The sequence below is a fragment of the Neisseria sp. HMSC070A01 genome, from assembly GCF_001810165.1.
Classification (GTDB): domain Bacteria; phylum Pseudomonadota; class Gammaproteobacteria; order Burkholderiales; family Neisseriaceae; genus Neisseria.
This window is the reverse complement of sequence record NZ_KV800123.1, coordinates 1-56408: the sequence shown is the minus strand read 5'-3', so window position 1 is coordinate 56408 and position 56408 is coordinate 1. Positions and strand designations below refer to the sequence as shown.

At 48.6% G+C, this 56408-nt stretch carries 57 protein-coding genes (1 of these 57 running past the window's edge); 30 read left to right on the top strand and 27 right to left on the bottom strand.

Going from position 1 to position 56408, the window contains the following annotated elements; all coding sequences use genetic code 11:
• The 15 genes from hisB to HMPREF2711_RS05695 form a co-directional block, all read left to right on the top strand.
• Positions 1 to 68, top strand: partial view of an imidazoleglycerol-phosphate dehydratase HisB gene (gene hisB / locus HMPREF2711_RS05760; RefSeq protein WP_070615790.1) — the 3' portion only. Its footprint begins 889 nt before the window's first position; only the last 68 of its 957 coding nucleotides appear in the window; its start codon lies beyond the left edge, outside the window; it ends in the stop codon at positions 66 to 68.
• A gap of 168 nt (positions 69 to 236) precedes the next feature.
• On the top strand, positions 237 to 881 hold the full coding sequence (gene hisH, locus HMPREF2711_RS05755; RefSeq protein WP_003748657.1) for an imidazole glycerol phosphate synthase subunit HisH: 645 nt from the start codon (positions 237 to 239) through the stop codon (positions 879 to 881).
• A 73-nt stretch (positions 882 to 954) separates the two neighbouring features.
• The gene (gene hisA / locus HMPREF2711_RS05750) at positions 955 to 1692 is read left to right on the top strand and encodes a 1-(5-phosphoribosyl)-5-[(5-phosphoribosylamino)methylideneamino]imidazole-4-carboxamide isomerase (protein WP_003748656.1); all 738 of its coding nucleotides are present in this window, start codon (positions 955 to 957) and stop codon (positions 1690 to 1692) included.
• 164 nt (positions 1693 to 1856) lie between these two features.
• Complete coding sequence (locus HMPREF2711_RS05745; RefSeq protein ID WP_003748653.1) at positions 1857 to 2174, top strand: hypothetical protein; 318 nt, start codon at positions 1857 to 1859, stop codon at positions 2172 to 2174.
• A gap of 40 nt (positions 2175 to 2214) precedes the next feature.
• Complete coding sequence (gene hisF, locus HMPREF2711_RS05740; RefSeq protein ID WP_003748652.1) at positions 2215 to 2982, top strand: imidazole glycerol phosphate synthase subunit HisF; 768 nt, start codon at positions 2215 to 2217, stop codon at positions 2980 to 2982.
• A gap of 51 nt (positions 2983 to 3033) precedes the next feature.
• Positions 3034 to 3432 (top strand): phosphoribosyl-AMP cyclohydrolase, encoded by a 399-nt coding sequence (gene hisI / locus HMPREF2711_RS05735; protein WP_141745660.1) that lies wholly within the window; start codon positions 3034 to 3036, stop codon positions 3430 to 3432.
• A gap of 31 nt (positions 3433 to 3463) precedes the next feature.
• Positions 3464 to 3787, top strand: a complete 324-nt coding sequence (locus tag HMPREF2711_RS05730) for a phosphoribosyl-ATP diphosphatase (protein WP_003679440.1) — start codon at positions 3464 to 3466, stop codon at positions 3785 to 3787.
• Positions 3788 to 3905: 118 nt separating this feature from the next.
• Positions 3906 to 4229, top strand: a complete 324-nt coding sequence (locus tag HMPREF2711_RS05725) for a histidine triad nucleotide-binding protein (RefSeq protein WP_003748648.1) — start codon at positions 3906 to 3908, stop codon at positions 4227 to 4229.
• Between the two features lie 41 nt (positions 4230 to 4270).
• On the top strand, positions 4271 to 4474 hold the full coding sequence (gene tatA, locus HMPREF2711_RS05720; protein WP_003679438.1) for a Sec-independent protein translocase subunit TatA: 204 nt from the start codon (positions 4271 to 4273) through the stop codon (positions 4472 to 4474).
• A 3-nt stretch (positions 4475 to 4477) separates the two neighbouring features.
• A complete protein-coding gene (tatB, locus tag HMPREF2711_RS05715) occupies positions 4478 to 5140 on the top strand; it encodes a Sec-independent protein translocase protein TatB (RefSeq protein WP_003748645.1) in 663 nt (220 codons plus the stop codon).
• 15 nt (positions 5141 to 5155) lie between these two features.
• Complete coding sequence (gene tatC / locus HMPREF2711_RS05710) at positions 5156 to 5932, top strand: twin-arginine translocase subunit TatC (protein WP_003748643.1); 777 nt, start codon at positions 5156 to 5158, stop codon at positions 5930 to 5932.
• A 72-nt stretch (positions 5933 to 6004) separates the two neighbouring features.
• Positions 6005 to 6145, top strand: a complete 141-nt coding sequence (locus HMPREF2711_RS11280) for a nitroreductase family protein (RefSeq protein WP_231288104.1) — start codon at positions 6005 to 6007, stop codon at positions 6143 to 6145.
• 6 nt (positions 6146 to 6151) lie between these two features.
• Positions 6152 to 6658, top strand: coding sequence for a nitroreductase family protein (locus HMPREF2711_RS05705; protein WP_003748640.1), 507 nt, complete (start codon positions 6152 to 6154; stop codon positions 6656 to 6658).
• A gap of 291 nt (positions 6659 to 6949) precedes the next feature.
• Entirely contained in the window at positions 6950 to 8335 is a 1386-nt protein-coding gene (locus tag HMPREF2711_RS05700; RefSeq protein WP_003748638.1) for a GntP family permease, read from the top strand.
• Positions 8336 to 8426: 91 nt separating this feature from the next.
• Positions 8427 to 8945: a gluconokinase, GntK/IdnK-type gene (locus HMPREF2711_RS05695; protein WP_003748636.1), complete on the top strand. Its 519-nt coding sequence runs from the start codon at positions 8427 to 8429 to the stop codon at positions 8943 to 8945.
• 59 nt (positions 8946 to 9004) lie between these two features.
• Here the strand turns inward: HMPREF2711_RS05695 and dtd are convergent, their stop codons facing one another.
• From dtd to HMPREF2711_RS05665, 6 genes are all read right to left on the bottom strand, one after another.
• Positions 9005 to 9466 (bottom strand): D-aminoacyl-tRNA deacylase, encoded by a 462-nt coding sequence (gene dtd, locus HMPREF2711_RS05690; protein ID WP_003748635.1) that lies wholly within the window; start codon positions 9464 to 9466, stop codon positions 9005 to 9007.
• 98 nt (positions 9467 to 9564) lie between these two features.
• Positions 9565 to 10329, bottom strand: coding sequence for a peptidyl-prolyl cis-trans isomerase (locus HMPREF2711_RS05685; protein ID WP_003748633.1), 765 nt, complete (start codon positions 10327 to 10329; stop codon positions 9565 to 9567).
• A gap of 45 nt (positions 10330 to 10374) precedes the next feature.
• A complete protein-coding gene (locus HMPREF2711_RS05680; protein WP_003748631.1) occupies positions 10375 to 11247 on the bottom strand; it encodes a peptidyl-prolyl cis-trans isomerase in 873 nt (290 codons plus the stop codon).
• Positions 11248 to 11298: 51 nt separating this feature from the next.
• Complete coding sequence (locus HMPREF2711_RS05675; protein WP_003748629.1) at positions 11299 to 11571, bottom strand: BolA family protein; 273 nt, start codon at positions 11569 to 11571, stop codon at positions 11299 to 11301.
• Positions 11568 to 11858, bottom strand: coding sequence for a YciI family protein (locus tag HMPREF2711_RS05670; RefSeq protein WP_003748627.1), 291 nt, complete (start codon positions 11856 to 11858; stop codon positions 11568 to 11570). The genes HMPREF2711_RS05675 and HMPREF2711_RS05670 overlap by 4 nt, the downstream gene beginning before the upstream one ends.
• Complete coding sequence (locus HMPREF2711_RS05665) at positions 11858 to 12391, bottom strand: septation protein A (protein WP_003748625.1); 534 nt, start codon at positions 12389 to 12391, stop codon at positions 11858 to 11860. Before HMPREF2711_RS05665 ends, HMPREF2711_RS05670 begins: the two co-directional genes overlap by 1 nt.
• A 353-nt stretch (positions 12392 to 12744) precedes the next feature.
• Between HMPREF2711_RS05665 and HMPREF2711_RS05655 the strand changes: the two genes are divergently transcribed.
• The 10 genes from HMPREF2711_RS05655 to HMPREF2711_RS05610 all read left to right on the top strand — a co-directional run bounded on the left by HMPREF2711_RS05655 (position 12745) and on the right by HMPREF2711_RS05610 (position 26949).
• Positions 12745 to 14664, top strand: coding sequence for a motility hub landmark protein FimV (locus HMPREF2711_RS05655; protein ID WP_050787155.1), 1920 nt, complete (start codon positions 12745 to 12747; stop codon positions 14662 to 14664).
• A gap of 233 nt (positions 14665 to 14897) precedes the next feature.
• The gene (gene truA, locus HMPREF2711_RS05650) at positions 14898 to 15743 is read left to right on the top strand and encodes a tRNA pseudouridine(38-40) synthase TruA (protein ID WP_003748619.1); all 846 of its coding nucleotides are present in this window, start codon (positions 14898 to 14900) and stop codon (positions 15741 to 15743) included.
• Between the two features lie 313 nt (positions 15744 to 16056).
• Positions 16057 to 17118: a trimeric porin PorB gene (gene porB / locus HMPREF2711_RS05645; protein WP_003748616.1), complete on the top strand. Its 1062-nt coding sequence runs from the start codon at positions 16057 to 16059 to the stop codon at positions 17116 to 17118.
• A 471-nt stretch (positions 17119 to 17589) separates the two neighbouring features.
• Positions 17590 to 19884, top strand: coding sequence for a NosR/NirI family protein (locus HMPREF2711_RS05640; RefSeq protein ID WP_003748614.1), 2295 nt, complete (start codon positions 17590 to 17592; stop codon positions 19882 to 19884).
• A gap of 108 nt (positions 19885 to 19992) precedes the next feature.
• The gene (gene nosZ, locus HMPREF2711_RS05635; protein ID WP_036493194.1) at positions 19993 to 21960 is read left to right on the top strand and encodes a TAT-dependent nitrous-oxide reductase; all 1968 of its coding nucleotides are present in this window, start codon (positions 19993 to 19995) and stop codon (positions 21958 to 21960) included.
• 192 nt (positions 21961 to 22152) lie between these two features.
• On the top strand, positions 22153 to 23538 hold the full coding sequence (locus HMPREF2711_RS05630) for a nitrous oxide reductase family maturation protein NosD (RefSeq protein ID WP_063069211.1): 1386 nt from the start codon (positions 22153 to 22155) through the stop codon (positions 23536 to 23538).
• A 56-nt stretch (positions 23539 to 23594) separates the two neighbouring features.
• Complete coding sequence (locus tag HMPREF2711_RS05625) at positions 23595 to 24494, top strand: ABC transporter ATP-binding protein (protein WP_003748608.1); 900 nt, start codon at positions 23595 to 23597, stop codon at positions 24492 to 24494.
• The gene (locus HMPREF2711_RS05620) at positions 24491 to 25321 is read left to right on the top strand and encodes an ABC transporter permease (RefSeq protein WP_003748606.1); all 831 of its coding nucleotides are present in this window, start codon (positions 24491 to 24493) and stop codon (positions 25319 to 25321) included. Before HMPREF2711_RS05625 ends, HMPREF2711_RS05620 begins: the two co-directional genes overlap by 4 nt.
• Entirely contained in the window at positions 25318 to 25812 is a 495-nt protein-coding gene (locus HMPREF2711_RS05615) for a nitrous oxide reductase accessory protein NosL (RefSeq protein ID WP_003748604.1), read from the top strand. The genes HMPREF2711_RS05620 and HMPREF2711_RS05615 overlap by 4 nt, the downstream gene beginning before the upstream one ends.
• 117 nt (positions 25813 to 25929) lie before the next feature.
• Entirely contained in the window at positions 25930 to 26949 is a 1020-nt protein-coding gene (locus HMPREF2711_RS05610) for an FAD:protein FMN transferase (protein WP_003748603.1), read from the top strand.
• A gap of 586 nt (positions 26950 to 27535) precedes the next feature.
• Here HMPREF2711_RS05610 and HMPREF2711_RS05605 read toward each other — a convergent pair.
• The 5 genes from HMPREF2711_RS05605 to ybeY form a co-directional block, all read right to left on the bottom strand.
• Positions 27536 to 28447: a MetQ/NlpA family ABC transporter substrate-binding protein gene (locus tag HMPREF2711_RS05605; RefSeq protein ID WP_003748601.1), complete on the bottom strand. Its 912-nt coding sequence runs from the start codon at positions 28445 to 28447 to the stop codon at positions 27536 to 27538.
• Positions 28448 to 28636: 189 nt separating this feature from the next.
• Positions 28637 to 29323, bottom strand: coding sequence for a methionine ABC transporter permease (locus tag HMPREF2711_RS05600; protein WP_003748598.1), 687 nt, complete (start codon positions 29321 to 29323; stop codon positions 28637 to 28639).
• A 1-nt stretch (position 29324) separates the two neighbouring features.
• The gene (locus tag HMPREF2711_RS05595) at positions 29325 to 30062 is read right to left on the bottom strand and encodes a methionine ABC transporter ATP-binding protein (RefSeq protein ID WP_003748596.1); all 738 of its coding nucleotides are present in this window, start codon (positions 30060 to 30062) and stop codon (positions 29325 to 29327) included.
• A complete protein-coding gene (locus HMPREF2711_RS05590) occupies positions 30059 to 30901 on the bottom strand; it encodes an HlyC/CorC family transporter (RefSeq protein WP_003748594.1) in 843 nt (280 codons plus the stop codon). Before HMPREF2711_RS05590 ends, HMPREF2711_RS05595 begins: the two co-directional genes overlap by 4 nt.
• 1 nt (position 30902) lies before the next feature.
• On the bottom strand, positions 30903 to 31418 hold the full coding sequence (gene ybeY / locus HMPREF2711_RS05585) for an rRNA maturation RNase YbeY (RefSeq protein WP_003748592.1): 516 nt from the start codon (positions 31416 to 31418) through the stop codon (positions 30903 to 30905).
• A 118-nt stretch (positions 31419 to 31536) separates the two neighbouring features.
• On the opposite strand from ybeY, the gene hemC reads away from it, so the two are divergent.
• On the top strand, positions 31537 to 32472 hold the full coding sequence (hemC, locus tag HMPREF2711_RS05580; RefSeq protein ID WP_107810756.1) for a hydroxymethylbilane synthase: 936 nt from the start codon (positions 31537 to 31539) through the stop codon (positions 32470 to 32472).
• Positions 32473 to 32534: 62 nt separating this feature from the next.
• Here the strand turns inward: hemC and yegQ are convergent, their stop codons facing one another.
• Positions 32535 to 33890, bottom strand: a complete 1356-nt coding sequence (gene yegQ, locus HMPREF2711_RS05575) for a prephenate-dependent tRNA uridine(34) hydroxylase TrhP (RefSeq protein ID WP_003748589.1) — start codon at positions 33888 to 33890, stop codon at positions 32535 to 32537.
• Between the two features lie 327 nt (positions 33891 to 34217).
• On the opposite strand from yegQ, the gene HMPREF2711_RS05570 reads away from it, so the two are divergent.
• Entirely contained in the window at positions 34218 to 34964 is a 747-nt protein-coding gene (locus HMPREF2711_RS05570) for an amino acid ABC transporter permease (protein ID WP_003748587.1), read from the top strand.
• A 77-nt stretch (positions 34965 to 35041) separates the two neighbouring features.
• On the opposite strand, the gene nagZ is transcribed toward HMPREF2711_RS05570, so the two are convergent.
• From nagZ to HMPREF2711_RS05520, 10 genes are all read right to left on the bottom strand, one after another.
• Positions 35042 to 36127 carry a beta-N-acetylhexosaminidase gene (gene nagZ / locus HMPREF2711_RS05565; protein ID WP_003748585.1) on the bottom strand — a complete coding sequence of 362 codons (1086 nt, stop codon included), beginning with the start codon at positions 36125 to 36127 and terminating at the stop codon, positions 35042 to 35044.
• Between the two features lie 96 nt (positions 36128 to 36223).
• Positions 36224 to 37744 carry a Na+/H+ antiporter NhaC family protein gene (locus HMPREF2711_RS05560; protein WP_049359165.1) on the bottom strand — a complete coding sequence of 507 codons (1521 nt, stop codon included), beginning with the start codon at positions 37742 to 37744 and terminating at the stop codon, positions 36224 to 36226.
• Positions 37745 to 37877: 133 nt separating this feature from the next.
• Positions 37878 to 39377: a DegQ family serine endoprotease gene (locus HMPREF2711_RS05555; protein ID WP_070615788.1), complete on the bottom strand. Its 1500-nt coding sequence runs from the start codon at positions 39375 to 39377 to the stop codon at positions 37878 to 37880.
• A gap of 240 nt (positions 39378 to 39617) precedes the next feature.
• Positions 39618 to 40871: a glutamyl-tRNA reductase gene (hemA, locus tag HMPREF2711_RS05550; RefSeq protein ID WP_070615785.1), complete on the bottom strand. Its 1254-nt coding sequence runs from the start codon at positions 40869 to 40871 to the stop codon at positions 39618 to 39620.
• Between the two features lie 149 nt (positions 40872 to 41020).
• Complete coding sequence (gene rpoH, locus HMPREF2711_RS05545; RefSeq protein ID WP_004519690.1) at positions 41021 to 41884, bottom strand: RNA polymerase sigma factor RpoH; 864 nt, start codon at positions 41882 to 41884, stop codon at positions 41021 to 41023.
• Between the two features lie 281 nt (positions 41885 to 42165).
• Complete coding sequence (lnt, locus tag HMPREF2711_RS05540) at positions 42166 to 43713, bottom strand: apolipoprotein N-acyltransferase (RefSeq protein WP_070615783.1); 1548 nt, start codon at positions 43711 to 43713, stop codon at positions 42166 to 42168.
• A gap of 55 nt (positions 43714 to 43768) precedes the next feature.
• Positions 43769 to 44635, bottom strand: a complete 867-nt coding sequence (locus HMPREF2711_RS05535; protein WP_070615781.1) for a DUF808 domain-containing protein — start codon at positions 44633 to 44635, stop codon at positions 43769 to 43771.
• Between the two features lie 112 nt (positions 44636 to 44747).
• Positions 44748 to 46130 carry a TolC family protein gene (locus tag HMPREF2711_RS05530; RefSeq protein ID WP_070615779.1) on the bottom strand — a complete coding sequence of 461 codons (1383 nt, stop codon included), beginning with the start codon at positions 46128 to 46130 and terminating at the stop codon, positions 44748 to 44750.
• A gap of 63 nt (positions 46131 to 46193) precedes the next feature.
• Entirely contained in the window at positions 46194 to 48131 is a 1938-nt protein-coding gene (locus HMPREF2711_RS05525) for a MacB family efflux pump subunit (protein ID WP_003748569.1), read from the bottom strand.
• An 81-nt stretch (positions 48132 to 48212) separates the two neighbouring features.
• Positions 48213 to 49394: an efflux RND transporter periplasmic adaptor subunit gene (locus HMPREF2711_RS05520; RefSeq protein ID WP_003748567.1), complete on the bottom strand. Its 1182-nt coding sequence runs from the start codon at positions 49392 to 49394 to the stop codon at positions 48213 to 48215.
• Positions 49395 to 49683: 289 nt separating this feature from the next.
• Here HMPREF2711_RS05520 and HMPREF2711_RS05515 point away from each other — a divergent pair, with 289 nt between their 5' ends.
• Positions 49684 to 50106 carry a type IV pilin protein gene (locus HMPREF2711_RS05515; protein WP_003748566.1) on the top strand — a complete coding sequence of 141 codons (423 nt, stop codon included), beginning with the start codon at positions 49684 to 49686 and terminating at the stop codon, positions 50104 to 50106.
• 117 nt (positions 50107 to 50223) lie between these two features.
• Here the strand turns inward: HMPREF2711_RS05515 and nusB are convergent, their stop codons facing one another.
• The 3 genes from nusB to HMPREF2711_RS05500 form a co-directional block, all read right to left on the bottom strand.
• A complete protein-coding gene (gene nusB / locus HMPREF2711_RS05510; protein ID WP_003748564.1) occupies positions 50224 to 50652 on the bottom strand; it encodes a transcription antitermination factor NusB in 429 nt (142 codons plus the stop codon).
• A gap of 119 nt (positions 50653 to 50771) precedes the next feature.
• Positions 50772 to 51251: a 6,7-dimethyl-8-ribityllumazine synthase gene (ribH, locus tag HMPREF2711_RS05505; RefSeq protein ID WP_003748562.1), complete on the bottom strand. Its 480-nt coding sequence runs from the start codon at positions 51249 to 51251 to the stop codon at positions 50772 to 50774.
• Positions 51252 to 51344: 93 nt separating this feature from the next.
• Positions 51345 to 51668, bottom strand: coding sequence for a DUF2185 domain-containing protein (locus HMPREF2711_RS05500; RefSeq protein WP_003748560.1), 324 nt, complete (start codon positions 51666 to 51668; stop codon positions 51345 to 51347).
• Between the two features lie 254 nt (positions 51669 to 51922).
• Between HMPREF2711_RS05500 and rnc the strand changes: the two genes are divergently transcribed.
• Both rnc and era read left to right on the top strand, forming a co-directional pair.
• The gene (gene rnc, locus HMPREF2711_RS05495; protein WP_003748556.1) at positions 51923 to 52642 is read left to right on the top strand and encodes a ribonuclease III; all 720 of its coding nucleotides are present in this window, start codon (positions 51923 to 51925) and stop codon (positions 52640 to 52642) included.
• Between the two features lie 64 nt (positions 52643 to 52706).
• A complete protein-coding gene (gene era, locus HMPREF2711_RS05490; protein ID WP_003748554.1) occupies positions 52707 to 53636 on the top strand; it encodes a GTPase Era in 930 nt (309 codons plus the stop codon).
• Between the two features lie 56 nt (positions 53637 to 53692).
• Here the strand turns inward: era and coaBC are convergent, their stop codons facing one another.
• Together coaBC and HMPREF2711_RS05480 are read right to left on the bottom strand one after the other, a co-directional pair.
• Positions 53693 to 54871: a bifunctional phosphopantothenoylcysteine decarboxylase/phosphopantothenate--cysteine ligase CoaBC gene (coaBC, locus tag HMPREF2711_RS05485; RefSeq protein WP_003748552.1), complete on the bottom strand. Its 1179-nt coding sequence runs from the start codon at positions 54869 to 54871 to the stop codon at positions 53693 to 53695.
• A 34-nt stretch (positions 54872 to 54905) separates the two neighbouring features.
• Entirely contained in the window at positions 54906 to 56135 is a 1230-nt protein-coding gene (locus tag HMPREF2711_RS05480; protein WP_003748551.1) for a tetratricopeptide repeat protein, read from the bottom strand.
• Positions 56136 to 56408 lie beyond the last annotated feature (273 nt).

Genomic DNA, 56408 nt, shown 5'->3' with positions numbered 1-56408 from the left:
CTTCTACTAAAGGCACGCTGAGCGAAGAATCTGTTCAAGAAGAAGCGGAAGCCGCATCAGAAGAATAAGGCAGCGTTTGAATGAATAAAGGCCGTCTGAAACCGATTGGAATTTCAGACGGCCTTTATTATTCATCTTGTATGGTGGCAATATTTTGTTTTAAACCATCTTTTGCTACAATCATTCTTATTATTATATTAATCATTAAATGTTTTCAGACGGCCTGAGGAGAAGCAATGAAAGTAGCGATTGTCGATTATGGAATGGGAAACCTGCACTCAGTATTGAAATCTGTTCAGGCGGCGCAGGTCTTATCCAATCAAAATGCCGAAATTTATCTGACTTCGCGCCCTGAAGAGGTGATGGCGGCAGATAAGGTTATCTTTCCGGGGCAGGGTGCCATGCCGGACTGTATGTCTGCGCTGAAGGCAAGCGGTTTGGGCGAGGCAGTTTCAGACGGCCTGAAAAACAAGCCGTTTTTTGGAATTTGCGTAGGTGCGCAATTATTGTTTGAACACAGCGAAGAAGGCGATACAGATGGTTTGGGTTGGTTTGAAGGTCAAGTAAAACGGTTTTTGCCCAATCAAACCGATGCACAGGGAAGCCGTCTGAAGGTGCCGCATATGGGCTGGAATACAGTACGTCAAACCCGTCAGCACCCTTTATTTCAAGACATTGGGCAGAACGAGTATTTTTATTTTGTTCACAGCTATTATTTTGCGCCGAAAAATGAAGAGATTGTTTTAGGCGTCAGCGAATATCCGAATGAATTTGCCTGCATTGTCGGTAAGGATAATGTGTTTGCCACACAGTTCCACACGGAGAAAAGCCATCAGGCAGGATTGCTGCTGCTGCGTAATTTTTTAAATTGGCAGATTTGAGGCTTTTAACATAAATCTGCTAAAAATCGCTAATTTGTGTAAAATATACTGAAGTTGAGTAGAGGAGAAAAAAATGCTGTTGATACCTGCCATTGATTTGAAGGAAGGACACTGTGTCCGCTTGAAACAAGGTTTGATGGAGCAGGCGACGGTGTTTTCCGATTCGCCGGCAGAGATGGCTTTGCATTGGCGCAACCAAGGTGCACGCCGTTTGCATTTGGTTGATTTGAACGGCGCATTCGCAGGCGTTCCTCAAAATTTTCCGGCGATTAAAGAAATTTTGGCCGCCGTAGCCAAAGATATTCCGGTACAGCTTGGTGGCGGTATCCGTGATTTGGGCACCATTGAAAAGTATTTGGATTTGGGGCTGACCGATGTGATTATCGGTACGGCCGCAGTAAAAAATCCTGAATTTGTGCGCGAAGCATGCAAGGAATTTCCGGGGCAGATTATTGTCGGCCTGGATGCCAAAGACGGTATGGTGGCGATAGACGGTTGGGCAACGGTAACGGAACATCATGTCGTCGATTTGGCCAAGCGTTTTGAAGACGATGGCGTCAACAGCATTATTTATACCGATATCGGCCGCGACGGCATGATGAGCGGCGTGAATATCGAGGCTACCGTCAAATTGGCCCAATCAGTGAATATCCCGATCATTGCGTCCGGCGGCTTGACGAATTTGGACGATATCCACGCATTGTGTGCCGTTGAAAAAGAGGGTGTGAGCGGTGCGATTACCGGCCGCGCAATTTATGAGGGAAGTATTGATTTCGCACAGGCACAAAAACTGGCCGATTCTTTGGCTTAAATGTGTCGGATTATGCGGATAAGACCTTGCAGGCCATTAAAACGCAGCGGCTGACGCAGCACACAAAAATGCACTCAAAGAGATTGACTGTATAGGTCATGGGTTTATATCTGTTTGAAATAATTATAAAAACAACCCAATCGATATTTTATTAAGGGATTAGTATGCTTGAAGCATTTGTTTTGGGTTTTTGGATTATCTGGTCATCCGATCGCGAAGTGTATCCGCTAAGCGAAAGTTTGTGGTTTACACTGATTGCAGTGATACTGCGACAGCTGACGGCGTTTGATTTGCCGATTATCGATACCTATTGGATGATTTTCAATGGGATAGTGTGGGCATTTGCCGGTTTGATTTTTTCCATCGTCGGTCGCATCGACAGTAATTTCATCATCTCCTGCGTTTTGGCAATGATAGCGGGGATTGGTTATTTTCAGCTGTTGCAACATTTGCCGGATTGGTTGGGCAAATTTTTGGCCTGACGGTTTCAGACGGCCTGAGAACGGATAAGAGGTATTGAGTATGGCATTGGCAAAACGAATTATTCCTTGTCTGGATGTAAAAGACGGTCGCGTGGTAAAAGGTGTCAACTTTTTGGGTTTACGCGATGCAGGCAATCCGGTTGATGTTGCCAAACGCTACAACGATGAAGGCGCGGATGAGTTGACCTTTTTGGACATCACTGCCTCCAGCGACAATCGCGACACTATTTTGCACGTTATTGAGGCAGTCGCATCACAAGTTTTTATTCCATTGACAGTCGGCGGCGGTGTGCGTACGGTTGCCGATATCCGCCGCCTGCTCAATGCCGGTGCCGATAAGGCCAGCATCAATACGGCCGCTGTAACCAATCCTGATTTGGTCAACGAAGCGGCCGGTTTTTTTGGTTCTCAGGCGATTGTCGTTGCCGTGGATGCCAAAGCGGTCAACCCTGAAAACACCCGTTGGGAAATCTTTACCCACGGCGGACGTAATCCGACCGGTTTGGATGCGGTGGAATGGGCTGTCGAAATGCAGCGGCGCGGTGCAGGCGAGATTTTACTGACCAGCATGGACCGAGACGGTACCAAGCAAGGTTTCAACCTGCCGTTGACACGCGCGGTCAGTGAAGCGGTCGATATTCCGGTCATTGCTTCCGGCGGCGTCGGTTCGGTTCAACACTTGGTGGACGGTATTAAAGAAGGGAAGGCTGATGCGGTATTGGCTGCCAGTATTTTCCACTTTGGCGAAGCGAGTATCCGCGAAGCAAAACTGGCCATGCGCGAAGCAGGAATCGAAGTGCGTTTGTGATTGCTACCCAAGCCGTCTGAAAAATATGGGAGAAAAACACGAATGTCGAATATAAACGAAACGCTGCTGAATGCCGTAAAATTTGATGAAAAGGGCTTGGTTTGCGCGATTGCCCAAGATTGGCAGACACACCGTGTGCTGATGGTTGCCTGGATGAACGCAGAAGCCCTGCAAAAAACCGTAGAAACCGGTTTTGCCCACTATTACAGCCGTTCCCGCCAAAAACAATGGATGAAGGGCGAAGAGTCCGGGCATACGCAAAAAGTACACGAATTGCGCCTGGATTGCGATGGCGATGCAGTGGTTATGTTGATTGAACAAAACGGCGGCATTGCCTGTCATACCGGGCGTGAAAGCTGCTTTTACAAAGTTTGGCAAGAGGGCGCATGGCAGACAGTGGATGCCGTGTTGAAAGACGAAGAAGCAATTTACGGACATAAACATCCTTAAGGCCGTCTGAAAGAAATAAGAGAAACCGACCATGACCGATACCATCCTTACCCAAATTCAAAACGTCATCGATTCGCGCAAAGGCGGCGATCCCGATGCTTCTTACGTTGCCCAACTGTTGCACAAAGGCGAAGACAAGATTCTGAAAAAAGTCATCGAGGAAGCGGGTGAAACCTTGATGGCCTCTAAAGATGGCGGCGGCGAACATTTGGTTTACGAAGTGGCGGATTTGTGGTTTCACACCATGGTTTTATTGGCGCATCACGGATTGCGCGCCGAAGATGTGGTCAACGAGCTTGCGCGCCGTCAAGGTTTGTCGGGATTAGTGGAAAAAGCTTCTCGCAAAGAATCTTGAATTTATATTACAATCCCGTATTTGACCTGTTTCAGAATCCGTCTTTTGGGGCAAAAACGATTTCACTTTGTTTAGCGAAACCCGTTACGCCCGTTTTCAGACGGCCATTGGAGCCATTATGGATAATTGTATTTTCTGCAAAATCGCCGCCAAAGATATTCCGGCACAAACCGTTTACGAAGACGATGAGATGCTTTGTTTCAAAGACATCCGTCCTGCCGCGCCGGTACATCTGCTGCTGATTCCGAAAGTACACTTCGATTCACTGGCACACGCCACTGCCGAACATCAAACCCTGTTGGGTAAAATGATGTTGAAAGTCCCTCAAATCGCCCAAGAGGCAGGTTTGACCGACGGTTTCAAAACCCTGATCAACACAGGCAAAGGCGGCGGACAGGAAGTCTTCCACCTGCATATCCATATTATGGGTACGCCCGCATAATTATTATCTCTTTTTAAATTAAACAAATTCAAGGATTTATCATGGGTAGCTTCTCTCTCTGGCACTGGATTATCGTACTGATTATCGTCGTTTTGGTATTCGGTACCAAAAAATTGCGCAACGTCGGCAAAGACCTCGGCGGCGCAGTGCATGACTTCAAACAAGGCCTGAACGAAGGTACAGACGGCAAAGATGCCAAAAAAGACGAAGTCATCGAACACAAAAAAGACGAAGACAAAGCATAATCCATGTTTGATTTCGGTTTGGGCGAATTGCTGCTGGTCGGCGTTGTTGCCCTGATAGTGTTAGGCCCCGAACGTCTGCCGCAAGCCGCGCGCACGGCCGGGCGTTTGGTCGGTAAATTGCAAGGCTTCGTCAACAACGTCAAGCAGGAGCTCAATACTCAGGCTGAGTTGGACGAATTGCGCAAAGTCAAGCAGGAATTTGAAGCTGCCGCTTCGGAGTTTCGCGATGGTATTAAAGACTTGGGCGACGATGCACAAAAGAATCTGAATGATATTTCAGACGGCCTCAAGCCGTGGGAGCGCCTGCCCGAACAAAAAACGCCAGCTGATTTTGGTGTGGACGAGTTCGGTAATCCTCTGCCTGATTTGGCGCCAAGCAGCACTGAAAATGAAAGTGCGGCCCAAGTTCCTGAAGAGGGTGGGGCAGCGCAAACTCAAGAGCCTGTCGGGGCTGAAAATGCCGAGTCCGAGCAAGACCGTGCTTGGCGTGAGTATTTGACCGCATCGGTTTCCCCCGCTCCGGCGGTTGAAGTCAGCTATGTCGAAGCTCCTGCCGCCGATGTTCCTCCGCTGCATACGACATCTCTGCGTAAGCAGGCGATGAGCCGCAAGCGCGATATGCGCCCGAAATTCCACGCCAAACCCAAACTGCGCGTCCGTAAGTAAAAAGTGAGTCAACCGGTGTCCGAACCTCAACACGAACAACCCGTCCAACCGCTTATCGAGCATCTTCTCGAGCTGCGCCGCCGCATGATGTGGATCGTCATCGGCATCGTCGTCTGCTTCTTGGGCATGATGCCGTTTGCCCAGCAGCTCTATACTTTTGTTGCCGAACCATTGATGGCCAATCTGCCTAAAGATACCAGCATGATTGCGACCGATGTGATCGCGCCGTTTTTTGTGCCGGTCAAGGTTACCTTGATGGCGGCGTTTCTGCTGTCGTTGCCACACACGCTGTATCAAGTCTGGGCGTTTGTCGCCCCGGCCTTATACCAAAACGAAAAACGTTTGATTACGCCGCTGGTGTTGTCCAGCGTAACGCTTTTCTTCGTCGGTATGGCGTTTGCCTATTTTCTGGTGTTTCCCGTTATTTTCAAATTCTTGGCCGGTGTAACCCCTGTCGGCGTCAATATGGCGACCGATATCGACAAATACCTGTCCTTTATTTTGGGCATGTTTGTCGCATTCGGTACGACGTTTGAAGTGCCTGTTGTTGTGGTGTTGCTTGCCAAAATGGGCATTGTTTCGACCGCTCAGCTTAAGAACGCCCGTCCGTATGTTATCGTGGGTGCGTTTATCGTGGCCGCAATCATCACGCCGCCTGACGTAATTTCCCAAACCCTGCTTGCCGTTCCGCTGATTCTGCTCTATGAAGCAGGCATTTGGTTCAGCCGCTTTGCCAAAGTGAAAACGCAGCAGGAAGATGAAGATACACCGCAGCCGCCGGCGGAAATTTGAGAATAAAGGCCGTCTGAAGGATTTTTCAGACGGCCTTTGTGTTTATGACAGTTTTAAATTTTAAGGAACAACATGATGAATGTTCAGGATATCGTACAAAAACGTTACAGCACCAAATCTTTTGATGCCTCCAAAAAAATTTCAGCCGAAGATTTTGCCCAAATCGAAGCGGCACTGCGCTACAGTCCTTCCAGCGTCAATATCCAACCTTGACATTTTGTGATTACAGATAATGAAGCAGGGAAAGCACGGGTAGCCAAATCTGCAGAAAATTTTCCGTACAACCTGCCCAAAATCATCAACGCTTCTCATGTAATCGTATTTGCGGCGCGGGTGCATGCCGATGAGGACTATTTGGCAGGCGTGTTGGAACAGGAAGATAAAGCCGGACGTTTTGCTACGGCCGAAAATAAGCAAATGGGCGATAATGCGCGCCGCACTTTCTTGGGTATCCACCGCGACCAAATGCAAGACGAAACCCAATGGTTGTCGAGACAAGTTCATATTAATTTGGGCTTTACCCTGTTTGCCGCCGCGGCCTTGGGTGTGGATGCCGTTCCGTTGGAAGGGGTGGATATGGCTGTTTTGGATCAAGAATTTGGTTTGGCTGAAAAAGGTTATCGTGCTGTTGCCGTTGTTGCATTGGGCTATCGCGCCGAAGATAATTTTAATGCCAAATTGCCGAAATCACGTTTGGAAAACAAGGTAATTTTTACTAAGGTATAACTGAGGGGCTTGGTTTCAGATCATTGAAAAAGCCATCTGTTTCTATCTTATTGAGAAGCATAATGTCAGGCCGTCTGAAAATAAACTACTTTTCAGACGGCCTTTTTATTGTTCTTGTTTTTCTTTGTCCTCCTTATTTTCAAGCATCTTACAAAAAGGGTTTGGAAAAATAGGTGCTTATATTTTGGCCGGATTTAGCCGTACGATTTCATGGGTAAATGTGTTATCGTATTCATATATGTTAAAAAACATTAATAAATTTGTATTTTTCTTACAGAGAAAGGCTTCAAAATGGATGGATGGACTCAAACGCTGAGTGCCGGTACCTTGCTCGGTATTGCGGCGGCAGCAATTTTGCTGATTTTGATTTTAATTGTGAAACTGCGTGTTCATGCTTTGCTGACGCTGGTATTGGTCAGCCTGCTGACTGCTATCGTAACAGGCCTGCCTATGGGTAGTATCGTTAATGATGTGTTGGTCAAAAATTTTGGCGGCACGCTCGGCAGCGTGGCGTTGCTGGTCGGTTTGGGCGCAATGCTCGGCCGTTTGGTGGAAACTTCCGGCGGTGCCCAGTCTTTGGCGGATGCGCTGATTCGGATTTTTGGTGAAAAACGTGCGCCGTTTGCCTTAGGCGTGGCTTCTTTGATTTTCGGTTTTCCGATTTTCTTTGATGCCGGCTTGGTGGTGATGTTGCCGATTGTGTTTGCAACGGCACGCCGCATGAAGCAAACTGTTTTGCCCTATGCGTTGGCATCTATTGGCGCATTTTCCGTCATGCACGTCTTCCTTCCGCCTCATCCCGGCCCGATTGCCGCTTCTGAATTTTATGGTGCAAATATTGGTCAACTGCTGATTTTGGGTTTGCCGGTTACCTTGATTACTTGGTATTTCAGCGGCTATTTATTGGGTAAAGTTTTGGGTCGCAGCATTCATGTGCCCGTTCCTGATCTGCTCAGCGGCGGTACGCAAGATAACGACCAACCGAAAGCGTCTGCAAAAGCATCTACAGTCATCGGCATTATGCTGATTCCTATGTTGTTGATTTTCTTGAATACTGGTTTGTCTACTCTGATCAGCGAGAAAATGGTCAGTGCGGATGAAGGCTGGGTGCAGTTTGCACGAATGCTCGGTTCGACACCGATTGCTTTGCTGATTTCTGTTTTGGTGGCCCTGTATGTATTGGGCAGCAAACGTGGCGAAAAAGCCAGCGCTTTGGAGAAAACCATCGATGGCGCATTGGGCCCGGTTTGCTCGGTTATTTTGATTACCGGTGCAGGTGGTATGTTCGGCGGCGTATTGCGTGCTTCCGGTATCGGTAAGGCTTTGGCCGACAGCATGGCTGACTTGGGTATTCCTGTTTTACTGGGCTGTTTCTTGGTGGCTTTGGCTTTGCGTATTGCGCAAGGTTCTGCGACTGTTGCCCTGACTACCGCTGCCGCATTGATGGCACCGGCCGTTGCGGCGGCAGGTTTCAGCGATTGGCAGATTACTTGCGTGGTATTGGCGACGGCAGCGGGTTCCGTCGGTTGCAGCCACTTTAACGACTCAGGCTTCTGGCTTGTCGGCCGTCTGTTGGATATGGATGTGCCGACGACCTTGAAGACATGGACGGTCAACCAAACACTTATCGCACTCATCGGTTTTGCTTTATCGTCAGTGTTGTTTATCTTGGTTTAATCGAAAACGGCCGGCGGATAGTGTTTTTGAGATAACACAATCCGCCTGTTTTCAAATACCGTTAAAATCCAGATAAACAAGGAGTAGAAAAATGACGACACATTTTGTCATGATGGGTGTGTGCGGTTGCGGTAAAACCACGGCCGCACTCTCGTTGCAAAAATATCTTGATCAATGTCCCTATGCCGAAGGCGATGATTTCCATACTCAAGCCAACCGCGACAAAATGGGTGCCGGTATTCCGCTGACGGACGAAGACCGCTATCCTTGGCTGGGCAATTTGCGTGACTGGATGACAGAGCAGGCAAAAAACGGGGAAAAATATTCCATCGTTACTTGTTCCGCACTCAAGCATCACTATCGCGATATTCTGCGTGGTGCGGAAGGGAAGGTGGCTTTTATCCATCTGACTCCGCCTCAAGCAATCAATCTAGAGCGTATGCTGTCGCGTCAGGGGCATTATATGAAAGCCGGAATGCTGGATTCGCAGCTGGAGATTTTGGAAGAGCTGGGTGCGGATGAGTACGGAGTTAAAATCGACAATCCGGGTTCGCCTGAAGCCGTTGAGGCAGATATTGTGAACTGGGTAAAAGCGCAAGGCTTGATTTAGTGATGATTAGAAATGCAAAGGCCGTCTGAAATCTTTCAGACGGCCTTTTTTGATGGGATTTAGAATGTTTTTTGCGAATCAAGCAATAAGGTAACCGGCCCGTCATTGCAAAGAGAAACCTGCATATGGGTTTGGAATCTGCCGGTTTCGACAGTCAGTCCATGTTCGCGCAAAAGTTGCGCGGTATATTGATAGAGTTTATCCGCTTGTTCGGCAGGGGCGGCATTGGAGAAGGACGGACGGCGGCCGCTGCGCGCATCGGCGTAAAGAGTAAATTGGGAAACCAATAATATCGAGCCGCCGACATCTTTGAGCGATAAATTTAATTTGCCGTTTTCGTCTTCAAAGATACGCAGGTTGGCGGTTTTGTCCGCAATGTATTTGGCGTCTGCTTCCGTATCGGCGTGGGTAACACCGAGCAATATCATAAATCCGTTGTCGATTTTGCCGCAGGTTTCGCGGGAGTTTTCGGACAAAACGTCAACTTTGGCTTGGGTAACTTTTTGAATAACGGCGCGCATGATGTTTTTGAATAAAAAAAGTTTGTAAAAAAGGGCGTAAAAGACACGCCCTTTGGTTTGGAGTATGGTTTCAGACGGCCTGAAACCATTGAATCAATTTACGGATTAATGCCGTTTTCTTTTAAGATGCGTTCGATCTGATTATTAACTTTTTGCTGTTTGACAGCTTGGGCAATTTGGTTGCGTACCAGCTCGAAAGGTTCGGCATTCGGATCATGCTCTACTGCACTGAGTTTAAACAGATAAAAACGGTTTTCCATCTGAATCGGCTCATGCGTTACGTCGCCTCGGGTCATGTCGGCAAAAGCAACGGCCAGTTGGGGAGGAAGCTGTTGCGGAGAAATGAAGCCGTCGAATTTTTGTTCGGGGTTGGGATAGCGCTTCATCAGCTCTTCGAATGACAAGCCTTTGAGCAGCAGTTCTTGCGCGGCGCGTACTTCGTCGGCTGAGGCAAAGCTGACTTGTTGCAGCTTGATAATGCGTGTTTGCTGGTCGTAGAAACGGCGCAACTCGGCATCGTCAACTGCGGTTTGACGTTCTAGATAAACAGCGTATTGGTTGGCATAGAACTCAGCTTCAACGTTTTTGAATTGATTCTGCACTTCCGCATCTTTGTCCAAACCAGCTTTAAAGGCTTCATTTTTCAAGATTTCCAAAGTCTGCAAGCGTGTAACCACATCTTTGCGGATTGCCTGACCATCGGGTTTGGCAGTCTGGTTGGGATGCTGGTCGGCCTGTCTCAATACTTCGGCAACCATGCTGTCGATGCGGGCAGGATCGATATCAGGCGCTTTGGCGGTTGCCAAACCGATCGTTGACAGGGTAAGGATGGCCAAAACGGCAGTTTTGGGCTTGATGTTCATGTGGATTCCTTATTGCCCGCCGCTATAAACGGCGGGCACGTTATATTATTTGTTGACTTTGATGCTGGCTTTTTTCAGCAATGATTGAATGGCCGCATTGACACGGGCACCCTGTAAATCGCTGCCAATCTCGTTTTTAGAGGCTTCATAAGAAGGAACGGTAACGTTACGGCGGTCATTGACGTAGAACACGGCATACAGATTACCGTTTTGCAGCGGCGTTTTAGTGTGCGCGCCTTTTTTCAGGTCTTTGACGGCTTCATAAAGCGGAGGTGCTGATTCTTGCAAATCTTTGAGCGGAACATAAGCTTTAGGGATGCCGCCGGCTTTTTTGGCTGCTTCATCAATTGAATATTGGTTCAATACCGAAACAAAGCTTTTTTTCGCGTCCAAGTCGGCAATGGCTTTTTGGGCATTGCTGTTGCTGTCGGTTACGATTTCACCCAGTTGGACTTCTTGGGTGCCTTTATAGAAGTTGCTGAAATCGTTGTAAGCGGCTTTGACATCTTTTTCTTGAACAGGAAATTGGCGGATAATGTGTGCCGCGAAAGCTTGGCCTAGCAAGTCATTTTCAAAAGCCGCCCATTCGGTTTTGAATGTAGGCTTTTTATCCGCTCCTTGCTTGGCGGCATCGGCACGTGCTTGCTCCAGTGCCGCTTTGAATTCAGCGCTTTGATCCAACTTTAATTTTTTGGCTTCTTGGGTAACCACAGTGCTGATAACTTGACGTTCAGTCAGCATTTGACGCAATTCAGGCGTATCTTGAATGTTCGGGTTGCTGGCGCGTACGGAAGCAACTTGGTCATCGATAACGCTGCTGTCGATGGCTTGACCGTTGACGGTAACCAAAGTTTGGGCAAACAGAGTGCCGGAAGTCAGAGCGAGCATCAAGGCTGAAGCAAAGTAGGTTTTTTTCATCGTATTTCTCTTCTAAATTAATGATTGGAAATCAAAGTTTGGGCGGTAATCTTAATGGAAGTATTCATCCGGCGTGGCTGCTTTGATGCTGAGCGCATGAATCAGGCCGTCTGAAAACAAGTCTTGTAAAAGCTGCTTAATCATACGTTGCCGTTGGAGGCGGCCGATATTTTCAAATGCGTTGCTGACCACCAATATCGCATAATGCCCGCCGCCTTTATTGCCGGCATGGCCGGCGTGCAGATGGCTCTCATCTTCAAAATCGAAGAACTCAGGCTCAAGTGCCTGCAGGCGTTCTTCAATCATTTGACGCATATTGCTCATTTGAACACGGCTTTAAAGGGTTTGATCAAGACTTCGGCGTATACGCCGGCATCGACGTAAGGGTCTTGTTCGGCCCATTCTTGTGCGGCGTCCAAAGACTCAAATTGAGCCACAATCAGGCTGCCGGAGACGCGTTCCGGATTATCCGGCAGGGGATTGGGGCCGGCAGTCAGCAGACGGCCTTGCGCTTTCAATTCTTTCAAACGTGCCAAATGCGCGGGGCGTGCCGCCATGCGTGCTTCGTGGACATCTTCGGCATCAGTGGCCAAAAGCATGAAATATTCCATTATTGATCCTCCTTAGGCTGGAAACGCATCAGATACATGCCCTGTGCGATAGAAAAAATGATTGTGAAACCCAATGTGCCGAACAATTTGTAATTGACCCATTGGTCTGGAAAATACGTAAAGACAAAGAGATTGGCAGCCCCCATAAAAATCAGGAAGCCAATCCATGCATAAGTCAGGCGCGTCCATACAAAATCAGGAAGCTGCATTTCTTTACCCATCACGGCTTTTAGCCCGTTTTTACCGGCAAGATGACTAAACAGCATGACGATCGCGCCGATCCAAAACAGAACGGTCGGTTTCCACATGATGAAGCGGTTGTCTTTCAGTAAAATCGTTGCACCGCCAAAAAAGACAATCAAAATCAGGCTGATCCATTGCATGGTGTCCAGTTTGCGGTGTTTCCAAAAGGTCAGCGCAGCTTGGGCAATGCCAACTATAACCGCAACAGCCGTTGCGGCAATCATGTCTTTGGTGATGATGTATGTAATGAAAAATAAGAATACGGCGAATAAGTCGCTCAAAACTTTCATATGTTAATGATGAAACTAATTGAGTAAATGCTAATCATACAGGCAGATGTGTTTTTTTGCACCTTCCCTCATGACTTTAATGCCGCATATATTTATATAAAATATTTGTTTTGGGTCGGAGAAATTTGTAAAAAAGAAACACAAGCATGCAAAAGTAATAGATTTACCAAGGAATTTCAGGCTGAATGGCCTGTATTGCTTGGCAGAAATGGGTTAAAAATATATCATGACGTAATATCTAGTAAATATATGGTTAAATGCGCGCACATTGGTCAGTACCATAATTTCCGAACAGGGGATCAGTTTTGAAAAAACATCACAATATTAAATTAATTACAGCTTCTATCGCTTTGATGACATCGCTCGGTGCTTCAGCAGGTTTGGGCGGCTTGAATGTCCAATCTCATCTGGGCGAACCTTTTACAGGCAGTATTACCGTAACAGGCGAGGAAGCCCAGGCTCTGCTTAACGGCGGCAAGGCCACTATTTCAAATGGCAATTTGCGTGCGGCAGTACGCAAATCAGGCGATAAGGCAGTCGTTACGATTCGTTCTTCCAAAGCCATTAAAGATCCTGTTTTGGTTTTCCAAGTAGGTGTCGGCGCGCAATCGCGTGAATACACTGCCATCATTGATCCGGCCGGATACGACGCTAAAGATGCGGCATCCGTCCGCACCCGTCAGGCTGCCGAATCCCAATCCTTCGAGCCGACACGCAATGCCCAACAGCCTGCAACAAAAAATAATAAAGCAGCAGGCAATCAGGTAGCTCAAGTGCGTAAAGATGTGCAACGTAAGGCTGAGAAAAAACAAGTTCAGACGGCCTCTGCTAAAAACGATATGGCCGTACGTTCAGGCAGACAGCATTTGGTGCGTACGGGTGAAACCCTGATTGCCATTGCGTCCAGCATCCGTCCGCAAGGTATGACCTTGGATCAAACCATTCAAGCGTTGGTTAATGCCAATCCGGATGTGTTTATTGATAACAATGCCAACCGTATGTTGGCAGGTAAAGTGCTGAATATCCCGAGCCGTAGTGAGTTGCAACGCTTGGCTGCATCTGCGCCTGTTAAAGCCGATACGGCGCCGGAAAAAGGCAATGAAGCCGCCAATGCGACAGAAGCTAAAACAGAAAAACCTGTTACTCCGCCTGATGCTCAGACTGAAACTCAGGTTAAAGATGCCGGCGCAAATCTTCAGCAACAGGAAGAAGTGAAACAAGCTTCAGCTGCGCAAACAGAGCAAGCAGCATCTGCGGCTGTCAATGAAAATGCAGCATCAGCAGCTCCTGCTTCTGATGTTCAAGATGTTATGGCTTCCGATAATCAAGAGAATGTATTGGCTTCAGAACCTGTTGCTACGACTGATTCTGCTGCAGAGCCGGCAGAGAGTGAATCAGACGGCAATTTGTGGAAATGGCTGTTGGCAGGCGGTGCAGCCCTTATTGCTGCTTGGCTGTTGTTGAGAGCTGCCGGTAAACGTAAAGACGAACCGAAAGCCGAGTCTGTAAGTCGTAAGGGTGAAGAAAAGCCTGTACAGAAAAGTGTTGCTGCTTCAGCCGCTGCTGCGGTTGTCGCAAGCAAAGTAATGCCGTCTGAAAAAACTCAAGAAGGTTTGCTTGTCGAAGATGATTTTGAAGATGATATCGTTATCAATGAAGTAGAAGAATCTTCCAATGTTGACGATGTCAAACTCGACTTGGGTAAAATTGACCATAGTCAGGCAGGCATTCTTTCCAGTGCGGTAACGCATGATGCAGAAACAGAGCAACGCCGTCATGCGGATTGGGACAATATTGAGTCGACAGAAAGCGTGTACGAGCCTGAGCCGGAAAATCCGTATCAGCCGGTATCTGTTGTTATGCCTGAGCGAAATGAAGAGCCGCTAGAGTTTACAGTAGAAACGCCTGAAAATTCAGACGACCATGTGCTGCCATTTGATGTCAAGCAAGATCAGGACGTGCAAATTCAAGAAACCAAAGAAGAAGCAGAGAAAAAAGAAGCTGCTTCCGAGTTTGTGATTGAAGAAGGTGCATTGGAATGGGAAGCTGAAGATGTTTCAGTGGCTGCCGATAAAAGCAATAGCGAAAGAGGCTTTGTTTCAGAATCAGTCGGTATGACTGCTCCGCTCGAGGCTAAATATGATTTGGCTAAGATGTATATCGAGATTGGTGATCCTGAGGCAGCCCGAGAAACATTGCAAGGGCTGATTGAAGAAGCTGAAGGCGATATTCTGCATAAAGCCCAAAAACTGATGAAAGAACTTGGCGCATAAGTGTCAGTCAAATGAAGATGCCGTTTCAGACGGCATCTTTTTTATGGTAAATTAAAAGATGAGATTTGGGCCGAATCCATTTTTAGATATGACAGTATTGCATGGCAGTTCTATATGGTGAACGAAGATAAAGGCCGTCTGAAATACATGATGAGAGGCGTGTGATGATCACGCCTTTTAATATTTGTTATTTGAGCGTGGACAACAATATCAATTTATAAGAAGTATCAAAAATGACCGAACAAACGAATACAACAGGAAGTTCCGTTCAGCGTTGGGCTTTAACCCTCTCTTATGACGGAAGCCGTTTTTATGGTTGGCAAAAACAGGCCGGAGACCTGCCGACTGTTCAGACGGCCTTAGAGCAGGCATTAACTTCAATAGCAGGAGAGCGGATTAATACGATTGTTGCGGGAAGGACGGATACGGGCGTGCATGCGACAGCTCAGGTTGTACACTTTGATACATCTGTAAGCCGTCCGGAGCAAGCGTGGGTGCGTGGAGTCAATGCGCATTTGCCTGACGGTGTGGCTGTATTGCTTGCACAAAAAGTTGCACCGCATTTCAATGCCCGATTTGATGCTTATGGCCGGCATTACCGTTATTTACTGGAGTCATCTCCGGTTCGCTCTCCGTTGTTAGTCGGCAGGGTGGGGTGGACGCATTTGAAATTAGATTTAAATCTAATGAGGCAGGCTGCTGCCTTATTGGAGGGTGAACATGACTTTTCTAGCTTTCGAGCGGCCGAATGTCAGGCGAAATCCCCTATAAAGACACTATATAGTACAAAGATTAGTGGAACTTCTCGTTATCTGTGCCTTGATTTGCATGGGAATGCATTCTTACATCATATGGTACGCAATATTATGGGGGCATTAGTGTATGTGGGTAGCGGCAGAATCAGTGTAGATGAGTTTGAGTCGGTCTTTCACGCAAAAAGTAGATTGATGGCTCCGCCAACTTTTATGTCTGATGGCCTGTATTTAACCGGTGTTGACTATCCTGGTGAATTTGGCGTGACGCAACTATCTCTACCCGAGTGGATGAGTGTTCTGGGTAATGGTTTTCAGACGGCCTGACTGCGGACTGTTGGTATAAAAGCAACAAAATAGCGTGATTGATGTGTAAATTAATAAAGTGTTGTAAAAATGCACAATTGGTTTTAAAAGAAATTTATCATTGATTTTAAATAATAAATTTCCTTTTTTTAGGCTGTGTTTGCCTTTGCTGGGTTTCAAGGGTGGTGGGGGTGGATTGAATAAAGTTTGTTTTTTTAGAGAGGAGCAATTATAGTAACAGTCATGGAATCGCTGATTCCAGCGATAATGTAAGCCTAAGCGGATTGTCCGGTCTGCTTAAGTTATTTCTTCACAATAGAAAAGGAATACAGCAATGAAAAAATCTCTGATTGCTCTGACTTTGGCAGCTCTGCCTGTTGCAGCTATGGCTGATGTGACTCTGTACGGTCAAGTTAAAGCCGGCGTTGAAATTTCTAAAGTAAAAGAAGGTAAGACTACTTCTAAAACTGCTACTGAGATTGCTGACTATGGTTCTCGCATCGGCTTCAAAGGCCACGAACACTTGGGTAGCAACCTGAACGCTATTTGGCAAGTTGAACAAAACACTTCTATCGCCGGTGGTGATTCTGGTTTCGCGACCCGTGAATCTTTCTTGGGCTTGGAAGGCGGTTTCGGTAAAGTTCGTGCTGGTAAATTGGATACTTCTCTGAAAAACAGCAGCGACAGCTTCGACCCTTGGGAATCTAGTAATGCTAACGCAGACGCTCTGCAATTGGGTAAAATCAAACGTGTAGATACTCGTAAAGTATCTGTACGTTACGACACTCCTGTGTTTGGTGGTTTCAGCGCAAGCGTACAATACCAACCTCGCGACAATGCTAATCCTAGCGATAAATACGATCACGCTGTAAAAAGCCGTGAATCTTACGACTTGGGCTTGAACTACGAAAATTCTGGTTTCTTCGGTCGCTACGCTGGTTCTTATGCTAAACGTGCTGACTTGACTTCTGGTTACCTGGATGCATTCAACCACAACACTACTTTGGCTGCTGGTACTTACAAAGATCACCAAGCTCACCGTCTGACTGCTGGTTATGATGCTAACAACCTGATGGTTGCTGTTGTAGGTCAATACGAAGGCTTCAAAGCTGACGTAGCTGGTGCTAAGAAAAACGAACGTACTGAAGTTGGTGCAACTGCTGCTTACCGCTTCGGCAACGTGACTCCTCGTGTTTCTTACGCTCACGGCTTCAAAGTTAAAGAAGAAGGCGTGAAACAAAAGAACAGCGCTTACAACCAAGTTATCGTTGGTGCTGACTACGACTTCTCTAAACGCACTTCTGCCCTGTTGTCAGCTGGTTGGTTGAAAGAAGGCAAAGGCGACTATAAATACGAGAAAACTGCTGGTACTGTTGGCCTGCGTCACAAATTCTAATCTGACTTAAGATTAGTCTGAAAAAAGAGCCTGTGTTATACAGGCTCTTTTTGTTTGTACGGAAAGTATATTTTGTGTTGAAAGAATGGGGGACTAAAGTTTTTTAGATTATTTTCAGACGGCCTATTGAAATTAAAATCGAATCTTTGTATTCTGCTTTAATATATGCTGAATAGAATTTTGGGAATTGTTTTGAGTATTATTATAAATAAATTAATAATATAAGAAGATTTGTTGAATCGGGTTGATTTTCCTATGTTTCATGTCTACCGAAGATGGGATTGTTCAATATAGTTCTAAAGTATTATTAGCATATAGAATCTGGTTTTAAGATTTGTAATTTTGATTTTAATCAAATTATTGCTGATAGATGATTCATATAATATCAGTGTTTAGAGTATCGATATATCGGGAATAGCCATGTCCTGCCTTGAAGTAAAGTGTTTAAGTGGCATTTGGAAACGAATCCTTATGCTGTTCGCTGTATTTTTCATGATGATGGTAAGCCTGCCTGCTTACGCGGAACGCTTGCCTGATTTCTTGGCAAAAGTTCAGCCGTCTGAAATTTTCCCAGGTGCTGACCGCTACGGTAAGCCTGAAGGTAAGCCCTTGGTTGCTCGCGTGTACAAGGGCGAAGAGCAGCTTGGCTTGGTTTATATCACGACTGACGTGGTCAATACGCGCGGTTATTCGAGCAAACCGATCGATACGATGGTTGCCTTGGCCAATGATGGCACTATTGCCGGCGCGAAATTGGTTGAACACCATGAGCCGATTATGCTGATCGGTATCCCGCAATCCCGTGTCGATAAATTCATTTACAAATATATCGGCTTAAATTTTATTAAAAACCCGCCTCAACCAGGTGTTGCACCAGGGGATATTATTAGTGGCGCGACTGTAACCCTGATGGTTATCAATGACAGTATTCAGCGCTCTGTTAAAGCAGTAATCCATCAATATCATTTGGGTACAGATAAAGCGGTTCAAGCCGGTACGGCAGCTGCTTCCGGCGAACAGTCTGCCGAGCCTGCCGTTCAAACCCGTCCGCGTCGCGTTGCCAATCAAGATAAACAAGATATCCTGTCATGGAATGCGCTTTTGGAACAAAAAGCCGTCGGTCATTTGCATATTTCTATCGACGAAATCAATAAACTGTTTGAGAAAAGCGGTAAAGCGGGTGTGGCAGATCATGCAGAGCAGGGCGATGGTAACGATACATTTATTGATCTGTATGTTGCCTTGGTCAGCCAACCTTCCATCGGTAAAAGCCTTTTAGGTGAAGCCGGTTGGAACAACCTGCAAAAACGTTTGAAACCGGGCCAAGAAGCCGTGATGGTGGCCGGCGAGGGTCGCTATTCTTGGAAAGGTTCGGGTTATGTCCGCGGCGGTATCTTTGACCGTATTGAAATGATTCAAGGCGATACCAGCTTCCGCTTTACCGATGCGCAACATGAACGTGTAGTTGCTTTATCCGCCGAAGGTGCGCCTGCATTTAAAGAAGTTTCTTGGTTCACTATCCCCGAAGGTGTGGAATTTGATGGTGCTGAGCCATGGCGTTTGCAATTGATGATTCAACGCGTATTGAGCGTAAATGATAAGGCATTTGTAACTGCCGATTTGGATTATGAATTGCCAAAAGGCTACTACGTTGACGATCCTAAAGCACCGCCGGTTGAAATAAGCGCACCGGTTGAGCCGGTGGCTGCGGCAGCCTCTGCTCCTGAAGAAAGTACAGGTATTGCAGAGGATGCAACGGCTGAGGAGGGCGTATCCAACCAACTTTGGAAACAGGTTTGGAAAGCCAAACAAGGTCAAATCGTGGTTGTCGGTATTGCTTTGACAATTCTTCTGTTGGTATTCCTGTTCCAAGATTGGATTGTCCGTTACGAAAAATGGTATGACCGATTCCGTCTCTGTTTCCTGACCTTTACGCTGTTTTATATCGGCTGGTATGCTCAGGCACAATTATCGGTAGTGAATACTTTGACGTTGTTCTCAGCTGTTTTGACTGAGTTCCACTGGGAATTTTTCCTGATGGATCCGCTGGTATTCATTCTGTGGCTCTTTACGGCGGCGACCATGCTGTTGTGGAACCGCGGTACATTCTGTGGATGGCTGTGTCCTTTCGGTGCATTGCAAGAGTTAACCAACCGTATCGCCAAAAAATTGGGTCTGAAACAAATTACCGTGCCACACTTGTTGCATACCCGTCTGAGTGCGATTAAATATGTAATTTTCTTCGCCTTGTTGGCAATTTCCCTGTACGATTTGGGTACGGCTGAAAAATTTGCTGAAATTGAGCCTTTCAAAACTGCAATTATTTTGAAATTCATGCGTGAATGGTGGTTTGTTCTGTTCGCTGCCGCTTTGCTGATTGCAGGCTTGTTCATCGAACGTTTCTTCTGCCGTTATCTGTGTCCTTTGGGTGCAGGTATCGCATTGCCGGGTCGCTTCCGTGTGTTTGATTGGCTGCGCCGTTATAAAATGTGCGGTAATCCATGCCAGATTTGTACACACGAATGTCCAGTACAGGCAATCGCACCTGAAGGCGACATTCATCCGAACGAATGTATCCAATGTCTGCATTGTCAGGTAATGTATCATCACGATACGCGTTGTCCTCAAGTAGTGGCAACGAATAAGAAAAAACAAAAACAAGCGGCGGCAAAAGCTGATCAGCATGATGCGGCATCAACGCAAAATGCCCAAGAACAAGTCGTCCAGTTTGTTAAAAAAGAATCGGCAATCAGTGTCGACAAGTAGTAATTTATCAATAAAAAAGAGGGCTGTATCGGCAGCCCGACTTAGAAAGTTTTTCATCGGCAGGCCGTCTGAAAAATCGGCCGCCGGATTTTATCCAAGGAGTGTCGTATGTCAGACGAAAAATTAGAACAAAACGGCTTAAGCCGTCGTTCATTCTTAGGTACTGCCGCTGCTTCCGGTGCAGGTATTGCCGGTGCCGGTTTGTTGGGCTTGGCCGGTTGCTCTAACGGCGAGGGTGATAAAGCTGCTGCTTCCGGTGCTGCACCTGCCGAAAAAGCCGCTGCTCATTCTGCCGAGCCGGGTAAACAAACTTCCGAAGTCGGTCCGGGCGAGCTTGACCAATACTACGGTTTCTTGTCAGGCGGTCAATCAGGCGAAATGCGCTTGATCGGCGTACCTTCTATGCGTGAGTTGATGCGTATCCCTGTATTCAATATGGACAGCGCTACCGGTTGGGGGCGTACCAACGAGAGCCTGCGTATTTTGAATGAAAAAATTACGCCGGAAACCCGTAAATTCCTGCAAGACAGCGGTCTGCGCTGCTACCCTAACGGCGACTTGCACCACCCGCACTTGTCTTTTACCGATCAAACTTACGACGGCCGCTATGCATATGCCAACGATAAAGCAAACAACCGCGTTTGCCGTATCCGCTTGGATGTGATGAAAACCGATAAAATCGTTGAAATTCCAAACGTTTCAGGTGTTCATGGTCTGCGTCCTCAACGCTATCCGAAAACTGGCTACGTATTTGCCAACGGTGAGCATATCGTTCCTGTTGACGGCGTAGGCAAATGGGATGATCCTAAAACTTGGAATGCCGTTTATACTGCAGTTGACGGCGAAACCATGGACATCGCATGGCAAGTATTGGTAGACGGTAACTTGGATAATGGCGATGCCGACTACCAAGGTAAATACTCTTTCTCTACCTGCTATAACTCTGAGCGCGCTCTGACTGTACAAGGTGCATCTTCTAACGAACAAGACTGGTGTGTGGTATTTAACCTGGCCGCCATCGAAGAAGGCATCAAAAAAGGCGACTTCAAAGAAGTTAACGGCGTGAAAATGTTGGACGGTCGTGCGGAAGCCAACTCTCCATACACTCGTTACATCCCGGTTCCTAACTCTCCTCACGGCTGTAATGCAAGCCCTGACGGCAAATACATCATGCTCAACGGTAAACTGTCTCCAACCGTTACCGTATTGGATGTCAGCAAACTGGATGACTTGTTTGCAGGTAAAATCAAAGAGCGCGATGTTGTCGTAGCCGAGCCTCAACTGGGTCTTGGCCCATTACACACTGCATTTGACGGTCGCGGCAATGCCTATACTACATTGTTTATCGACAGCCAAATGGTGAAATGGAACATCGACGATGCGATTAAAGCCTATAAAGGCGAGAAAATCGATCCGATCAAACAAAAACTCGACGTTCACTATCAACCGGGCCACAACCACACTACCATGGGCGAAACCAAAGAAGCCGACGGTAAATGGTTGGTATCTTTGAACAAGTTCTCTAAAGACCGCTTCTTGAATGCCGGTCCTTTGAAACCTGAGTGTGACCAATTGATCGACATCTCCGGCGACGAAATGCGTCTGGTGCATGACAATCCGACTTTTGCCGAACCACACGACTTGTGCTTGGTTGCCGCGTCTAAAGTGAACCCAAGCAAAACTTGGGACCGCAAAGACCCATGGTTCTGGCAAGAAGCTTTGGAACAAGCTCAAAAAGACGGTGTTGAGCTGGAAAAAGCTGCCAAAGTCGTACGCGAAGGCAACAAAGTACGCGTGTATATGACTGCCGTTGCGCCTGCTTACAGCGTTCCTCAATTTGAAGTGAACCAAGGCGACGAAGTTACCGTATATGTAACCAACGTTGAGACCATTGAAGACTTGACTCACGGCTTTACTTTGGAAGGTTATGGCATTGCTATGGAGATTGGCCCGCAAGCTACATCTTCTGTAACCTTCAAGGCTGTCCGTCCAGGTGTACACTGGTACTACTGCCAATGGTTCTGCCACGCATTGCACATGGAAATGTCTGGCCAAATGATTGTTAAACCAAAATAATTTCGGTTTGATGATTTAATTCTTCAGGCCGTCTGAAAAAACATTCTTTCAGACGGCCTTTATAGCAAAGTTGTTTGTCGGCCGATATGGCCACAAAATGAAAGCCATCATCAGACAGCTTTGCTATAACACCAAAATACCTGTTTCCGCATCGGTTTATCATGCGGCAAGCAGGCCGTCTGAAACAGAGATATGATTATGACGCACACACAAATCCATCGTTCCAAATGGCAACGTGCCGCACTCGTATTGTTGCTTGGCAGCATGGTTCAGACGGCCTTTGCCGCAGTCATCAACGTATCCGCACAAGACAATCTCAATGATGCTTTGGCGCGCGCCCAAGCCGGCGATACGCTCAAGCTTGCCTCCGGTACATACAAAACCAAACTCTATATCGACAAACCCATTACCATCGAAGGCCCTGCCGACCGTTCCGCCAAGATTGTCGGCGACCGGAGCGGGAGGACGGTTGCCGTTCATGCGCCTGATGTAACTTTGCGCAATCTGACCGTTTCCCATTCCGGCATGAGTTTGCCGGCAATGGATGCCGGTATCTATTTAGAAGAGACGGCAACGCGCGCGCTGGTGGAGCATAACAACATCATCGACAATTCTGTCGGCGTGTATATTCACGGTGCGGCAGAATCCATGGTGCGGGAAAATAAAATCATCGGCGATGCAACCCTGCGCGTCAACGAACGCGGCAACGGCGTAACCGTCTGGAATGCGCCTGGTGCGCAAGTGGTCGATAACGATATTTCCAAAGGCCGTGACGGTATTTTTTCAAATACCAGTACACATAATACCTACAAAGGCAACCGCTTTAGCGACTTGCGCTTTGCCGTCCATTATATGTACACCAATGACAGCGAAGTCAGCAACAATATCTCCGTCGGCAACAACATGGGTTATGTGCTGATGTTTTCCGAACGCCTGAAAGTGTATGGCAACATTGCCGTTGGCAGCCGCGACCAAGGCATTATGCTCAACTACGTCAATTATTCCGAAATTCACGATAATGTGATCAACAAGGCAGGCAAATGTGTGTTTGCCTACAATGCCAACTACAATAAAATTTTCGACAACCATTTTGAAAACTGTCAAATCGGTATTCACTTTACCGCGGCCATTGAAGGCACAAGCCTGTTCAATAATTCGTTTATCAACAACGAAAGCCAAGTCAAATACGTCAGCACCCGTTTCCTTGATTGGGGCGAGGGTGGTCGCGGCAACTATTGGAGCGATAACAGCGCCTTTGACCTTGATGGCGACGGCTTCGGCGACAGTGCCTACCGTCCCAACGGGATTATCGACCAAATCATCTGGCGTGCACCCGTCGCCCGGTTATTGATGAACAGCCCTGCCATCAGCATTGTCAAATGGGCGCAATCGCAATTTCCCGCCATCCTGCCCGGCGGCGTAATTGACAGCAAGCCTTTGATGAACCCTGTCCGCAATAAAACGACAACCAAATACGAAGCCATGAAGGACGAATTACTGCATGAAGCAAAAACGCACCAATCCGAATGGGGTAATGCCGAAAACGGTGCGCTGACAGGCGGAAATGCCAATATGTAACCTTTCAGACGGCCCAATATCAAAGGCCGTCTGAAACATTCACTAGAGGAATATCCATGAGCAGTACCAACCACGTTGAATTAAGAAACGTGACCAAGCAGTTTGGCAGCCAAAAGGCCGTCAACCAAGTCGATCTGGTTCTCAAGGCTGGCGAGAGCGTCGGCATGGCAGGACACAACGGTGCAGGCAAGTCCACCATTATGAAGCTGATACTCGGCCTGATTACGCCGACCGAGGGCGAAGTGATGCTTTTGGGAGAACCGACCGGCAGTAAAGCAGGGGCGCAGCGTCGCAGCCAAATCGGTTACCTGCCTGAAACGGTTGCATTGCATCCTTCATTGACCGGTATCGAAACCATGGATTTCTATGCCAAACTTAAAAAACAGCCCCTGAGTAAAAACCGCGAATTGCTCGAGCGTGTCGGCATTTCTCAGGCCGCACGCCGCCGTGTCGGCACTTACTCTAAAGGTATGCGCCAACGCCTCGCTTTGGCACAAGCCTTGTTGGGCGAGCCTAAAGTCTTATTGTTTGACGAACCGACCACAGGCCTTGACCCGGCCTCACGCCAAATGTTTTACGAAGTTGTGCGCGAACTCAATGGGCGCGGCGCAACCGTATTGCTCAGCACCCACGCACTGGCCGAGCTTGACGGCCACGCCGACCGCATCATCGTCATGAAAAACGGCGTGAAAGTTGCCGACGGCAGCATGGATGAGTTGCATGTTCAAAGCGGCCTGCCGCTGACCGTCAACGTCCGCTTGAAAGAAGCGCGCCCGTTGAGCGAGCGTTGGCATCCGCTTTCAGACGGCCTGTCATACCAAGCGCAATGTAAAGCAGAAGAGCGCATGGCTCTTTTGAGCGAATTGGGTGATTTGGGCAGTCTTGCCTACATCGATATCCACACGCCTACACTTGACGATATGTACGCGCAATTCTTGAAGAGGGAAGACGTATGAACCCCGTTTGGATTATTACCGGCAAAGAAGTCCGCGACAGCCTGCGCAACCGTTGGGTTCTTGCTGCCGCACTTTTGCTTGCCGCATTGGCACTGTCATTAGGCTTTCTCGGTAGCTCGCCTACCGGTTCGGTCAAGGTTGATCCCTTGACGGTAACTGTAGTCAGCCTGTCCAGCCTGTCTATTTTCCTGATTCCGCTGATTGCAATGTTGCTCTCTTATGATGCACTGATTGGCGAAATCGAGCGCGGTACAATGGCGTTGCTGTTAAGTTACCCCATCTCGCGCAACCAAATCCTTGCCGGTAAATTTATCGGCCACCTCATCATCCTTGCCCTTGCTACCACGGCAGGTTACGGGTTGGCAGGTATTACCCTTCAGCTTGCCAACGGCGGTTTTGATATTGCCGCATGGCAGCCTTTCGCCCTTTTGATTGCTGCCAGCGTGATTCTTGGCGCAGCCTTTTTGTCCATGGGCTATTTGATCAGCGCAAAAGTTAAAGAACGTGGTACCGCCGCCGGTATCGCCATCGGCGTATGGCTGTTTTTTGTCGTTATTTTCGATATGGCGCTTTTGGGTGTTTTGGTTGCCGATACCGAACAAGTCATTACCGCGCCTATAGTGGAAACCGTTCTTTTGTTCAACCCCGCAGACATTTATCGCCTGCTGAACCTGACGGGTTACGAAAATACAGCCATGTATGCCGGCATGGCGGGTTTGAGCGAACAAATCAGCCTGAGTATGCCTGTTTTGCTGACGGCTCAGGTATTATGGGTTATCATTCCTTTGATTTTAGCCGCCTGGATTTTCGGAAAGCGACAAATATGAGAAAAATATTATTGACTACCTTCACACTCATCGCATTGGCAGCCTGCAGCAAGCAGGACAACAGCCCTCCGCCTGCGCCCCAACAAATCAGCGACAGTGCGGTCGGTCATTACTGCAGCATGAATTTAACTGAACACAACGGCCCTAAAGCGCAAATCTTCTTGAACGGCAAACCTGAAAAACCAGTTTGGTTTTCCACCATCAAGCAGATGTTCGGCTACACCAAGCTGCCTGAAGAGCCGAAAGGCATTCATGTCATCTATGTTACCGATATGGGTAAAGTCAAAGATTGGGAAAAACCCAATGCCGACACCGAATGGATAGATGCGAAAAAGGCCTATTACGTTATCGAAAGCAGCTTTATCGGCGGCATGGGGGCGGAAGATGCGCTTCCTTTTGCCGACAAGGCACAAGCTGAAAAATTCGCCAAAGAAAAAGGCGGCAGAGTTGTCGGTTTCGCAGAGATGCCCGACGAATATATTTTCAAATAAAACAATCAATAAAGGCCGTCTGAAACCATTTCAGACGGCCTTTGTGTTGAAGGCTGCCGATTGATATTTAATGATGCAGGCTTTCAATGTAAAAATAAAAAATCCAAGGAATACGCCATGTCCACCCCTTTAACGCGCCGCCGCTTCATTGCCATCGCCGCCACACTTGCCGCCGGTGCCGGCATTCCCTTTGTCATCAGCCGAAAAACCAATCAGCCGACTCATTCAGCCGGGCCGAATCAAGAAGGGCAGCCTGTTATCTGGAAAGGGATTGCATTAGGCTCGGGTGCGGAATTGCGTTTGTTCGGCGTTGAGCGCAGGCAGGCAGAGATACTGATCAACAAAGTATTGGCGGAAGTTTCACGATTGGAAAAAATCTTCAGCCTGTATCGGGACGACAGCCTGATCAGCCACTTAAACCGAGAAGGCCGTCTGAAAAATCCGCCATCCGATTTTTTGCAGCTGCTCAGTATCAGCCGGGATATTCATCGGCTGACGCAAGGTGCATTTGATCCCAGCATTCAGCCTTTGTGGAATCTGTATGCCGACCATTTCAGACGGAATCCGAAAACCGAAACGCCGCCGTCCGAACGCAGCATCAAAGATACGCTTAAATTGGTGGACTTCAATAAAGTCGATTTTGATACCAAAGAAATCCGTTTTGCCCAAAAAGGCATGGGCTTGTCGCTTAACGGCATTGCCCAAGGCTATATTACCGACAAAGTAGCCGAATTGTTGAAGCAGCAAGGCGTTTCTCAGGCATTGATTGATATGGGGGAGATTTACGGCTTTGATAATGCCAACCAGCGCGAGTGGAATGTCAGCATCCGCAATCCTGACCAAGAAGACCAAATTCTGACCACCATTGCCATGAAAAATCAAGCGTTTGCCACATCGGGCGGCTATGGCACGGTAATGGACGAGGCAGGCAAATTTACCCATCTGTTTGACCCGCGCACAGGCGGAAGCCAGCCGCGCTATAAAAGCATGAGCGTTATGGCGGAGAGTGCGGCGGTTGCCGATGCTTTTTCGACTGCATTTTCTATTATGGATGAAGCGGCCATCCGAGCAGCGGCCCAAGTCAAAAATGCACAGGTTTGGCTGGTAATGCCGAATAATGAATTGAAGAAGATTTGAGGTGGGAAAAAGAATGGTTTTGCCAGTTGGTTTGAATATATGAATAAGGGAAAGTCTAAGTTATTGAAACAATGGAGTATAAAAAAGAAGGGTTGTCCAAATAGACAACCCTGAAACTCTTGCAGCTGGGAGTAATTAGCAAGAGATTACGACACTTAAAACAAAAATTCACTCATTTCAAAGCACGAAGCTTTAATATCTAAGCAATACGGTATTTCGACCGCTCAAACCCCTTCGAAACGGAGAAACACAACATTATGGGAAAATCCGACAAAGTGGTTTAAAGCAATTAAGATGAGCGGTCTAAAAAGCAGATAACCGGATGTCTTTAGATAAACGGTATAATATCAGGATAAGCGGAACATTACCAGTGAATATTATAAAAAAGTAGAATAATTCATTTAGTGATTGATTATATTGAATAAAAACATAGATTTTTATTGAATATTTTTACAACAGTTGATTCGGTTTAATATAATAAATTATATAAGTGATTGTTATCAATAAAAAATAATTTTTTGACTTTGTGAGTGATGATAGAAAAAGGCCGTCTGAACGTTCAGACGGCCTTTTTTTAAAGAGAGATTTATTTGGTTGCAGAAGCAGTAGAGGCGGCTTCGGCTTGAGCACCTGCTGCTGCGTTTTCACCCCATGCCGCAGGGTATTTGTAACCAGCAAAGCGTTTTTGTGAGTAGGCTTTGAACTCGTCAGAGTTGTAGGCTTCGGTTACATCTTTCAACCATTGGCTGTCTTTGTCGGCAGTACGGACGGCAGACCAGTTAACGTAGGCGAAGCTTGGCTCTTGGAACAGGGCTTCGGTCAGTTTCATGCCGCTGCTCATGGCGTAGTTGCCGTTAACAATGGCAAAGTCAACGTCGGCACGGCTGCGCGGCAGTTGGGCGGCTTCAAGTTCTACGATTTGGATATTTTTAGGGTTTTCGGCAATATCTGCTTTAGATGCGGTCAGCGGATCAACGTCGGCTTTCAGTTTAATCCAGCCCAATTCGTTCAACATAACCAATGCACGGGCAAAGTTGGACGGGTCGTTAGGTGCAGAAACGCTGACGCCATCTTTCACTTCGTCCAAAGATTTCAATTTGCCAGGGTACAGGCCCAAAGGTGCGGTCGGTACTTGGAAGGCTTCAACGATGTCCAACTTGTGTTCTTTTTTGAAGTCGTCCAGATAAGGTTTGTGTTGGAAGATGTTGATGTCCAATTCGCCTTCAGCCAAAGCAAGGTTGGGGCGCACATAGTCGGTAAACTCAATCAGTTTGACTTTATAGCCTTTTTTCTCCAAAGCCGGTTGGATTTGGTCTTTTACCATATCGCCGAAGTCGCCGACGGTTGTACCGAAGACGATTTCTTTTTTCTCTGTGCCGTTGTCGGAAGAAGAAGCGGCAGAGGCAGCCGGCGCGCTGTCTTTTTGACCGCCGCAGGCAGCCAATACGATGGCCAGCGCAGCAGCAGAAAGGGTTTTGAAGAATGGGTTGATTCGCATAATTTTGCTCCAGATGGATGATAAAACGGTTTCAGACGGCCTCAAGCTGCCGCCGTCAAAAAAGAGGGATTGTAAATCTATTTTGGAAATATGAGGATGCTTTTTTGTAAACTTAATGGGAATATATGTCCTAAATAGAGAACAGGCCGTCTGAAAAATAGTAAGTTTATTTCAGACGGCCAGGTTTAATTAACGTTTGTCCAGTTTGCGTGCCAATCTGTTGCCGATGCCTTGAATCAGGATAACGAGTAAAACCAGGATGGCAACAATGAAGATGATGACTTCCATTTGATAGCGGTAGTAGCCGTAACGGATGGCAAGGTCGCCCAAGCCGCCACCGCCGATCATACCTGCCGCCGCGCTGTACGACAGAAGGCCAATAGCCAGTACGGTAATGCTGGAAACCATACCTGCGCGTGCTTCATTCAAAAGCACTTTGCAGATGATGCTCATGGGGGAGGCTCCCATTGCGGAGGCCGCTTCAATCACGCCTTTAGGCACTTCGCGCAGGTTTTGCTCGACCAGGCGGGCGAAGTAGAACAAGCCGGATACGCTCAATACCAATGAGGCGGCAACCGGGCCGATGGTTGTGCCGATGATGGCGCGTGTAACAGGAATCATGGCAATCATCAGGATGACGAAAGGGAAGGCACGCATCAGGTTGACCAGGTTATCCAAAAACAAATTCAGCTGTTTGTTGTAGTGCAACTGATGGCTAGACGTTACAAACAGCAATACGCCCAAAACCGTACCGAAGATAACGGCGAAAGTAGTCGATAGGCCGACCATAATAAAGGTTTCGCCCAAGGCTTGGATAATTTCGCCCTTCATGCTGACGATGGTCGCAACAGCACTTTCAAATGTTAAATCTGCCATATTAGTCCTCTCGAATCAGTTCTTGCCCGATTTCGGATTGGGCATGGATTTGGTTGCCGTGTACTTCAACGATTTCCAGCAGATGGCCTTTGTCCAAGAGGGCGGCACGGTCGCACAGGCGGCGGATAACGCTCATTTCGTGGGTAACGATGACGATGGTTACGTTGAAACGCCGGTTGATGTCTTCCAAACACTTCAAAACGCTGCGCGTAGTGGCAGGGTCGAGGGCGGAAGTGGGTTCGTCGGCAAGGATGACTTGAGGTTGCGGCGCCAGCGCGCGGGCAATGCCGACACGTTGTTTTTGACCGCCGGAAAGTTGGGACGGGTAATGGTTGGCACGGTCTTGCAAATCAACGATTTCCAAACATTCTTCAACACGCGCTTGGATTTTTTTAGACGGCCATTTGGCAATTTCTAAAGGAAAGGCGACGTTTTCGGCAACGGTACGGTTGCTCAACAGGTTGAACTGTTGGAATACCATGCCGATGTTTTGTCGGGCGTGGCGCAGTTGCGTGGCGTTGAGCGCGGTCAGCTCTTGGCCGCATACGCTGACGGTACCTGTATCCGGACGTTCCAATAAGTTAATCAGGCGCAGCAGGGTGGATTTGCCTGCGCCGGAATAGCCCATCAGGCCAAAGATTTCCCCCTGTTTAATTTCGAGGCTGGTCGGCTCGACGGCGACAAAGTCTTTGTTGTCGCGTGTTTGATAGTGTTTGGAGACGTGATCCAGAATAATCATGGTTTATCCGTGTTTTCTTTAATTCGTGTGGCCATCAGGGTGTGCAGACGGCGGTTGTCGGCGCGTGCGACGGTAAATTGCAGGTTGCCGATGATGACTTTTTCGCCGCGTACGGGCAGGTGCCCCAATTCTTGAATGACCAGGCCGCCGATGGTGTCGGCTTCTTCGCTGCTGTATTCCGTACCGAAAAAGGCGTTGATGTCTTCGATTTCGGTTGCGGCGTGGATGCGCCAGCGTTCGGAAGAAACGGCGTGGATATTGTCGGCACTGTCGTCTTCGTCAAACTCGTCTTCGATGTCGCCGACGATTTGCTCGATGATGTCTTCAAAGGTTACCAGGCCGGATGTGCCGCCGTATTCATCAATGACAATCGCCATGTGGTTGCGTTGTTCGCGGAATTCTTTTAAAAGGGAGGCCAGTGATTTGCCTTCGGGAACGAAAACGGCAGGGCGCAAGACGGATTTAAGGTGGAACTGCTCGGGGTTGAACATATATTTGAGCAGGTCTTTGGCGTGCAAAATGCCCAAAACTTCGTCTTTGTCTTCGCCGATGACGGGGAAACGCGAATGGGCGGTTTCGATGATGTAGGCCGTGATGCGCTCGATGCTGTCGTTTTCTTTCAATACGTTCATGCGGCTGCGCGTAATCATGGCATCACGCACTTCCAGTTCGGCAAAGTCCAATACTTTTTCCAGCCGGGTCAGTGTGTCGGCATCAAAAACTTCCTGTTCGTGCGCTTGGCGCAACAGGGTCAATACGTCTTCGGCGGAGTCTGGCTCGCCGGCAAGTCGGGAGATCAGGCGTTCGAAAAACTTGGGTTTCGACTGCGTACCGTCCATTTTAATATTCGTCCTCTTGGTAGGGGTTGGGGAAACCTGCCGCCAGCATCAGGCGGATTTCTTCGGCTTCCATTATTTCGGCTTCATCGTCTTCGATGTGGTCGTAGCCCATCAGGTGTAAAGTGCCGTGTATGGTCAGGTGGGCAAAATGCTGCTCGGGTGTTTTGCCTTGTTCGCTGGCTTCTTTCAAAACCACTTGCGGACAAATCACCAAATCGCCATACAGGCCGTCTGAAAACTGGTCGGGCAGGATTTCGCCTTCGTTGAGCGCGAAACTCAATACATTGGTGGCGTAATCTTTGCCGCGGTAGTCGCGGTTGTAGGCGCGGGCTTCTTCTTCGTCCAGAAGAATCAGGCTGATGTCTGCGCGGCGGTATTCGTTTTTCAAGGCAGACCATGCCCAGCGGTAAAAATTACGTTCGCTCGGAAGGTCAACGGCGGAAGAGGCGTTTTCAAAGTTCAGATGAAAACGTTGCCGCTGTAAGGATAAAAAAGGATATTTTTTGGCGCGTTTCATGTTGTCCGGAAAATTTGGTTTTTAGGTGTAAATATAACATATTCACCCCCATGCCGTCTGAAAAACCGCCCAAAATATGATAGACTTCATGCCGTTTTCCATCTTTCAGGCAACCATTATGAACCCGAAAAAACTCGTTATCGCCAGTCGCGAAAGCCTGCTTGCCATGTGGCAGGCAAAACACATCCAAGGCCGTCTGAAAGCCCTGTATCCCGATTGCGAAGTCGAGATTTTGGGCATGACCACGCGCGGCGACCAGATTTTGGATAGAACTTTGTCAAAGGTCGGCGGTAAAGGCTTGTTTGTCAAAGAGTTGGAACAGGCTTTGTATGACGGCCGGGCTGATTTGGCCGTGCATTCGATTAAAGACGTACCGATGGATTTGCCTGAAGGTTTCGCGCTTGCAGCCATTGGCGAACGCGCCAATCCGTTTGACGCGTTTGTGTCCAACCAATACGCGCGTTTGGAAGAAATGCCCAAAGGCGCCGTCGTCGGCACATCCAGCCTGCGCCGCGAAGCCCAGTTGCGCGCGCGCTATCCGCATTTGGTCATCAAACCTTTGCGCGGCAATGTGCAAACCCGGTTGTCCAAACTCGATAACGGCGAATACGACGCGATTATCTTGGCCGCCGCCGGTTTGCAGCGTCTGGAATTGGACGAACGCATCCGCATGATTTTGTCGGAATCCGACAGCCTGCCTGCCGCCGGACAAGGCGCATTGGGTATCGAAATTGCAGCGCATCGCGAAGATTTGTACGAAGTCTTGAAGCCGCTGAACCACGATACCACACACGCCTGCGTGACGGCCGAACGCGCATTGGCGCGTGCTTTGGGCGGAAGCTGCCAAGTGCCGCTGGCCGCATATTGCACTGAAGAAAACGGCTTGCTGACCTTGCGCGGCTTGGTCGGCCATCCCGACGGCTCGGTAATCTTGCAGGCGGACGCGCAAGCACCTGCCGAATACGCCGATGCCTTGGGTCGCGCTGTCGCCAAGAAACTGGCAGATGATGGTGCGGAAGAATTGATCGCCGCCGTATTGCAAGAACAAGCTTAAAACAGCATAGATCATTTAAAAGGCCGTCTGAAACTTTCAGACGGCCTTTGTTTGGTTGATGCTTAAGGATTCATAATCCGCGCAACCAAAGCTTTTTCTTTGCCCTGCATATTGGGGATTTTGACCTGAATGCCGTTGCCTGGGGCAACATCGACAGGCTGGCCTTTGCGGGTCATTTGTTCCAATTTGATGGTTTGGTTGCCGCTCGGGTGGATGATTTCGAGTGAATCGCCGACTGCAAAGCGGTTTTTAACTTCGATGGTCGCCCAGCCGTTTTCATCGATTTCGGTAACGTGGCCGACATATTGGCTTTGTTTGGCGATGGAGTGGCCGGTCAGGTAGTTTTGGTAATCCTGAGTTTGGTGGCGCTCGAGGAAGCCGCTGGTGTAGCCGCGGTTGGCAAGGCCTTCGAGTTCGCTCAACAGGCTGTAATCAAACGGACGGCCTGCAACGGCATCGTCAATCGCTTTGCGGTAGGACTGGGCCACGCGTGCAACATAATAGAGCGATTTGGTACGGCCTTCGACTTTGAGGCTGTCCACGCCGATTTTGGCCAGTTTCTCAACCACTTCGATGCCGCGAAGGTCTTTGGAGTTCATGATGTAGGTGCCGTGTTCGTCTTCCATAATCGGCATCATTTCGCCCGGGCGGTTGGACTCTTCAATCAGGAAAACTTTGTCGGCGTAGGGATGGCGTTTTTGACCGTTGATGCCTTCGAAGTTTTGGTTGGCTTCTTCTTGGGCTTTTTCAAAGTTGAAACCTTGCAGAAGCTGGGCATCGCCCGCGTCGCTTTCGACGGCGTTGTGGACCTTGTAGTCCCAACGGCAAGAGTTGGTGCAGGTGCCTTGGTTGGGGTCGCGGTGGTTGAAGTAGCCGGAGAGCAGACAGCGGCCGGAGTAGGCGATACACAATGCGCCGTGAATGAAGACTTCGAGTTCGATGTCGGGGCATTCTTGGCGGATTTCGGCGATTTCTTCCATGCTCAATTCACGCGACAGAATAATGCGTTCGACACCGATGTTTTGCCAGAATTTCACGCCCCAGTAGTTGGTGGTGTTTGCCTGAACGGACAGGTGAATCGGCATTTCCGGCCATTTTTCGCGCACGGTCATGATCAAACCCGGATCCGCCATAATCAGCGCGTCGGGTTTCATGGCAATCAAGGGTTCCATATCGGAAACGAAGGTTTTGAGCTTGGAGTTGTGCGGCAGCGTGTTGACGGTCAGGAAGAATTTTTTGTTGCGCTCGTGCGCTTCTTTAATGCCTTGCTCGAGAACGTCGAGTTTGGCAAATTCGTTGTTGCGGGCGCGCAGGGAGTAACGCGGGCTGCCAGCGTAAACGGCATCTGCGCCGTAATCGTAGGCGGCACGCATGCGTTCGAGGCCGCCTGCCGGTAATAAGAGTTCGGGTGCTTTCATGTTTTATGCTTTTTAAAATGTTTTCAGACGGCCTTTAAGGGAAGAGAGAAGGCCGTCTGAAAGATGTTTGAAGAATGGGCGGATTATCCGCTGTTTTTGCGTTTCGGTCAATTTTGTCTCGGGTTTGCGCTTTGTTTTTTATACGGAAAATGTCCTAGATGGGCAAAGGCGAAAAGGGGCTGCAATTCATTGGAAATGTAAAAAAAGCAGGGTTGGGCGGAATAATTTAACAAAAAACCGTTCAAGCAATGTATTTTCTTGTAAAATATCAAGCTTCATTTTAAAAAATATTCGGATTAGTTACCGATTTTGACCGACGGAAGATTTATGGATTTTCGTTTTGATATTATTTATGAATACCGCTGGATGTTTTTATACGGTGTGTTGACGACCCTGGGACTGACGGTGGTTGCAACGGCAGGCGGCTCGGTTTTGGGTTTGCTGCTGGCATTGGCGCGTTTGATCAATCCGGAAAAAGCCGGTGCACCGATGCGTGCTTTGGCTTGGGTATTGCGTAAGATTTCTTTTTGGTATGTGACGCTGTTCCGCGGTACGCCATTGTTTGTACAAATTGTGATTTGGGCTTATGTTTGGTTCCCATTTTTCGTTCACCCGGCCGACGGTGTGCTGATTAGCGGCGAAGCAGCTGTTGATCTGCGCCGTTCTTATGGCGCGCTAATTGCCGGCTCTTTGGCTTTGGTTGCGAACTCGGGTGCGTATATTTGTGAAATTTTCCGTGCCGGTATTCAATCAATTGATAAAGGCCAAATGGAAGCTGCACGTTCTTTGGGTCTGACCTATACTCAGGCAATGCGTTATGTGATTTTGCCTCAAGCGTTGCGCCGTATGTTGCCGCCACTGGCCAGTGAATTTATTACTTTGTTGAAAGACAGCTCATTGTTGTCCGTCATCGGCGTGGCTGAGTTGGCTTATGTACAAAGCACGATTACCGGCCGCTATTCTGTCTATGAAGAACCGCTTTATACGATTGCGCTGATTTATTTGGTGCTGACAAGCGTTTTGGGTTGGGTATTCCTGCGATTGGAAAGCCGTTACAATCCGCAACACCGTTAATCGGTTTGAATCAAAAAAGGAAGACTTTTTCAAGTCTTCCTTTTTTATTTGCCGTCAATGTTTCAGACAGACTTGAATCAGAATGCTTCGCCGACTTTGACACCGCCTGCGATGTCTTTGGGCGTTGCCAGTTTGGCGGTCGCCTGTTGGGCGGCTTGGAATGCTTCGGTTGCCATGATGTCGGCAGCTTCTTGTACGGTCAATGTGTTGGCCATGTATTGCCAACGTGCGGCCAAGTCGGCGTTTGCCGGCGAGTGAAAACCGTCTCGCAATTCATCGACCAAGTCCGGACGGTTGCACACCAGTACAATATCGCAGCCTGCTTCAAAAGAAAGTCGCGCGCGTTCTTTAATACCGCCGACACCGCATGCGCCTTCCATGGTCAGGTCGTCTGAAAAGATAACGCCGTTAAATCCGATTTCTTGGCGCAGGATTTGTTTCAGCCATTTTTCGGAGAAGCCGGCAGGTTGGCTGTCAATTTGCGGGTATACAACGTGGGCAGGCATGACTGCGGCCATGCCTGCCTGGCTCAGTGCGCGGAAGGGGATAAGGTCGGCGGCTTCGAGCGCTTCGCGGCTGCGTTCGTCGCAAGGCAGAACGTGATGGCTGTCACCTTCGACAAAGCCGTGGCCGGGGAAGTGTTTACCGCAAGATTTCATGCCGCCTTTGTTCAGGCCTTTTTGTAAGGCAAGGGCAAGCTGGGTCACGATGTTGGCGTCGCGGTGGAAACTGCGGTTGCCGATAACGGCGCATTGACCCCAGTCCAAATCCAATACAGGCGTGAAGGATAGGTCGATACCGCAGGCGGAGAGTTCGGTTGCCAAAACCCAGCCGACTTGTTCTGCTTGGGCGCAGGCGGCTTCTTGGCCTTCGTTGTCCCAAATTTCGCCCAATACGTTCATGGCCGGCAGGCGGGTGAAGCCGTCAATAAAACGTTGAACCCGTCCGCCTTCGTGGTCGACGGCGATGATGAGTTCAGGGGTGCGGACGGCTTTGATTTCTTGAACCAAAGCTTTGAGCTGGGAGACGTTTTCAAAGTTGCGGCGGAACAAAATAACGCCACCGACGGCAGGGTCGAGCAGACGTTGTTTTTCTTCTTCGGTCAGATGGTAGGCGGCGACGTCGGCCATGACGGGGCCGCGTGGAAGATGGGGCGTATTCATTGTTTTGTCCTGAATAATGGATATATGGGTAATTGCAATATTCAGACGGCCTGAGTGTTTCGGAATATCTCAGGCCGTCTGAATATTGGTTTTGAATTAGGCAGTTGCTTTGTTCTTGTCTTTTAAGATGAAAATCAACACAACCATCACGATACCGGTTACCACAAAACCTAAAGGCGCAGAGCCGGTCATGCCTAAAATCAGGTAGCCGATAGCGGCAGAGGCGGCAACGGTCAGTGCGTAAGGGAATTGCGAGGTAACGTGGTCGATGTGGTTACAGTGTGCGCCGGTAGAAGAGAGGATGGTGGTGTCGGAAATCGGCGAGCAGTGGTCGCCAAATACGGCACCGGCCATGACGGCGGACATGCAGGGGATAATCAGCGCTGGTTCGACTTTGACAGCCATGGCGGCGGCAATCGGCAACATGATGCCGAATGTACCCCAGCTTGTACCGGTAGCGAAGGCCATCACGCCTGCGAGCAGAAATAAAATCACGGGCAGGAAGCCTGCGTGGATATTGCCTGCCACCAAGGTAGAGAGGTATTCGCCGGTGTGCATTTCGCTGACAACGGTGCTGATGATCCATGCCAAAATCAAGATGATAATGGCACCGCGCATAGAGATGATGCCCTGCCAAACGGCTTTGGGGTAATCACTGGTTTTGATGGTGCCGATGGTACAGAGGATGACGGCCAATACGCCGCAAGTGCCGCCGAACACGAGGGAAGTGTTCACATCGGTATTTTCAAATGCGCTGAGCAAAGAGAAGGTTTCAGAAGCTTGCGCACCTGTGTAAATCATGGCGGAAACCGTGGCGGCGATCAGTACCAAAACCGGTACAATCAGCGCGAATACGCGGCCGTTGGGATGGCCGGTGTCAACGGTTTCATCATGAATTTCGTTTAAAGCGGCGCGTTCCAAGCGAGCCATTGAGCCGATATCGAAAGAGAACCAGGCAACGACAAACACCATAATCAATGCGAAGACGGCATAGTAATTCATCAGGCTCATGGCCACGAATGCGCCCATCGGTGTGTAGCCTGTGATGTTGTACGTTACCAAAAGGCCGGCCAAAGTAGCAATAATCGATGCGCCCCAGCTGGATACCGGCATCAAAACGCACATCGGTGCGGCAGTGGAGTCCAGGATGTAAGCCAGTTTGGCACGGGAAACTTTGAATTTGTCGGTTACAGGGCGGGCAATCGCGCCGACGGCAAGACTGTGGAAATAGTCATCAATAAAGGTAACGAATACCAGGCAGGCAGTCAGCAGCTTCGCACCGCGGCGGCCTTTGATGTGCTGTTTTGCCCAATCGGCAAATGCTTGGTTACTGCCGGAATGCGTCAGCAGGGAAGTGAAAATCCCCAAAAGCACTAAGAAGAGCAGGATTTTGGGTTTGCCCAAAGACCAATCGCCGTCCGCCCAAGTCAGGCTGACGGCCATGTCTTTCAAGTGAACCAAGGCATCAAGCGGATTACCGCCTACCAGCAGGAATGAGCCGACGATAATGCCGACACCCAAGGACAGCAATACACGGCGCGTGGCAATGGCCAGGGCGAGCGCGATGGCTGCCGGAACAATGGATAAAATAGAATTCGAATAATTAATAAGTTGCATAATTATATTATATATAAGCGGTAAAATATTTTCAGACGGCCTAGATTTGGAAAGCGGATAACAAAATACCCACCGCCTCTGACAGATGGGTATTTTATCATTTAACGCATCATCATGCCGTCTGAAAATCTTGCTATTGCAGATTGAGTGCGAGGAACAAGGTGTTGCCGTCGCGTTGCACCAGAAGCGGTACGTTTTTGCCTGCGCTTTCCAAGGCACTTCGGAAAGTGGATTCGTCATTGACGCTGATTTGGCTGACGGCAATGATTTCGTCGCCGCGTTTGAGGCCGGCACGTTCGGCCGCGCCGCTAACGCGCAGAACGATCAAGCGTTGTTTGCCGTCTGTGTTTTCAACCTGCAAAGTCAGGCCTGCGTTTTCAACGGCAAAGCCGTCATGGCCGCCTTCGTGTTGCGGCTGTTCGGTTTCTTTGGCCGATGTTTCCGTTTGTTCGGCTGCACTGCCAAGTTTGACTTTGACATCGGTTTGTTTGCCGCCGCGCCAAATGCTCAAAGTGACTTCTTTACCCGGCATCATCGAGCCGACCATGACCGGCAAATCGCTGGAAGCGCGGACTTCTTCTCCGTTCACGCTGCGGACGATATCGCCGACTTGCAAACCGGCTTGTTGCGCTGCGCTGTTCGGCATGATTTTGGCAATCAACGCGCCGCTTGCTTTGTCCAAACCGAAAGATTTGGCCAAATCGTAAGAAACTTCTTGGATAACCACGCCCAATTGACCGCGTTGGACTTTGCCGTTGGCTTTCAATTGATCGGCCACATTCATGGCAACATCAATCGGAATGGCAAACGAAATGCCCATGAAGCCGCCACTGCGGCTGTAAATTTGCGAGTTGATGCCGACTACTTGGCCGCGGAGGTTGAATAACGGGCCGCCTGAATTGCCGGGGTTGATGGCAACGTCGGTTTGGATGAACGGCGTGTAGTTTTCATTCGGCAGGCTGCGGCCTTTGGCGGAGACGATGCCGGAGGTTACGCTGTTGTCAAAGCCGAAAGGCGCACCGATGGCGGCTACCCATTCGCCTGGTTTCAAATCTTTCGGATTGCCGATTTTGACAACCGGCAAGTCTTCTTGCGGCTCGATTTTTAAGAGGGCGACGTCGGATTGGGCGTCTGAGCCGACCAGTTTGGCCGTGTATTCGCGTTTGTCGTTGAGCAGGACTTTGATGTTGCCCATGCCGGCAACCACGTGGGTATTGGTCAGGATATAGCCGTCTTTACTGATGATGAAGCCGGAGCCGAAATTCAAAGCGTCGCTTTCGGCCTCTTCTTGAGGCATATCGGGCATATTGGGAACGAGGCGTTTGAAGAATTCGTAAAACGGGTCGTTGTCGGGGAATTGGCTTAGGTCCATGCTGTGGTCGTCATCCGGTGTCGCAGTGCGTTTTGCCGGAGTTGCTTGAATATTGACGACGGCCTGTCCTTCGTTTTGTACCAATTGGGCGAAATCGGGCAACAGCATGCCGACCTTACCGTCATCGGTATTGGTTTCTATGCGTTGGACGAGTTCTTTGCTTTCTTCTTTACCGAAAAAGGTGCTGACTTTGTCGCAACCTGAAAGAAGGGATGCTGAGAGGACAGCAAGGGCCAGATATGTGTTTGTTTTAATATGCACGAAAGTTCCTTTTGCCGGTGCCTATCGTATTGTCGGCATGTATTTGGGCCGGCAGGCAGTTTTATTGTTTGAATGTTGTTCAAATGTATAAAGTAGGATTTTTACACTTTAATGGTTTTTTTTCAAGCATTTCATTTTAAATGAAAAAATGATGATTGAAATTTGTTGCTTTGAGGCCGTCTGAAAACTTTAGCATAGAACCTGTTGTCTCGCTTCTTTCAGACGGCCTTTAAATTAAGGTCAGTCGTGTTGGTCCAAGTGGTAGATCTGCGCCACGGCATCGATTAATTCGCTGTTGTCCGAGCCGGCTTTGTTGAGCGTGCGTGTCGGAGAGTGGAGCAGTTTGTTGGTCAACTGAATGGAGAGGCGTTCGAGGACATCCTCGGCCGATACGCCTTTTGCCAGTTGTTTCATGGCATTTTCCAGCACTTGGCGGCGTGCGCGTTCGCCTTCATCACGCAAGGCGCGGATAAGCGGAACGCTTTGACGGTTTTTCTGCTGGCGGATAAATTCGCTGACCTTTTCTTCCACCATGCTTTCAGCCGCCGCCGCTGCCTTTTTGCGCGCGTCTTTACCGCTTTGGACAATATCCATCATGTCGTCCACGGTATAGAGATATGCGTCTTCCAATTCGCCGACTTCGGCTTCAATGTCGCGCGGAACGGCCAAATCCAGCAGGAAAACAGGCATGTTGTGGCGCTTTTTCAATGCACGTTCGACCATGCCTTTGCCGACGAGGGGCAGTTGGCTGGCAGTGGAAGAAACAACCACGTCGTAATCGTGAAGAATATCGGGCAATTCATTCAGCAGACAGGCTTCGGCGTTGACACCGAGTTTGTCGCACAATTCCTGCGCGCGTTGGTGTGTACGGTTGGCAACGGTAATGAGTTTGGGATTTTTGGCGGCAAAATAAGTAGCCACCAGCTCGATCATTTCGCCTGCGCCGATAAAGAGGACGTTAAGGTCGGAAATGGAAGGGAAGATTTGCTCTGCCATTTTGACCGATGCGGAAGCCATAGAGACGGAGTTTTCGCCGACAGCGGTATCGGTGCGCACTTCTTTGGCAACGGCAAAGGTTTTTTGAAACAGGGCATTTAAGTGGGTATTGATGCTTTCTTGTTCTTGCGCAACGCGGACGGCATCTTTGATTTGGCCGAGAATTTGCGGTTCGCCCAGGACCATGGAATCCAAGCCGCAGGCGACGCGGAAGGCGTGGCGGACGGTTTCGTTGTTGTCTAGGGTGTAGAGGTAGGGGCGGATTTCTTCGACAGGCAGATTGTGATATTTTGCCAACCAGTTGATGATTTTTTCGGATTCGCCGACGCAGTAAAGCTCGGTGCGGTTGCAGGTAGAAAGAATAACTGCTTCTTCCGCCGCCTCGCTGCGCGCGAGGTTGGACACGGCATCCGGCAGATTTGCAGCAGCAAATGCCAGTTTTTCGCGTATGCTCAAGGGCGCGGTTTGGTGGTTGAGTCCGACGACGGTAAGTTGCATGGTTATGGTATGACCGGGTAGTGTGTGTGGTGGCTATTATAGCTTAAGTGGGCTTTAAAATGAATGTGTTGGGGGGATAAGATATGATGAGGTTTGCCATCGAAAAGGCCGTCTGAAAAGATTCAGACGGCCTTTTTATCAAGAAAGGCTTAAACGGCTTCTGCTTCTTCTGCCAAGAAACCGCGCAGTTTTTGCATGGCTTTGGCTTCGATTTGGCGGATGCGTTCAGCGGATACGCCGTATTCGGCAGCCAATTCGTGCAGGGTCAAACCGCCATCGTCTTGCAACCAGCGGCTTTCAACGATACGGCGGCTGCGGTCGTCCAGTTGCGCCAAGGCGTTTTGCAGACCTTCGGTTTGCAGGGCGTAGTGGGCTTGTTTGGACAACTGACGGCTAGGCTCTGCATCGTGGTCGGCCAACCAGTCGATAGGGGCGAAGTTGTCCTCGTCATCGTTGTTTTCTGCCATGATGCCGATGTCGTGGCCGGTCATGCGTTGTTCCATTTCCAAGACTTCGGACAATTTGACGCCCAAATCGTCGGCGATTTCTTGCGCTTCTTTTGGAGACAAGGCATTCAAGTTTTTACGCATGCTGCGCAGATTGAAGAACAGTTTGCGTTGCGGTTTGGTTGTGGCCACGCGAACCAAACGCCAGTTGCGCAAAATGAATTCGTGGATTTCGGCTTTAATCCAATGCACGGCAAACGAAAACAGGCGCGCGCCGCGGCTTGGTTCGTAGCGTTTGACGGCTTTCATCAGGCCGATATTGCCTTCTTGAATCAGGTCGGCTTGGTTGAGGCCGTAGCCGTCGTAACCGCGTGCGATGGATACGACGACGCGGAGATGGGACAGAATAAGCTGTTTGGCGGCGTTGAGGTCGCCTTTTTGTTGACGTTCGGCCAGTTGCGTTTCTTCTTCGGCAGTCAGCATGGGAATGCTGTTGACTGTATGAATGTATTGCTCGAGGCTACCGTTGCCGCTGTGGATAACGGGTAATGCAAAAGCTTTATTCATAAAAGGATGCTCTCCTTGATTAGGCCGTCTGAAAACGGCTTTTTGTTTATTGTGTGACAAGCAGTATAACACTGCCTGTGGTTTGTTTTGTTATGGGTTGGATTTTTTCTGTAAATTAAACGATGGATTCAATAGTTTTTGCTGTTTAAATTGCAGGGGTTGATTGTCTTTGAAAATTTGAGTGATTTGCTAGGTTTTGGGTAAGTATATTACAAACGTTTCTGTATGTAAATAGTTATAACAATAAAAAAGACCTTGTATAACAAGGTCTTAAAAAATTTTTATTCTGGTTTCTTTCGGCCAATCAGGATGAGGAATACGCCGATAACGGCCAAAATACTGATAAGCCAGGTTGAGCCGCCTGCTTTCATGTAAGGCGTTTCGCCGATATAGCCTTTGACGTGGCCTTCGAGGACGGTTTCTGTATCCGGCTGGGCTTCGGCAACAATCGTGCCTTTAGGGGAAATAATGGCAGTTGCGCCGGTATTGGTGGCGCGAACCATGTAGCGGCCCAGTTCCATCGCGCGCGCTTGGGACTGTTGAAGCTGCTGGTACATGGCATTGGATTTGCCGTACCATGCCATATTGCTGATGTTGGCAAGCAGGGTGGAGCGTTTGGCCGTTGCGATGAGTTCGTCGCCGAAACCGTCTTCATAGCAGATATTGAAGGCGACTTTTTGATCTTTCATTGTCAAAGGCGCTTGGTTGTTGCCGCCTTTTTGGAAGTCGGCCAAAGGCATATCCATCATTTTATAGAGGCGCTCGGTAATGATGGGCAATGGCTTGTATTCACCAAATGGAACGAGGTGGTTCTTGGCGTAGTAGGGGATGGTGTCGGAAGTGCTGTTGTGATAGTCGCTCAAATTGATGACGGCATTTTCGTAGCCGTTGCCGTCGGGCGTATATTGGCTGATGCCGATGGCCAACGCGCTGCCGTTGCTTTGCGCCTGTTCAGCGAATTGTTCCAAGATGCCTTCGGGCAGGTCTTGGCGCATCAGCGGCAGGGCGGTTTCAGGCAGGATGACGATGTCGGCACTGGTTTTGCTGATTTGTTCGTAGTATTTCTGAATGGTTGGAATGATTTGCTCTTCTTTCCATTTCAGATTTTGCTCGATATTGCCTTGAATCAGGGCAACGGTGCTGGTGCTGCCGTCAGGGCGGGTGTATTCGGTTTGTTGGGAAATGTAGCCGACGGAGCAGAGCGCAACGATAAGGCATAAGGGTAGCAGGCGGTGTTTCAGACGGCCGTGGTTGTCAATCAGCAACACCAGCCATGCGCTGAGGAAAGCGGTTGCCAGCGTAACCATATGAATGCCGCCTAACGGTGCGAAACCTGCCAACGGGCTGTCTTTGATGATTTGGGAATAGCCGATGGCACCCCAGCCGAATCCGGTCAGGAAGCGTTCGCGGGCAAATTCTGCCAGTGTCCACAAAATCGGCAGCAGGAGGCCGGTTTTGGCCCAGCGCGCCAGGTTGCATTTTCTCCATACCCAAAAACAGATGGCCGGATAAAGCGCAAGAAATGCCGGCAGCAGGAAGGTGAGGGGGATGGCGTATGAATCTGGCAGACCCGAAACATCATGCAAGGCAGTGTGTATCCAATAAAACTGCGCCGTATAACCGATTAATCCGAACAGATAGGCAGTCATGACGGCAAAGCGCGGACGCAATTCAATCAGACGTATCAGCGTGCCAAACAACAGCGGCATCAGCCAGAAATGATAATACGGGGCGAAAGTGAACGGTGTCGCGGCGGCAATCAAGATGACCAGCGGCCAGTACAGCAGCGGGTGTTGCCAGTATTGTTCGAGTTTACGGAAAATATTCATGCTTTAAATGGTATTGAGGCCGTCTGAAAGGTTTTCAGACGGCAGGGAAACAAAATCAGTCTTTTTGAAACAATTTCATTGCAGGCAGGGTGATGGCGCAGGCCAATGCACCGGCGGCTACTCCGACCACTAGATTGGCGATATGTTCCATCATGCCGCTGTCCCAATGTTGCGCGTGGAGGAAATCGTGCAAAAAACCAAGGTTGTGGGCGATCAGTCCGCCGCCGACCAAGAACATCGCCAGCGTGCCGACAATGCTCAAGCCGCGCATAAACCAAGGCATAAATGAAATCAAACCGCGTCCGATGCCTTGTACGGCGGCACTTTTCTGGCGCATCAGCATCATACCGAGGTCGTCAAGTTTGACAATAATACCGACCAAGCCGTACACCAACACCGTCATGCCGATACCGATGGCAACCATAACCAAAGAACGTGTTATCAGGTCATATTTTTCAACAACGCCCAGCGCAATAATGATGATTTCGGCGGAGAGGATGAAATCCGTGCGGACCGCGCCTTTAACTTTTGTTTTTTCGTCTGTAACTTCAGGCGCGGCATCGTGTCCGTCTTCGTGTTCATTGCGGTGCAGAAATTTGTGCAGCAGTTTTTCCACGCCTTCAAAACACAAATAAACACCGCCGATCATCAGCAAGGGCGTAATCAGTGCAGGCACGAAAGCGGAAAGCAACAGCGCAAGCGGCACCAGAATCAGTTTGTTGACCAAAGAGCCTTTTGCCACAGCCCAAATAATCGGCAATTCGCGCTCGGCAGATACGCCGGTTACCTGATTGGCGTTGAGCGCCAAATCGTCGCCGACCACGCCGGCGGTTTTCTTGACGGCGACTTTGGTCATCATCGCTACATCGTCCAAAACGGCGGTAATGTCGTCCAAAAGCGTAAAGAGAGAGGCGAAGGCCATAATGTTGTCCGGATAAAATCAAATAAACGCGCGATTATATATGAAAATTCAGTTGCTTGAATGGGTTTCAGACGGCCTTTGACGGAAATTAACCAAAGGCCGTCTGAAAATGCTATTTCGGCGTATAACGTCCTGCCATGGCTTTGTACACCATATTTTCGTATTTTAAAGCCTCATAGCGTTGGTTCAGCAGGTTTTGCGCCGAGCTGTATTCCGTATTCAAAGCCTCCAGCCAGTCTTTCAGTTCGTTTTTACCGTGTTGGTAGCGTACTTGATAGTAATGGCTGTTTTTCTTGTCCAACTGATAACGCTGTTCCTGATTGGCAAGGCCGGCCTGCGCGTTTTTGTAGGCAAGGTAGTTGGTGTTGACTTCGTTGAGTGCGGTGGTCAGGGCTTTTTCAAAATTCAGCTTGGCGCTGTCCATCTCCGCTTGTACGGTTTTGTCTTTCCATTTCATGGTCTGCCAATTAAGGAAAGGCAGATTGATGGTGGCCGAACCGCCCAATATAGGGATATTGAACGTGCTTTTTGCTTTGTCGGACGATGTACTCAAACTTGCGCCCAAAGTAATCGACGGATACCAACTGCGTTTTTGCGCGTTGACCGATTGTTGCGACGCTTGCAGGCGGTATTCGGCGGCGCGCAGGTCGGGGCGGTTGGCCAAAACGGTAATCGGTACATCCAAGTTCACGCCTTTGACCGGCAACAGACGGAATTGTGCCGGATCGGCGGCCATGTTTTCAGACGGCCTTAAATTCAATAAATTACGCAAAACCTGTTTTTGCGTATCCAAATTGTTTTGCAAAGACAACAGACTGTTTTCTGCGTTCAACAATGACTGTTTGGCTTGCGTCGGCTGGCTTGAGTCGGCCCGGCCGTAGCGGAACTTGGCATTCGCAATGCGGTTGATTTCCTGATATTGCTTCAGCGATTTTTGCGCCAACTCAATGGCTTCGTTCAGGTAGGCGATATTGAAATACGCATCGGCAACATTATTAATCAAAGTCAGGCGCGTGTTGGCCATGTCTTCATGCGTGGCTTGGTATTCCCATACCTGCGCATCGGCAGTGGCACTGAGTTTGCGCCACAAATCCAATTCGTAGCTCAAGCCAAGCTGGCTGCTGAAGGTATTGCCGTGGCTGCCGGTTTTCAGGTTTTTAGAAGCGTTCGCCCCCAACGAACCGCTGAACGAAGGTACCAAATCCGCGCCCAAAATATTGGCTTGGTACAAAGCCTTGTTGACGCTGATGGCCGCCTGTTTCAAATCGATATTGTTCGCCAGCGCCTGCTCCATCAGCGCATTAAGCTGTTGACTTTGGTAGATTTCCCACCAGTTGCCGTTTACATCGTAGCGTTCGGCAGTTTCCGCCGCACTCATGACTTGGCCGGTTGCTTCCAACGTCAGATTCGGATTGGCTTTAGGCGCGGCGCACGCACTTAGGGCAAGGGCAACAGCCAATGACAAGGCTGCTTGGGAAAAAGGTTTCGTCTTCATAAAAAATCTTTCGGGTAACGGCATTTCAGACGGCCTTAAGATAATAGGCCGTCTGAAACATAATCAATCTTGAGCTAAGGCATCAATCGGGTTGAGCTTGGAAGCCTTGTTGGCAGGCATAAAGCCGAACGCGACGCCGATGGCGGTGGAGCAGACGACTGCGCCGATGACGGAAGCCATGGAAATGCTCATCGGGAAATCGGTAACAAAATAGTTGAACACCAGGCTGATGCTTGCGGACAACAATACGCCCGAAAGGCCGCCGATGATACAGATTAAGACGGCTTCAATCAGAAACTGCTGCAAAATATTGTTGCGGCGTGCGCCGATTGCCATGCGGACGCCGATTTCTTTGGTGCGCTCGGTAACGGAGACCAGCATGATGTTCATCACGCCGATACCGCCGACCACCAAAGAGATGACTGCGATGGAAGAAATCAGCAGCGTCATGGTGCCGGTCGTGCTTTCAACCATTTCTTTGATGCTGTCGCTGTTGTTCATAAAGAAGTCTTCTGTACCGTGGCGTGCTTTCAGCAGCTCGGTCAGGCTTTTTTCGGCAACCTGCGTGTTGGCATCGTCTTTGATTTTGACAACGATGGAGTTGGTATAGCTTTCGCCGGTAATTTGGTGCATGACCGTTGTATACGGCGACCAAAGCATCAGCGAGTCGGAATTGCCGAACGAGTTGTCATCCTTTTTCATAATACCGATGACGGTTAGCGGACGTTTTTTGAAGAGGATGGTTTTGCCTAAAGGATTGACGCCTTCGCCAAAGAGTTTGGTTTTGGTGTTTTGGTCGATAACAACGACTTGGGCATCGGTTTTTACATCGTCATCATCAAACAGACGGCCTTCTTCCAATTTCAAGCCGCGTACGTCGAAATATTGTTCGCCTACGCCGTAAAGCGAGGCGGTCAGGTCGGTATTGCGGTAGGTCAAGGTGCCGCCGGAGTTGGTTTGAGGAGTGGCGGAGGCGACGTAGCTTTGTTGGCTGATGGCTTTTGCGTCATTAATCGTCAGTGTTTTGATTCGTCCGCTTCTACGGTCGCCAAAACCACGACCAGGGAAGATGCTGATGGTGTTTGTGCCCATCGAGTTGATGTCTTCCAAGATTTTTTGTTGCGAGCCATTACCCAAGGCCACTACCGATACCACCGAAGCGATACCGATGATAATCCCCAGCATGGTCAGCAGCGAACGCATTTTGTGCGCCATAATCGCCTGTACCGACATTTTGAATGCTTCCATAAATTGATCGTAATAAAACGACCAGGAAGCTTTTTCTTTAATCCTCTCTACTTTGCTTGGCGGAATATCAGGATTTTTAGACGTATCCGAAATAATCTGACCGTCGCGGATTTCGATGACGCGGTTTGCGTTTGCCGCAATGCCCGGATCGTGGGTGACCATAATCACGGTATGTCCGTCTTCGTGCAACTTATGGATGATTTCCATCACATTTTTACCGCTGGCGGTATCCAATGCGCCGGTCGGTTCGTCGGCGAAGATGATTTCGCCGCCGTTCATCAACGCGCGGGCAATCGAAACGCGCTGTTGCTGACCGCCGGAAAGCTCGCTGGGTTTGTTGCCTTCTTTATTTTGCAAACCCAAATCGCCCAATAATTTTTCCGCACGCTCCGCACGCTCTTTGCTGTCCATGCCCATATACACGGCAGGCAGGGCGACGTTGTCCCGGGCGGTCAGCGAGCTTAACAGGTTGTAACGCTGGAAAATAAAACCGAAACGCTCACGGCGCAAAGCCGCCAGCTCATCCGGCTGCATTTGCGATGTTTCGATGCCGTCGATTTGATAAGAGCCGGAGGTGGCGGTATCCAGACAGCCCAAGATATTCATCAGCGTCGATTTGCCTGAGCCGGACTGGCCGATAATCGCCACAAAGTCGCCTTTTTCAATAGAAAGGCTGACATCTTTCAATACGTGCACACGGTTTTCACCGCTACCGAAAAAACGGTTGATATTCTTACATTCGATTAAACTCATAATCTTTCCGGGCGAAAAATAGACATACAGAAACCAAGGCCGTCTGAAACACAGCCAAACCTTTCAGACGGCCTTAATCAATCAGCGGGGAGGGCCGCCGCCCATCATCGCGCGTTCGCTGCTCTTACTCTTTTCGTCTGCGCTCATTTCAGAAACGATTACTTTTTCGCCTTCTTTCAAGCCGCTTTTGATTTCGGTATTCATGCTGTCTTTCAAACCGACGGTCACTTCGCGTTCTACCGCTTTATTGTCTGCGCCCAAAATGCTGACATAGGATTTGCCGTTATGCTTTTTCACAGTCAGCGTCGGTACCAGTAAGACATTCTTCACGCCGTTGATTTCGATTGTGTTTTGAGTGGTCATACCGATGGAAAGTTTGCCGTCGGAATTTGGCACCAAGGCGCGGGCATAGTAGTAAATCGCATTGGAAGTCGTGTCCGTGCTGCTGGTGTAGCTGCCTAAAGACATGGTGGTCAGGCCGGGGTCGACGCTGTCCAATTTCGCTTTAATCGGCGTGTCCGGTTCGGACAAAATGGTGAACGAAATATCCTGACCGGCTTTGACTTTCGTAATATCGCCTTCGGCAATCTGCATTTTGTTTAACATGGTTTCCAGATTAGCCAGTTGGATAATGGTCGGCGTAGATTGCGCCGCATTGACGGATTGGCCTTCCTCAACAGGAATGGCGACCACGGTGCCGTCCATGGTGGCGGTAATCCGCGTGTGGCCCAGTTCGGATTCGGCTGTATTGATGGAGATTTTGGATTGTTTGATGGAGGCCTTCAGTTCGGCGACATTGGCTTTGGCTGCGGCTAAAGAGTCTTGTGCAGATTCCAAATCTTCTTTGGAAGTGGCCTGTTCTTTCCATAAGGCAAGTTCGCGTTTATATTTTTTCTCCGCACTGGAAAGCGCAATTTCGGCAGAAACCAATTTTGCCTGATAAGTTTCCAGTTTGGATTTTTCGGTATTTAAGGTGTTGAGCTGATTGGTTGAGTCGATTTCTGCAATCAGATCGCCTTTTTTCACTTGTTGGCCCAGTTTCACATACAGTTTTTTAATTTGACCTGAAGCTTCCGCGCCTACGGATACCAAATTGGAAGGCGAGATTTCGCCGGTTGCCGATACGGTTTGACGGATATCACCGCGTTTGACCACTTCCGTAATAAAAGAAGACTGAGGCTCAGGCTTCATCAAAGACCAGCCGCCGAAAGCCGCTGCTACTACAACAGCCGTACCGGCCGCCCACTTGAAAACTTTAGACATATAAAAGGAACCAATTCAATAAAATAACGTCGCAGACAAGCGACAAATGTATTGATAGAAACAAAAAAACAACTGGATTTTACTGTAAAGACTAAGGCCAACCAAGAGACAGTCGGCTTAAATTGAAGTTTAACTTATTGAAATAAAAAATAAAAGGATGAAAATATTTTTCAGAACTTGTACCTCGTTTACATAAATTCCCAAACTCCCTCCGAATCTGAACATTTAAGCCGCAAGAAAACGACTATAATATTCATGTCTTATTCCAATTATTAACGACACAAATAAAATGAAATACCAACAAGGCTTCACGCTTATCGAGCTGCTGATAGTCGTTTTGATTGCAGCCATTCTCGCTACCATCGCCTATCCGTCTTATCAAAACTACATCCGCCAAACGCGTCTCGCATCCGTCCGCACACAGATGCTTCATAACGCCCAACAGCTCGAACGCTATTACACTCAAAAAAGTACATTTGTAGGGTTTCCTGATGGAAATTTACAGCAGAATCAATATTTCAATATTAGTTTTTCCGAAGGTACGGATTCTATGCCTAATCCTTCCGATTCAGGTTATATTTTGAAGGCTGTACCCAATAAAGAAACCAATGCCGATGAAACTTGTACCGTTTATTACAACGACAGCGGCATCATCTGGGCAAACAGCGATAAACAAAACTGCCCTGGTTATGAAATACCAAAATCGGAATAAATCGAAATATAAAAGGCCGTCTGAATTTCAGACGGCCTTTTGGATGGTTTGGCTGTATAAGCACATTAGCTTATACAGGGCAAAGATTGGTAATCCTGACCCAATGTGAAGTCAATCTTAGCCTTTGCGGCGCGGTTCGTCAGGGCGGATGCGGGAAGCCAGTTGGTCGAGGATGCCGTTGACGAATTTATGGCCGTCGGTGCCGCCGAAAGTTTTGGTGACTTCGATGGCTTCGTTGATGATGACAGGATAGGGGGTTTCAGGCATGGTGCTCAGCTCATGGCAGGCAACCAGCAAAACGGCGCGTTCGATAGGGCTGAGGTCTTTCTCGTCGCGGTCGAGCAGGGGGCTGATTTTTTCCATGTATTCTTCGGCATGGGTTTGTGCACCGAAAAACAGTTTGTTGAACAGCTCTTCATCCATATTGGAAGATTGGGACAGTTCGTGGATGTTTTTAGCGATTTCGGGAGCGGCGGTTTTGTTGATGCCTGCTTGATAAATGGCTTGTACGGCAAGCTCGCGTGCGCGGCGGCGTGGGCTTTTCATGGGTATTCCTTGTGAAGAGGGCCGATGGTTGTCGGCTAAATATTGAATGATTCAGACGGCCTCAATGTCATGATTGGGAGGCCGTCTGAAAAGATGCGGTATTCAATACGGGGAGAAGCTTATTCTTCGTCGTCTTCGTATTGTTCTGACAAAAGATGGTTGACCAAGTTGGCACATTCTACGGCAACTTTGGCGGCATCGGAGGCTTTTTCTTCGATGCGTGCGACGGCCTGTTCGTCGTTTTCGGTCGTCAGGATGGCGTTGGCAATCGGGATGTTGTAGTCAAGGGCAACGCGGCTGACACCTGCGCCGGACTCATTGGATACCAATTCAAAGTGGTAGGTTTCGCCGCGAATGACAACGCCGATGGCAATCAGGGCATCGAATTGTTCGGATGAAGCGAGGTTCATCAGCGCGATAGGCACTTCAAGCGCGCCGGGGACGGTGGCAAGCGTGATGTTGTCTTCGGCTACGCCCAATTCTTTTAGGGTACGGCAACAAACTTTGACCATTTCGCTGCCGATTTCGTTGGTGAAGCGGGCCTGAACGATGCCGATGCGCAAGTTGGTACCGTCGAGGCGGGGTTCGATAATGTTCATGATGATTCCTTCAATATTGGTGAAATAGGGATTCGGCTCGGTTTCAGACGGCCTGGTTATAGGGAAGGCCGTCTGAAATGAAATGGGGATAGATTATTCTTGCGGCTGCCAATCGGCAACGGCTTGGAACTCGCCGTCTTCGTTCAATTCCCACGCGCTGCCTTCTGCCTGAGTCAGCAGGGGCGCGATGTCGGGATTGTCTGCGGTAATGGCGGAGAGGCTGACAATACTGAAGTTGTCGGGATTGTCGGTGTATTCGTCGGTTTCGTCGCCGCTGAAAATACGCCAGCCGCTGTCGTTTTCAAATACGGGGGCTTCGCGGTAGAGGAAACCGACGGGTTCGCCTTGTTCGGCGACGGTGTTGGTAACAATGCAGCGGTCGAGCGCTGCGGCCAATGCTTGGGCAAATTTGTTCATGGAGTTGACAAAGAGATGATTTGGCATGATTTTACACGATTCGCCGCTTTTCCGCACGGATGTGTGCAGGGGCGGTTTGATGGTACAATGTCGGTCGAGTGCCGTCAGGTTTGAACATGACGGCTTTTGATTGTTTATCGGCTTGAGGGACGCGAGAAACAATGAGCCAAAATAAAAAAGTTGCCGATGTAGCCTTTTTATTTTGTTTCACTGCGGATGAGGCGTATTTTCGGGCTGTTTTTTGAAAGTATGGAATGAAACCTGATTTGCTCAAACAGCAGGCGCATCGAGCGATTCAAAAGCGTCTGGGCTATGAGTTCCGCAATATGGAGCTGCTTCAGCAGGCTTTGACCCACCGCAGCTACAATGCCAAACACAATGAGCGTTTTGAATTTGTCGGCGATTCGATTTTGAACTATTCCGTGGCGCGGATGTTGTTTGACGCGTTTCCCAAATTGTCGGAAGGCGAGTTGTCGCGGATGCGCGCGGCTTTGGTGAATGAAGGCGTATTGGCTGAAATCGCGTTGGAAATGAATGTCGGCGACGGTTTGTATTTGGGTGCCGGCGAGTTGAAGAGCGGCGGTTTCAGACGGCCTTCGATTTTGGCCGACGCGATGGAGGCGATGTTTGCAGCGGTCAGCTTTGACGCTGATTTTTCTGCGGCGGAAAAAGTGGTTCGCCATTTGTTTGCGGAACGCGTGAAACGTGCGGATTTGAACATCGGCAAAAAAGACAGTAAAACCGCTTTGCAAGAAGCCTTGCAGGCACGCCGCTTTGCCCTGCCGAAATATCGAATCGAAGAGCAGGCGGAGCAGACGGCCGATGCGATGTTTGTGATTTCCTGCGATTTGGGCGAACTCGGCTTTATCTGCAATGCACGCGGCAGCAGTCGGAAAGTGGCCGAGCAAAAAGCGGCATGTGAAGCCTTGGAATGGTTGGAACAGAAGTTTCCTTTGAAAAAATCTAAAAAATAATATTTCAGACGGCCTTTGAGAAAATGCAAAGGCCGTCTGAAACAATCAAGAAAGTCATATATAAATGGATATCGAAACCTTTTTGCAAAACGAGTCACAACACCCGACGGATTATCGTTGCGGCTTTGTGGCCATCGTGGGTCGCCCGAATGTCGGCAAGTCCACGTTGATGAACCATTTAATCGGTCAGAAAATTAGTATTACCAGTAAAAAAGCACAAACCACGCGCAACCGTGTAACCGGTATTTACACCGACGACACGGCGCAATTTGTGTTTGTCGATACGCCGGGTTTTCAAACCAATCACCGCAATGCCTTGAATGACCGTCTTAATCAAAACGTAACCGAAGCGTTGAGCGGTGTGGACGTGGTGGTTTTTGTGGTGGAAGCCATGCGTTTTACCGATGCCGACCGCGTGGTGTTGAAACAGTTGCCTAAGCATACGCCCGTGGTATTGGTGGTCAATAAAATCGATAAAGATAAAGCCAAAGATAAATTTGCGCTTGAAGCGTTTATCAATGAAGTGCGCCAAGAGTTTGAGTTTGCCGCCAGCGAGGCAGTCAGCGCGAAACATGGTCTGCGTATTGCCAATCTGCTGGAGCTGCTCAAGCCGTATCTGCCGGAAAGTATCCCGATGTATCCGGAAGATATGGTGACGGATAAATCCAGCCGATTCCTGGCGATGGAAATTGTGCGCGAAAAATTGTTCCGCTATTTGGGCGAAGAGCTGCCGTATGCTATGAATGTTGAAGTGGAGCAGTTTGAGGAAGAGGAAAGCGGACTGTTCCGCATTTATATCGCGGTGTTGGCTGATAAAGACAGCCAAAAGGCGATTTTGATTGGCAAGGGGGGGGAGAAATTGAAGAAAATTTCTACTGAAGCCCGCCTTGATATGGAGAAATTGTTTGATACCAAAGTCTTCTTGAAGATTTGGGTGAAAGTGAAATCCGGTTGGGCAGACGATATTCGTTTCCTGCGCGAATTGGGTTTGTAATGTAATGTGTTTGAACAAAGGCCGTCTGAAAAACTTTCAGACGGCCTTTTGTTTGATTAAGCCAACAATTCAGCCAGGCGTTTGACGATTTCATCTGCTGCTTGGCGTTTCGATGTTTCCGGAAAGGAGGTTTCGGCAAGGTCATCAATAATGGTGATTTGATTGGTTGGCTTACCCATGGAAACGGAAACTTGGTTGGCTACCAGCATTGGAACGTTTTTGCGTAAACGTTTTGCCCGTGCAAATTCCAAAACTTGATGGCTTTCCGCTGCAAAGCCGACACAGAACGGTGGGGAAGGCAGGGCGGCTACGGATGCGAGAATGTCTGGATTTTCCGCCAGTTCGATAACCGGGGGCTGATTGCCGTTTTTCTTCAGTTTTTCGTTGCTGCTATTTTTGACTTTATAGTCTGCAACGGCTGCGACGGAAATAAAGACATCTTGCGCATGGATATGGCGGTGAACTGCCTGATACATGGCTTCTGCGCTGACAGCCTGTTCAGAATGAGCCAAGCCTGCGGGTAAGGCCGTCTGAATTTGACCGTAAATCAGTGTGACTTCCGCTCCGGCAGCACGGCACGCACGCGCTAAAGCCATACCCATTTGTCCGCTGGAAATATTGGTAATGCCGCGGACAGGGTCGATGGCTTCAAACGTTGCGCCTGCTGTAATCAGAACTTTTTTGCCACTCAGCAGCTTGGGTGTCCATAAATCCTCTAGCAAATCTGCCAGATCGACTGCTTCGACCATTCTGCCCGTACCTGTTTCACCGCAAGCCTGTTCGCCATTGTTTGGGTAAAACACGGTAATGCCGTCTGAAGCCAGTTGCGCAATATTGCGCAGGTTGGCAGGGTTGTTCCACATTTCAACATTCATTGCAGGCGCAACGGCCAAAGGACATTTTCTGGCTGCGGCCAAAGTAGTCAGCAGGTTGTCGGCCAATCCGTTGGCAATTTTGGCAATCGTATTGGCAGTTGCAGGCGCAATAAGAAATGCGTCGGCTTCGCGCGTCAGATTGATGTGCGCCATGCCATTATTGGAAGCGCCTGAATAGGTATCCGATAACACGGGATTGCCGCTTAATGCTTGGAAAGTCAGCGGAGAGACAAATTCCGTTGCAGAATCCGTCATCACTACTGAAACAGAATGTCCTTGCTTTTTCAGCAGTCTGACCAGTTCACACGATTTATACGCCGCAATACCGCCGGTAATGCCGAGGAGAATGTGTTTACTCATGATATTGGATGTTTAGTTAAGCTATTGTTTGAAATCAAATTCTCTCGATATTGATTTTTGCCAATCCTGCTTTAATGGCATTACCGTATCTTCTGGGTAAGGAAGCTGAGACAATTCCGTTTTTTACTTCAGTTACGTAACTGCACACCTTAAATTCAGGAACAACATTAAGCGAGTAATCCCGATTGACTAAAGGAGATACACACGAATATAAAGTCCATCTCGCCAAGCTGTTATCTTCATAATCGGTTGTCGCATTGAAGCTGGTTGCACCTTCGCAGAAAGCAATTTGATAATCTGGGTTGAATGCTCCGGGGATGTCATGCGGATTACGGAAGTTGAACAGTCGGTCATGTGCAAAGAGATTTTGGCGTATATAGGCCCACAATTCTTTTTCTAAGAAATCCTGATCCGCGAAATGCCTTGAAGAATAGCCGCTATCAATAAAGTTTTGAATTCTTTCCCGCATATTAGGAACAGCACCGGCCTTAGCTCCCCACATACCTGCAAGAATTAAAGCAGTATGCGAGCCCGAATCGCGTATGGTGTGGAATAGGGCGCCACTTTTTATCCATTCCGAAACAGAAGCTGCATCTCGATAACAAATAATAGAATCAGCATCGCGAAATATCACATATTCAGCTTCAGGATCATTTATCGCAAGAAAACGCCACATCGTTCCGGGCCAGTTGCGCAGTTGGGGATCAATATGGATAACCTCCGCACCATTGGCCTTAAACCGTTGGATGGCTTCGGCCGGAACAGAATCATCAACATAGAAACGGCATGTCCAGCCAGGGAAAAGAACAGGGGCAAGCTGGGTATTTAAAACGGCAGGCTCAATATATTTGGAACTATTACCAAATAAAGAAAACGAGATAATCCGTTTTCCATCTTTTGGCGCCGATGCAGGAATAATTTCATGCTGAAGGTCAGGTATGGCTTTATCTTTCAAGACCAAAGCCTGATGGCCATAAAATCCGGTTCTTTCCCAATTTCCCAAACCGCCGTATGCATGTGCAAGTAAATCCAAAGCAGGGATATAGGCGCTATCCAACTCCAATGTTTTCATTTCGGCCTCAATGGCTTTTTCCCATTTCAATTGCTTTAGATAGACATAAGCAACTTTGTGATGAAATTCGACAGATTGTGGATTGAGAAGGCAAAGAATCTCCGCACGTTTAAGCGCTTCCTCGTAATTTTCCTCTTCGATAAAAGAGTGATATGCCTGTTCAAATTTTTGTTGGATTTGTTGGTTGCTCATAATAGGTCAATTTTAAATTTATGATTGTTTTATTGAAGAAAGTGTAGATTGTAAGAGTAGATAGGACCAAAGCGCCAGTAATATAAAGAGAAATAGCATCTGAATGTAGCAAATTAAGAGCAAAGTTGTAGGGCTATTATCTTTGAAGATTCTGTATATCTAGTGAACGTATAAAATTTGATAAATTTAAAATTATTTAAATACAGACAGTTGCGGAAATTCTGCAATTTTTTTGAAATTGGGTGTTGACTGGTTTTGTTGGGAGGCGTATAG

What these genes read in the sequence shown, in the direction of transcription:
- HMPREF2711_RS05615 (WP_003748604.1), top strand. Translation starts at nt 25,318, where the DNA reads ATGAGAAAAATATTATTGACTACCTTCACACTCATCGCATTGGCAGCC.
- nusB (WP_003748564.1), bottom strand. Translation starts at nt 50,652, where the DNA reads ATGAAAAGCCCACGCCGCCGCGCACGCGAGCTTGCCGTACAAGCCATT.
- ybeY (WP_003748592.1), bottom strand. Translation starts at nt 31,418, where the DNA reads ATGAAACGCGCCAAAAAATATCCTTTTTTATCCTTACAGCGGCAACGT.
- HMPREF2711_RS05730 (WP_003679440.1), top strand. Translation starts at nt 3,464, where the DNA reads ATGACCGATACCATCCTTACCCAAATTCAAAACGTCATCGATTCGCGC.
- nosZ (WP_036493194.1), top strand. Translation starts at nt 19,993, where the DNA reads ATGTCAGACGAAAAATTAGAACAAAACGGCTTAAGCCGTCGTTCATTC.
- porB (WP_003748616.1), top strand. Translation starts at nt 16,057, where the DNA reads ATGAAAAAATCTCTGATTGCTCTGACTTTGGCAGCTCTGCCTGTTGCA.
- rnc (WP_003748556.1), top strand. Translation starts at nt 51,923, where the DNA reads ATGAAACCTGATTTGCTCAAACAGCAGGCGCATCGAGCGATTCAAAAG.
- HMPREF2711_RS05620 (WP_003748606.1), top strand. Translation starts at nt 24,491, where the DNA reads ATGAACCCCGTTTGGATTATTACCGGCAAAGAAGTCCGCGACAGCCTG.
- hisA (WP_003748656.1), top strand. Translation starts at nt 955, where the DNA reads ATGCTGTTGATACCTGCCATTGATTTGAAGGAAGGACACTGTGTCCGC.
- yegQ (WP_003748589.1), bottom strand. Translation starts at nt 33,890, where the DNA reads ATGAAAGCACCCGAACTCTTATTACCGGCAGGCGGCCTCGAACGCATG.
- HMPREF2711_RS05625 (WP_003748608.1), top strand. Translation starts at nt 23,595, where the DNA reads ATGAGCAGTACCAACCACGTTGAATTAAGAAACGTGACCAAGCAGTTT.
- HMPREF2711_RS05670 (WP_003748627.1), bottom strand. Translation starts at nt 11,858, where the DNA reads ATGGAATATTTCATGCTTTTGGCCACTGATGCCGAAGATGTCCACGAA.
- HMPREF2711_RS05725 (WP_003748648.1), top strand. Translation starts at nt 3,906, where the DNA reads ATGGATAATTGTATTTTCTGCAAAATCGCCGCCAAAGATATTCCGGCA.
- HMPREF2711_RS05590 (WP_003748594.1), bottom strand. Translation starts at nt 30,901, where the DNA reads ATGGACGGTACGCAGTCGAAACCCAAGTTTTTCGAACGCCTGATCTCC.
- HMPREF2711_RS05595 (WP_003748596.1), bottom strand. Translation starts at nt 30,062, where the DNA reads ATGATTATTCTGGATCACGTCTCCAAACACTATCAAACACGCGACAAC.
- HMPREF2711_RS05680 (WP_003748631.1), bottom strand. Translation starts at nt 11,247, where the DNA reads ATGAAAAAAACCTACTTTGCTTCAGCCTTGATGCTCGCTCTGACTTCC.
- lnt (WP_070615783.1), bottom strand. Translation starts at nt 43,713, where the DNA reads ATGAATATTTTCCGTAAACTCGAACAATACTGGCAACACCCGCTGCTG.
- coaBC (WP_003748552.1), bottom strand. Translation starts at nt 54,871, where the DNA reads ATGAGTAAACACATTCTCCTCGGCATTACCGGCGGTATTGCGGCGTAT.
- hemA (WP_070615785.1), bottom strand. Translation starts at nt 40,871, where the DNA reads ATGCAACTTACCGTCGTCGGACTCAACCACCAAACCGCGCCCTTGAGC.
- HMPREF2711_RS05630 (WP_063069211.1), top strand. Translation starts at nt 22,153, where the DNA reads ATGATTATGACGCACACACAAATCCATCGTTCCAAATGGCAACGTGCC.
- HMPREF2711_RS05535 (WP_070615781.1), bottom strand. Translation starts at nt 44,635, where the DNA reads ATGGCCTTCGCCTCTCTCTTTACGCTTTTGGACGACATTACCGCCGTT.
- hemC (WP_107810756.1), top strand. Translation starts at nt 31,537, where the DNA reads ATGAACCCGAAAAAACTCGTTATCGCCAGTCGCGAAAGCCTGCTTGCC.
- HMPREF2711_RS05695 (WP_003748636.1), top strand. Translation starts at nt 8,427, where the DNA reads ATGACGACACATTTTGTCATGATGGGTGTGTGCGGTTGCGGTAAAACC.
- nagZ (WP_003748585.1), bottom strand. Translation starts at nt 36,127, where the DNA reads ATGAATACGCCCCATCTTCCACGCGGCCCCGTCATGGCCGACGTCGCC.
- HMPREF2711_RS05685 (WP_003748633.1), bottom strand. Translation starts at nt 10,329, where the DNA reads ATGAACATCAAGCCCAAAACTGCCGTTTTGGCCATCCTTACCCTGTCA.
- tatA (WP_003679438.1), top strand. Translation starts at nt 4,271, where the DNA reads ATGGGTAGCTTCTCTCTCTGGCACTGGATTATCGTACTGATTATCGTC.
- era (WP_003748554.1), top strand. Translation starts at nt 52,707, where the DNA reads ATGGATATCGAAACCTTTTTGCAAAACGAGTCACAACACCCGACGGAT.
- HMPREF2711_RS05700 (WP_003748638.1), top strand. Translation starts at nt 6,950, where the DNA reads ATGGATGGATGGACTCAAACGCTGAGTGCCGGTACCTTGCTCGGTATT.
- HMPREF2711_RS11280 (WP_231288104.1), top strand. Translation starts at nt 6,005, where the DNA reads ATGATGAATGTTCAGGATATCGTACAAAAACGTTACAGCACCAAATCT.
- hisH (WP_003748657.1), top strand. Translation starts at nt 237, where the DNA reads ATGAAAGTAGCGATTGTCGATTATGGAATGGGAAACCTGCACTCAGTA.
- HMPREF2711_RS05610 (WP_003748603.1), top strand. Translation starts at nt 25,930, where the DNA reads ATGTCCACCCCTTTAACGCGCCGCCGCTTCATTGCCATCGCCGCCACA.
- HMPREF2711_RS05665 (WP_003748625.1), bottom strand. Translation starts at nt 12,391, where the DNA reads ATGAAAGTTTTGAGCGACTTATTCGCCGTATTCTTATTTTTCATTACA.
- HMPREF2711_RS05520 (WP_003748567.1), bottom strand. Translation starts at nt 49,394, where the DNA reads ATGTCTAAAGTTTTCAAGTGGGCGGCCGGTACGGCTGTTGTAGTAGCA.
- HMPREF2711_RS05560 (WP_049359165.1), bottom strand. Translation starts at nt 37,744, where the DNA reads ATGCAACTTATTAATTATTCGAATTCTATTTTATCCATTGTTCCGGCA.
- hisF (WP_003748652.1), top strand. Translation starts at nt 2,215, where the DNA reads ATGGCATTGGCAAAACGAATTATTCCTTGTCTGGATGTAAAAGACGGT.
- HMPREF2711_RS05640 (WP_003748614.1), top strand. Translation starts at nt 17,590, where the DNA reads ATGCTGTTCGCTGTATTTTTCATGATGATGGTAAGCCTGCCTGCTTAC.
- HMPREF2711_RS05480 (WP_003748551.1), bottom strand. Translation starts at nt 56,135, where the DNA reads ATGAGCAACCAACAAATCCAACAAAAATTTGAACAGGCATATCACTCT.
- HMPREF2711_RS05570 (WP_003748587.1), top strand. Translation starts at nt 34,218, where the DNA reads ATGGATTTTCGTTTTGATATTATTTATGAATACCGCTGGATGTTTTTA.
- HMPREF2711_RS05530 (WP_070615779.1), bottom strand. Translation starts at nt 46,130, where the DNA reads ATGAAGACGAAACCTTTTTCCCAAGCAGCCTTGTCATTGGCTGTTGCC.
- HMPREF2711_RS05675 (WP_003748629.1), bottom strand. Translation starts at nt 11,571, where the DNA reads ATGAGCAATATGCGTCAAATGATTGAAGAACGCCTGCAGGCACTTGAG.
- HMPREF2711_RS05600 (WP_003748598.1), bottom strand. Translation starts at nt 29,323, where the DNA reads ATGGCAGATTTAACATTTGAAAGTGCTGTTGCGACCATCGTCAGCATG.
- truA (WP_003748619.1), top strand. Translation starts at nt 14,898, where the DNA reads ATGACCGAACAAACGAATACAACAGGAAGTTCCGTTCAGCGTTGGGCT.
- rpoH (WP_004519690.1), bottom strand. Translation starts at nt 41,884, where the DNA reads ATGAATAAAGCTTTTGCATTACCCGTTATCCACAGCGGCAACGGTAGC.
- tatB (WP_003748645.1), top strand. Translation starts at nt 4,478, where the DNA reads ATGTTTGATTTCGGTTTGGGCGAATTGCTGCTGGTCGGCGTTGTTGCC.
- ribH (WP_003748562.1), bottom strand. Translation starts at nt 51,251, where the DNA reads ATGAACATTATCGAACCCCGCCTCGACGGTACCAACTTGCGCATCGGC.
- HMPREF2711_RS05500 (WP_003748560.1), bottom strand. Translation starts at nt 51,668, where the DNA reads ATGAACAAATTTGCCCAAGCATTGGCCGCAGCGCTCGACCGCTGCATT.
- dtd (WP_003748635.1), bottom strand. Translation starts at nt 9,466, where the DNA reads ATGCGCGCCGTTATTCAAAAAGTTACCCAAGCCAAAGTTGACGTTTTG.
- HMPREF2711_RS05525 (WP_003748569.1), bottom strand. Translation starts at nt 48,131, where the DNA reads ATGAGTTTAATCGAATGTAAGAATATCAACCGTTTTTTCGGTAGCGGT.
- HMPREF2711_RS05655 (WP_050787155.1), top strand. Translation starts at nt 12,745, where the DNA reads ATGACATCGCTCGGTGCTTCAGCAGGTTTGGGCGGCTTGAATGTCCAA.
- HMPREF2711_RS05515 (WP_003748566.1), top strand. Translation starts at nt 49,684, where the DNA reads ATGAAATACCAACAAGGCTTCACGCTTATCGAGCTGCTGATAGTCGTT.
- HMPREF2711_RS05745 (WP_003748653.1), top strand. Translation starts at nt 1,857, where the DNA reads ATGCTTGAAGCATTTGTTTTGGGTTTTTGGATTATCTGGTCATCCGAT.
- HMPREF2711_RS05605 (WP_003748601.1), bottom strand. Translation starts at nt 28,447, where the DNA reads ATGCGAATCAACCCATTCTTCAAAACCCTTTCTGCTGCTGCGCTGGCC.